The organism is Verticiella sediminum (assembly GCF_007558815.1).
Lineage (GTDB): Bacteria > Pseudomonadota > Gammaproteobacteria > Burkholderiales > Burkholderiaceae_B > Verticiella > Verticiella sediminum.
The window spans coordinates 1-56,153 of the sequence record NZ_VLTJ01000022.1 but is presented as its reverse complement, the minus strand read 5'-3'; the positions used below and the strand labels follow the sequence as shown (position 1 = coordinate 56,153).

52 protein-coding genes and 1 tRNA gene (1 of these 53 running past the window's edge) are annotated in these 56,153 nt (G+C 66.3%); 31 read left to right on the top strand and 22 right to left on the bottom strand.

The genetic code is table 11. The features are described 5' to 3' along the window. Together FOZ76_RS11060 and FOZ76_RS11055 are read right to left on the bottom strand one after the other, a co-directional pair. A protein-coding gene (locus tag FOZ76_RS11060) for a sensor histidine kinase (RefSeq protein WP_143948320.1) crosses the window boundary here: on the bottom strand, positions 1–583 show its beginning. It extends 1,490 nt beyond the left edge of the window; only the first 583 of its 2,073 coding nucleotides appear in the window; it begins with the start codon at positions 581–583; its stop codon lies off the left edge, out of view. Between the two features lie 143 nt (positions 584–726). Beyond that, a complete protein-coding gene (locus FOZ76_RS11055; protein WP_143948319.1) occupies positions 727–1,464 on the bottom strand; it encodes a pseudouridine synthase in 738 nt (245 codons plus the stop codon). A gap of 158 nt (positions 1,465–1,622) precedes the next feature. Here FOZ76_RS11055 and FOZ76_RS11050 point away from each other — a divergent pair, with 158 nt between their 5' ends. From FOZ76_RS11050 to FOZ76_RS11000, 11 genes are all read left to right on the top strand, one after another. Further along, the gene (locus FOZ76_RS11050) at positions 1,623–1,907 is read left to right on the top strand and encodes a hypothetical protein (protein ID WP_143948424.1); all 285 of its coding nucleotides are present in this window, start codon (positions 1,623–1,625) and stop codon (positions 1,905–1,907) included. Next, on the top strand, positions 1,904–3,313 hold the full coding sequence (locus FOZ76_RS11045) for a pilus assembly protein TadG-related protein (RefSeq protein WP_143948318.1): 1,410 nt from the start codon (positions 1,904–1,906) through the stop codon (positions 3,311–3,313). Before FOZ76_RS11050 ends, FOZ76_RS11045 begins: the two co-directional genes overlap by 4 nt. Next, positions 3,310–3,978 carry a hypothetical protein gene (locus FOZ76_RS11040; protein ID WP_143948317.1) on the top strand — a complete coding sequence of 223 codons (669 nt, stop codon included), beginning with the start codon at positions 3,310–3,312 and terminating at the stop codon, positions 3,976–3,978. Before FOZ76_RS11045 ends, FOZ76_RS11040 begins: the two co-directional genes overlap by 4 nt. Next, positions 3,975–4,664: a hypothetical protein gene (locus FOZ76_RS11035; RefSeq protein WP_143948316.1), complete on the top strand. Its 690-nt coding sequence runs from the start codon at positions 3,975–3,977 to the stop codon at positions 4,662–4,664. Before FOZ76_RS11040 ends, FOZ76_RS11035 begins: the two co-directional genes overlap by 4 nt. Next, positions 4,661–4,888 carry a hypothetical protein gene (locus FOZ76_RS11030; protein WP_143948315.1) on the top strand — a complete coding sequence of 76 codons (228 nt, stop codon included), beginning with the start codon at positions 4,661–4,663 and terminating at the stop codon, positions 4,886–4,888. The genes FOZ76_RS11035 and FOZ76_RS11030 overlap by 4 nt, the downstream gene beginning before the upstream one ends. Before the next feature lie 13 nt (positions 4,889–4,901). Then, the gene (cpaB, locus tag FOZ76_RS11025; RefSeq protein WP_143948314.1) at positions 4,902–5,789 is read left to right on the top strand and encodes a Flp pilus assembly protein CpaB; all 888 of its coding nucleotides are present in this window, start codon (positions 4,902–4,904) and stop codon (positions 5,787–5,789) included. A 38-nt stretch (positions 5,790–5,827) separates the two neighbouring features. Continuing rightward, positions 5,828–7,216, top strand: a complete 1,389-nt coding sequence (locus tag FOZ76_RS11020; RefSeq protein ID WP_170235393.1) for a type II and III secretion system protein family protein — start codon at positions 5,828–5,830, stop codon at positions 7,214–7,216. Then, complete coding sequence (locus FOZ76_RS11015; RefSeq protein WP_143948423.1) at positions 7,216–8,862, top strand: TadA family conjugal transfer-associated ATPase; 1,647 nt, start codon at positions 7,216–7,218, stop codon at positions 8,860–8,862. Before FOZ76_RS11020 ends, FOZ76_RS11015 begins: the two co-directional genes overlap by 1 nt. Next, positions 8,859–9,704 (top strand): type II secretion system F family protein, encoded by an 846-nt coding sequence (locus tag FOZ76_RS11010; RefSeq protein WP_143948312.1) that lies wholly within the window; start codon positions 8,859–8,861, stop codon positions 9,702–9,704. Before FOZ76_RS11015 ends, FOZ76_RS11010 begins: the two co-directional genes overlap by 4 nt. Before the next feature lie 130 nt (positions 9,705–9,834). Continuing rightward, complete coding sequence (locus tag FOZ76_RS11005) at positions 9,835–10,710, top strand: type II secretion system F family protein (RefSeq protein ID WP_143948311.1); 876 nt, start codon at positions 9,835–9,837, stop codon at positions 10,708–10,710. Between the two features lie 80 nt (positions 10,711–10,790). Continuing rightward, positions 10,791–11,156, top strand: a complete 366-nt coding sequence (locus tag FOZ76_RS11000) for a DUF192 domain-containing protein (protein WP_246129431.1) — start codon at positions 10,791–10,793, stop codon at positions 11,154–11,156. A gap of 86 nt (positions 11,157–11,242) precedes the next feature. On the opposite strand, the gene argH is transcribed toward FOZ76_RS11000, so the two are convergent. After that, positions 11,243–12,661, bottom strand: coding sequence for an argininosuccinate lyase (argH, locus tag FOZ76_RS10995; RefSeq protein ID WP_143948309.1), 1,419 nt, complete (start codon positions 12,659–12,661; stop codon positions 11,243–11,245). 663 nt (positions 12,662–13,324) lie between these two features. Here argH and rpsU point away from each other — a divergent pair. The 3 genes from rpsU to dnaG all read left to right on the top strand — a co-directional run bounded on the left by rpsU (position 13,325) and on the right by dnaG (position 16,556). After that, on the top strand, positions 13,325–13,537 hold the full coding sequence (gene rpsU / locus FOZ76_RS10990) for a 30S ribosomal protein S21 (RefSeq protein ID WP_143948308.1): 213 nt from the start codon (positions 13,325–13,327) through the stop codon (positions 13,535–13,537). A gap of 233 nt (positions 13,538–13,770) precedes the next feature. Beyond that, positions 13,771–14,235: a GatB/YqeY domain-containing protein gene (locus FOZ76_RS10985; RefSeq protein ID WP_143948307.1), complete on the top strand. Its 465-nt coding sequence runs from the start codon at positions 13,771–13,773 to the stop codon at positions 14,233–14,235. A 230-nt stretch (positions 14,236–14,465) separates the two neighbouring features. Next, complete coding sequence (gene dnaG / locus FOZ76_RS10980; RefSeq protein WP_143948306.1) at positions 14,466–16,556, top strand: DNA primase; 2,091 nt, start codon at positions 14,466–14,468, stop codon at positions 16,554–16,556. Between the two features lie 31 nt (positions 16,557–16,587). Here the strand turns inward: dnaG and FOZ76_RS10975 are convergent, their stop codons facing one another. The 4 genes from FOZ76_RS10975 to FOZ76_RS10960 all read right to left on the bottom strand — a co-directional run bounded on the left by FOZ76_RS10975 (position 16,588) and on the right by FOZ76_RS10960 (position 20,078). Then, on the bottom strand, positions 16,588–17,622 hold the full coding sequence (locus FOZ76_RS10975) for an ABC transporter substrate-binding protein (protein WP_143948305.1): 1,035 nt from the start codon (positions 17,620–17,622) through the stop codon (positions 16,588–16,590). Continuing rightward, the gene (locus FOZ76_RS10970) at positions 17,619–18,611 is read right to left on the bottom strand and encodes an isopenicillin N synthase family dioxygenase (RefSeq protein ID WP_143948304.1); all 993 of its coding nucleotides are present in this window, start codon (positions 18,609–18,611) and stop codon (positions 17,619–17,621) included. Before FOZ76_RS10970 ends, FOZ76_RS10975 begins: the two co-directional genes overlap by 4 nt. Before the next feature lie 61 nt (positions 18,612–18,672). After that, on the bottom strand, positions 18,673–19,089 hold the full coding sequence (locus FOZ76_RS10965; RefSeq protein WP_143948303.1) for a VOC family protein: 417 nt from the start codon (positions 19,087–19,089) through the stop codon (positions 18,673–18,675). Then, complete coding sequence (locus tag FOZ76_RS10960; RefSeq protein WP_143948302.1) at positions 19,086–20,078, bottom strand: isopenicillin N synthase family dioxygenase; 993 nt, start codon at positions 20,076–20,078, stop codon at positions 19,086–19,088. The genes FOZ76_RS10965 and FOZ76_RS10960 overlap by 4 nt, the downstream gene beginning before the upstream one ends. Positions 20,079–20,245: 167 nt before the next feature. Here FOZ76_RS10960 and FOZ76_RS10955 point away from each other — a divergent pair, with 167 nt between their 5' ends. Further along, on the top strand, positions 20,246–21,145 hold the full coding sequence (locus FOZ76_RS10955; protein ID WP_170235392.1) for a LysR family transcriptional regulator: 900 nt from the start codon (positions 20,246–20,248) through the stop codon (positions 21,143–21,145). A gap of 40 nt (positions 21,146–21,185) precedes the next feature. Here FOZ76_RS10955 and FOZ76_RS10950 read toward each other — a convergent pair whose 3' ends face one another. Both FOZ76_RS10950 and FOZ76_RS10945 read right to left on the bottom strand, forming a co-directional pair. Further along, positions 21,186–21,890, bottom strand: coding sequence for an extensin-like domain-containing protein (locus FOZ76_RS10950; protein ID WP_143948300.1), 705 nt, complete (start codon positions 21,888–21,890; stop codon positions 21,186–21,188). Positions 21,891–21,993: 103 nt separating this feature from the next. Further along, positions 21,994–22,281 (bottom strand): hypothetical protein, encoded by a 288-nt coding sequence (locus FOZ76_RS10945; protein WP_143948299.1) that lies wholly within the window; start codon positions 22,279–22,281, stop codon positions 21,994–21,996. Positions 22,282–22,586: 305 nt separating this feature from the next. On the opposite strand from FOZ76_RS10945, the gene rpoD reads away from it, so the two are divergent. From rpoD to FOZ76_RS10930, 3 genes are all read left to right on the top strand, one after another. After that, positions 22,587–24,848 (top strand): RNA polymerase sigma factor RpoD, encoded by a 2,262-nt coding sequence (rpoD, locus tag FOZ76_RS10940; RefSeq protein ID WP_143948298.1) that lies wholly within the window; start codon positions 22,587–22,589, stop codon positions 24,846–24,848. A 546-nt stretch (positions 24,849–25,394) separates the two neighbouring features. Then, the gene (locus tag FOZ76_RS10935; protein WP_143948297.1) at positions 25,395–26,834 is read left to right on the top strand and encodes an aldehyde dehydrogenase family protein; all 1,440 of its coding nucleotides are present in this window, start codon (positions 25,395–25,397) and stop codon (positions 26,832–26,834) included. A gap of 54 nt (positions 26,835–26,888) precedes the next feature. Next, positions 26,889–28,229: an NAD(P)/FAD-dependent oxidoreductase gene (locus FOZ76_RS10930; protein WP_143948296.1), complete on the top strand. Its 1,341-nt coding sequence runs from the start codon at positions 26,889–26,891 to the stop codon at positions 28,227–28,229. A 32-nt stretch (positions 28,230–28,261) separates the two neighbouring features. On the opposite strand, the gene FOZ76_RS10925 is transcribed toward FOZ76_RS10930, so the two are convergent. From FOZ76_RS10925 to FOZ76_RS10900, 6 genes are all read right to left on the bottom strand, one after another. Then, positions 28,262–29,842 (bottom strand): MFS transporter, encoded by a 1,581-nt coding sequence (locus tag FOZ76_RS10925; protein ID WP_170235391.1) that lies wholly within the window; start codon positions 29,840–29,842, stop codon positions 28,262–28,264. A gap of 60 nt (positions 29,843–29,902) precedes the next feature. Next, the gene (locus tag FOZ76_RS10920) at positions 29,903–30,397 is read right to left on the bottom strand and encodes a flavin reductase family protein (protein ID WP_143948294.1); all 495 of its coding nucleotides are present in this window, start codon (positions 30,395–30,397) and stop codon (positions 29,903–29,905) included. A 5-nt stretch (positions 30,398–30,402) separates the two neighbouring features. Beyond that, positions 30,403–31,560, bottom strand: a complete 1,158-nt coding sequence (locus FOZ76_RS10915; RefSeq protein WP_143948293.1) for a M24 family metallopeptidase — start codon at positions 31,558–31,560, stop codon at positions 30,403–30,405. Between the two features lie 11 nt (positions 31,561–31,571). Then, positions 31,572–32,906: an LLM class flavin-dependent oxidoreductase gene (locus FOZ76_RS10910; protein WP_143948292.1), complete on the bottom strand. Its 1,335-nt coding sequence runs from the start codon at positions 32,904–32,906 to the stop codon at positions 31,572–31,574. Between the two features lie 20 nt (positions 32,907–32,926). Continuing rightward, positions 32,927–33,523, bottom strand: coding sequence for a nitroreductase family protein (locus FOZ76_RS10905; RefSeq protein WP_143948291.1), 597 nt, complete (start codon positions 33,521–33,523; stop codon positions 32,927–32,929). 166 nt (positions 33,524–33,689) lie between these two features. Beyond that, complete coding sequence (locus tag FOZ76_RS10900) at positions 33,690–35,333, bottom strand: peptide ABC transporter substrate-binding protein (protein WP_143948290.1); 1,644 nt, start codon at positions 35,331–35,333, stop codon at positions 33,690–33,692. 321 nt (positions 35,334–35,654) lie between these two features. Here FOZ76_RS10900 and FOZ76_RS10895 point away from each other — a divergent pair, with 321 nt between their 5' ends. The 8 genes from FOZ76_RS10895 to FOZ76_RS10860 all read left to right on the top strand — a co-directional run bounded on the left by FOZ76_RS10895 (position 35,655) and on the right by FOZ76_RS10860 (position 43,396). Then, positions 35,655–36,686: a pyridoxal-phosphate-dependent aminotransferase family protein gene (locus tag FOZ76_RS10895; protein ID WP_246129450.1), complete on the top strand. Its 1,032-nt coding sequence runs from the start codon at positions 35,655–35,657 to the stop codon at positions 36,684–36,686. After that, positions 36,680–37,627, top strand: coding sequence for an ABC transporter permease (locus FOZ76_RS10890; RefSeq protein ID WP_143948288.1), 948 nt, complete (start codon positions 36,680–36,682; stop codon positions 37,625–37,627). The genes FOZ76_RS10895 and FOZ76_RS10890 overlap by 7 nt, the downstream gene beginning before the upstream one ends. Positions 37,628–37,633: 6 nt before the next feature. After that, on the top strand, positions 37,634–38,488 hold the full coding sequence (locus tag FOZ76_RS10885) for an ABC transporter permease (RefSeq protein ID WP_143948287.1): 855 nt from the start codon (positions 37,634–37,636) through the stop codon (positions 38,486–38,488). After that, on the top strand, positions 38,485–39,519 hold the full coding sequence (locus FOZ76_RS10880; protein ID WP_211366198.1) for an ABC transporter ATP-binding protein: 1,035 nt from the start codon (positions 38,485–38,487) through the stop codon (positions 39,517–39,519). The genes FOZ76_RS10885 and FOZ76_RS10880 overlap by 4 nt, the downstream gene beginning before the upstream one ends. A gap of 4 nt (positions 39,520–39,523) precedes the next feature. Then, positions 39,524–40,333, top strand: a complete 810-nt coding sequence (locus FOZ76_RS10875; protein ID WP_170235389.1) for an ABC transporter ATP-binding protein — start codon at positions 39,524–39,526, stop codon at positions 40,331–40,333. Positions 40,334–40,392: 59 nt separating this feature from the next. Continuing rightward, positions 40,393–41,169: a class II aldolase/adducin family protein gene (locus FOZ76_RS10870; RefSeq protein WP_143948285.1), complete on the top strand. Its 777-nt coding sequence runs from the start codon at positions 40,393–40,395 to the stop codon at positions 41,167–41,169. 20 nt (positions 41,170–41,189) lie between these two features. Next, the gene (locus FOZ76_RS10865; RefSeq protein WP_143948284.1) at positions 41,190–42,164 is read left to right on the top strand and encodes a D-2-hydroxyacid dehydrogenase; all 975 of its coding nucleotides are present in this window, start codon (positions 41,190–41,192) and stop codon (positions 42,162–42,164) included. 578 nt (positions 42,165–42,742) lie between these two features. After that, on the top strand, positions 42,743–43,396 hold the full coding sequence (locus tag FOZ76_RS10860; RefSeq protein ID WP_143948283.1) for a cupin domain-containing protein: 654 nt from the start codon (positions 42,743–42,745) through the stop codon (positions 43,394–43,396). Between the two features lie 147 nt (positions 43,397–43,543). Here FOZ76_RS10860 and argE read toward each other — a convergent pair whose 3' ends face one another. The 3 genes from argE to FOZ76_RS10845 form a co-directional block, all read right to left on the bottom strand. Beyond that, a complete protein-coding gene (gene argE / locus FOZ76_RS10855; RefSeq protein ID WP_143948282.1) occupies positions 43,544–44,704 on the bottom strand; it encodes an acetylornithine deacetylase in 1,161 nt (386 codons plus the stop codon). 141 nt (positions 44,705–44,845) lie between these two features. After that, positions 44,846–45,649 (bottom strand): 2,5-didehydrogluconate reductase DkgB, encoded by an 804-nt coding sequence (gene dkgB / locus FOZ76_RS10850; protein WP_143948281.1) that lies wholly within the window; start codon positions 45,647–45,649, stop codon positions 44,846–44,848. 44 nt (positions 45,650–45,693) lie between these two features. Then, on the bottom strand, positions 45,694–46,893 hold the full coding sequence (locus tag FOZ76_RS10845; protein ID WP_143948280.1) for an MFS transporter: 1,200 nt from the start codon (positions 46,891–46,893) through the stop codon (positions 45,694–45,696). 102 nt (positions 46,894–46,995) lie between these two features. On the opposite strand from FOZ76_RS10845, the gene FOZ76_RS10840 reads away from it, so the two are divergent. The 3 genes from FOZ76_RS10840 to FOZ76_RS10830 all read left to right on the top strand — a co-directional run bounded on the left by FOZ76_RS10840 (position 46,996) and on the right by FOZ76_RS10830 (position 49,977). Then, a complete protein-coding gene (locus FOZ76_RS10840) occupies positions 46,996–47,895 on the top strand; it encodes a LysR family transcriptional regulator (RefSeq protein WP_143948279.1) in 900 nt (299 codons plus the stop codon). A 241-nt stretch (positions 47,896–48,136) separates the two neighbouring features. Then, positions 48,137–49,168, top strand: coding sequence for a Dyp-type peroxidase (locus FOZ76_RS10835; RefSeq protein WP_143948278.1), 1,032 nt, complete (start codon positions 48,137–48,139; stop codon positions 49,166–49,168). After that, on the top strand, positions 49,165–49,977 hold the full coding sequence (locus FOZ76_RS10830; protein ID WP_143948277.1) for a family 1 encapsulin nanocompartment shell protein: 813 nt from the start codon (positions 49,165–49,167) through the stop codon (positions 49,975–49,977). Before FOZ76_RS10835 ends, FOZ76_RS10830 begins: the two co-directional genes overlap by 4 nt. Positions 49,978–50,016: 39 nt before the next feature. Here the strand turns inward: FOZ76_RS10830 and FOZ76_RS27485 are convergent, their stop codons facing one another. The 3 genes from FOZ76_RS27485 to FOZ76_RS10820 form a co-directional block, all read right to left on the bottom strand. Further along, complete coding sequence (locus FOZ76_RS27485; RefSeq protein ID WP_170235388.1) at positions 50,017–50,184, bottom strand: hypothetical protein; 168 nt, start codon at positions 50,182–50,184, stop codon at positions 50,017–50,019. Positions 50,185–50,399: 215 nt separating this feature from the next. Continuing rightward, positions 50,400–52,736: a cytochrome P450/oxidoreductase gene (locus FOZ76_RS10825; protein ID WP_143948276.1), complete on the bottom strand. Its 2,337-nt coding sequence runs from the start codon at positions 52,734–52,736 to the stop codon at positions 50,400–50,402. Between the two features lie 122 nt (positions 52,737–52,858). Beyond that, positions 52,859–53,827, bottom strand: a complete 969-nt coding sequence (locus FOZ76_RS10820) for a Bug family tripartite tricarboxylate transporter substrate binding protein (protein WP_143948275.1) — start codon at positions 53,825–53,827, stop codon at positions 52,859–52,861. A 336-nt stretch (positions 53,828–54,163) separates the two neighbouring features. Here FOZ76_RS10820 and FOZ76_RS10815 point away from each other — a divergent pair, with 336 nt between their 5' ends. Then, positions 54,164–55,024, top strand: coding sequence for an IclR family transcriptional regulator (locus FOZ76_RS10815; protein ID WP_143948274.1), 861 nt, complete (start codon positions 54,164–54,166; stop codon positions 55,022–55,024). 130 nt (positions 55,025–55,154) lie between these two features. Next, a tRNA-Ile gene (locus FOZ76_RS10810) sits at positions 55,155–55,233 on the top strand. A 190-nt stretch (positions 55,234–55,423) separates the two neighbouring features. On the opposite strand, the gene FOZ76_RS10800 is transcribed toward FOZ76_RS10810, so the two are convergent. Beyond that, positions 55,424–55,699, bottom strand: a complete 276-nt coding sequence (locus FOZ76_RS10800; RefSeq protein WP_143948273.1) for a site-specific integrase — start codon at positions 55,697–55,699, stop codon at positions 55,424–55,426. Positions 55,700–56,153 lie beyond the last annotated feature (454 nt).

The window sequence follows — 56,153 nt, the reverse complement described above, 5'->3', positions numbered from 1 at the left end:
CCTCGTGGCCACCGCCTTGTGCGGGCGGCGCCAGGCGCAGCACGGTGTAGCGGTAGTCGATGTCGCCGGCGCGCGCGCCCATGCGGTCGCCGGCGCGCCGCTCGACCCAGCCCTGCGGCGCGCCCTCCGGCCGCAGGTAGACGGTCACCGAATCCAGGTAGTTGGGGCTCAGCTTGAGCCAGAGTTCGCCTTCGGCGAACGCCGTGCCGGGAATGTGGAAACGCAGCCATGCCACGTCCCGTACATAGCCTTCGGACATGGGGCGCTGGCCGAGCGCGAGGGCTTCATCGGGCATGGCGAGGAAGGCGTCGAACGAGACCTCGCCGGCCGGGTCCAGCAGGTAGCGGTAAGGGATGTCGCGCCCGATTGCGAAGGTGGGATTCTGCTGGGGAGGCCCGGCGAACAGCAGGCACAGCCAGAAAAGCACGCAGCCCACCAGCAGCACGGATTTGCCCGGCAGCGGCGTGGCCTGGACACCTCCCATGCCGAGGTGGCGTCGCCACGCTGCCTGATGCGTGTCCGGCGCGGTCGCTGCGCCGGACAGGCCGGCCTCGTTGCGCGAGTGTTCGTCGGCGCGCGCCATGTCGTCGTCTGTGTTGGGAAAAGGTAGGTGGAGAACCCGGATCTTCGCCGATGCGGCGCCGGCTTGCCAGCGTGCCTGTGCGCCTTGCGCTTTGTGCCGCACCCTGACGGGCGCACGGGAACGGTGGGGCGGGCGGCGCGGGATCAGCCGATGCGTTCGCCGCGCCGCAGATAGCGCCACTGGCCGACCGGCAGGTCGCCCAGGCGAACGTCGCCGATGCGCACGCGTTTGAGGCCGACCACCTTCAGCCCGACCAGCTCGCACATGCGCCGGATCTGCCGCTTGCGGCCTTCGCGCAGCACGAAGCGCAGTTGATCGGCGTTCTGCCAGACGACGCGCGCCGGCTTGAGCTTGCGGCCGTCCAGCTCCAGGCCATGGTTGAGCAGGGCCAGCCCGCTCTCGGCCAACCGGCCCTGCACGCGCACCAGATACTCCTTGTCGACGGTGGAGTCTTCGCCGATCAGCGTGCGTGCCACGCGGCCATCCTGGGTCAGGATCAGCAGGCCCTGCGAATCGATGTCCAGGCGGCCCGCCGGCGCCAGCCCGCGCAGGTGCGCCGGCGAAAAGCGCAGCGGCGCATCGTCGCCGCGATAGCGGGTCTGCGCCTGGATGAGCGAGACGGCCGGCCGATAACCGCGCTCGGCCTGCCCCGAGACGTAGCCCACCGGCTTGTTGAGCACGATGGTGACGCGAGCGGTCTGGACCGTCTGGGCCGACTTGCTGAGCGTGAGCTCCTGGCTGGGCAGGGCCTTGGTGCCGAGCTCGGTGACGGGCTTGCCGTCCAGGAGCACCCAGCCACGCTCGATGTAGCTGTCGGCTTCGCGGCGCGAACAGATGCCGCGTTCGGCTAGCAGCTTGGAGATGCGGACAGGTTCTTCCATGGGACGGGCGTGCGGACGTGAGTCCGCGATTGTACGGCGTCGCGCGCGGGCGGCGCGGCGGGGTGCGTGGGTTTGGTCCATGTCGGCATCCACGAATAGGCGGGCCGGACCGGCGCCGCCACACTGGCATCCAGACCAGCGAGGAGGCCGGCATGCGGATGGCAAGGCGGGGCAGCGGCGCGCACGCGCGCCAGCGGGGGCAGGGGATGACCGAGTACATCATCATCGTTGCGTTGATCGCGGTGGCGGCGATTGCCGTGTACCAGTCGTTCGGCCAGGTGATCCGTTCGCAGACCGCAGCCATGGCGCGCGAGCTGGCGGGCGAGGACGGCACGGCCGAGTCGCGTGCGGCGCAGGAGGCCTCGGCACGCGCCGCCACGCAGACCAGTGCGCGCTCGCTCAAGAACTTCACCGGCAACGCCGGACTGGGCGGCACGCCATGACGCGCCGCTCCAGGCAGCGTCTACGCGGACAGGCGATGGTGCTCGCGGTGTTCGTCCTGCTGCTCGGCATCGCGGCGTGGCTCAGGCTGTACGACGCGGGCCAGCTCGTACACGACAAGTCCCGGCTCACGCAGGGCGCCGACGCCGCCGCCTACAGCGGCGCGCTGGCGCAGGCCCGCGCGCTCAACCTGCTGGCGCATATCAATCGCGCGCAGGTCGCCCACCAGGTGGCGATGGCGCACCTGGTCACCTACGCGTCGGCGGCGCAGTTCGTGCAGACCGAGGGGGCTCGCGCGGCGCTGCGCAATCCGCCGACGACCCTGGTCGGCATGCTGTTCGGGCCGGCGCACGGCGCGGCCTACGCCTCGGCCCTGGCGGGCCGCTCGCTCGCGGCGCCGGCCATGCTCGCGTTGTCCGCCGCCTTCGCCGAACACGACCGGGTGGTCAACGACGTGTTGTGGCAGGCCCAGCGCGCCATCGTCGCGTCCTTGCCGGCCACGCGCTGGGCCGCCATGCAGGCGGTGCTCGGTGAACACTATGCGCCGGGCAGCGCGCCGGGCGGGACGGAATTCGTGCTCGATCCGGCCTTCCTGGACGATGGCCTGCCGGGTTTCGTCGCTGCCAGGCAGGGGGCGGCCCGTGCCGATATGCGCGAGCTGGTGCTGGCCGCCACGGCGCGCTACGGCTTTCTCCAGCCGCGCGACGCGACCGCGCGCAATGCCTGGGTGGTCAGCCCGCGTTGCCCGGCGAAGCGCCACGAACTGCGCCGGCGCGGCGCGACCCGCTGGGAAGGCTACGACACCTGGGCTTCCGCCGATACGCAGTCCTATCACGCGCTGCGCTCGAACCGTTGGATCGGCTGCTACTTCCGCGAGTACCCCATGGGCTGGGGCCATACCGGGAGCGGCCAGCCCGCCGCGCCCGAGCAGCATGTCGAGACGCCGCCGACGGATTTCGGAGCACAGGACTTCTGGCGCTGGGTGCGCGAGCACACGGACTGGGACATCGCCGGGGGCAGCGGCAATCCGCTCGCCACCTCCTACGGGCATGCCGCCCGGGTGCGCTGGCCTGCCCGTGGCCTGCCGGGCTACATGGGGCTCGCCGTCGAGCGCGCCGACGGGCCGCTGCGCTTCGCGATCCGGGCGCTGCGCCCGGCATCCAGCATCCCGACGCTGGACCGGGCCAGCCAGGTGGCCGTGGGCGGTCGCTGGCCGGGCGGGACCCGGCTGCCCGGCGGTGCGCTGGCCGCCGTCAGCGCCGCCGAGACCTACTTCGTGCGTCCGCAGGCGCGCGCCGACGGCCGCGACGAGGCGCCGAACCTGTTCCATCCCTATTGGCAGGCACGGCTGGTGCCGGTGTCGCCCGCCGAGGCGGCCGAAGCCCGGCGCCGCCAGGAGGGCGCGTGATGCAGCGCGCGCCGCGCATCCGTGGGCAGGCCCTGGCCGAGGCGGCGGTCGCGCTGGTGGCCCTGGCGGCCTTGTTCTGGGCGGTGGTCTGGACCGGCCGCTTCCTGGACGCAGCGCTGGGTGTCGCCCACGCCAGCCATGCGGTCGCGATGCAGGCGACGCGGGCCACGGTGCTCGAGGCGTCGGCGCACATTCTTGCCAGCGGCGGGACGCCCGTCGAGGCGCGAACCTGGCGGGCGCCGGCCGGGCTTGCCCGGCAGGTGTCCCGGCGGAACCTGCCGGCGCAGGGCGAGCCGGGCGCGGGGCACGCCGCCGCAACCGCCTTGCGGCGCGATTGGGGCGCCGAGGATACCGGCGTCCAGGTGTTCCGAGTCTCGGCTGGCGTGAGCGGCCCGGATGGCGCTGCCCTCGTGGTGCGCCGAGCCAGCGCCATCCTGCGCGGTGCGGGCCACGCCGGCAGCGATGTCGATGTCCAGCAGCGGCTCGCGCGGGGCGGCGCCGGCTGGGCGCGGGCGGCACAGGCGTCTGCCGCGGCCGCGAGTCCCGTCATCGGGCCGGCGCACCAGGCCGACGCGGGCTGGCCACGCGCAAGGGGCGGGGTCGAATGGTTGGCGGCGTGGGCCGGCCTCGTACCGGCCGCGCGCCTGCATGGGAGCGCGCCATGAAGCGCATGCCGCGGGCTGCGGGGCTGCTCGCCTGGGGCCTGGCTCTGGCCGGCTCGGCGGCATGCCACGCGGACAGCGCGGCGCTGCAGGCGCTCGCGCGCCACGGCCTGAGCGTGCCGGCCGATACCCGCGCCGATGCGCTGCCGCGCTGGCGCGCGCATGGCGCGGCGCTCGACGCCGTGCTGCTGCACGTCGGGCAGCCGCCGCAGCGCGTGCTGGAACATATCGCGCGCCATACGCAGACGGCGTTGCGCGTCTTCGCCCACGACGGCGCGCTGGTGCTGGCGCCGTCCGGCGAGGCGCTGCCGTGGCTGCTGACCTTGCGCGCCAGCGGCGACGGAACGCTGGGGGTGCTGTCTTCGTTGCAGGCGCCGGCGGAGCCGCCGACGCAACCGCGCAACGCGCTGCCGTTCTGGCTGCCGGCCGGCGTCGAGACGTTGTTGCTCGTGGACGAAGGCGCCCCGAGCGCGCAGGCGGTCTACCAGGCGCCGGGCTGGAGTTCGCCGGCCCTGGCCAGGCACATCGACGCCACGCTGCGGCGTCATGGCTGGGCCGCGCAGGCGTCCGCCAACCGCGAGGTCTCGTCCTGGCGTCATGCGGCGTCGGGCGAACGGCTGCTCATCGCGGTTCAGGCGGGCACGCCGACCCGCGTCTTCGTCCATCGCGCAACCGGAGACCTGCCGTGACGCATGCTGCAGCGAATCCCGGCAGGGCGGCCCGGCATGCCGGGCGGGCGCCGCGCGCTGCCGGTCAGGTACTGGTGGAGGCGCTGGTGATCGGTGCGCTGCTGGCCTTGCTGCTGTTCGCGCCGGCATGGGGCGACGGCGAGCGCGGCATGGCCGGTGTCTGGCTGCGTGCGCTCGCCATCTGGTACGGACGTTTCGCGGCCGCGCTCGCGCTGCCGGTCTGAGGAGGCGCAGGCGATGGTGTCCTGGCGCAGGTTTCGTCTCGATGTCCGCTACGCGTTGCTGCTGCTCGCGCTGCTTGCCGGCACGGCCGCCGCCTGGCTGGTGCATCGCCATCTTGCCGACGTAGAGGCGCAACTGCAGGCCAGGCATCGTGTCGAGACCGCGCCGGTCGTCGTCGCCGACCGCATGCTTGGCGCCGGGACGATGCTATCCGCCGATGCGGCCGCGGTGCGCGCGGTGCCTGTCGCATGGCTGCCTGGCGACGCGTTGCGTCCCGAGGATTTCGACGCGATCGCCGGGGCGCCGCTGGTGCGCGCGCTGACCGCCGGCGAAGTGGTGCGCTGGTCCGACCTGCAGCTCGGCACGAGGTCGGCATTCTCCGCCCAGCTCGCACCCGGGCGCCGCGCGGTCACGATCGCCGTGGACGAGATCAATTCGTTGTCGGGCATGCTGGAGCCGGGCGATGTCATCGACCTGTATGTCTCGTTCGAGCACGGCGGCCGCCGGGTCACGCGGCTGCTGCTGGGCGAGGCCGGCGTGCTCGCGACCGGCAGGCAGCGCGCCGACGCGCGCGACGAAGCGGGCGATGGCTTCGCCACCGTGACGCTGGAGGCCACGCCCGCCGATGCCGTGCGGCTGGTCGCGGCGCGCCAGCAGGGGTCGATCGCCGCCATGCTGCGCAGGCCGGGCGACACCGGCGCCGCGGCCGCATTCGAGGGAGGCGATCTGGCCACTCTGCTCGGCATGCCGGCGCCTGCGCCGCGCCCGCGCGTCGTGCCGGTGATCTTCGGCGATCGCGCGCCCAGCGTCATGCCGACGCTGGACGGCGAGTCTCGAGTCGTGGACGGGCTGCGCGGTTTCGCGGGCGACTGGGCGCACGGCATGGACGGGGATGCGCCATGAGGAGGCGGGTTGCGGGGTGCCGCGCACGCAGAGCGTGCATGCTGGCGGTGCTGGCGCTCTGCGCGCCGTTCGGCACGGCCACCGGCGCGGCGGATGCGCGCTGGGCGCAATGGGCCGCACCGCCGCCGGAGCGCGCCGCAGCCGTGCTCGATCAGCCCTTGCCCGACAGCGCGCAGCTCGAGATGTTCGTCGGCGAGACGCGCGTCGTGGCCGCGCCCGACGTGGCGCGCATTGCGGTGGGCGATGGCGCCGTCCTGCATGCCGTGGCGGCGGATGGCCGTGAAGTGGTGGTCTTCGCGCGGGCCGCGGGCAGCAGCTCGCTGGTCATGTGGGCGCGCGATGGCAGCAGCCGCTCCATGCGCGTGGACGTCGTGCCCGGCGAATCGCGCCGCGTGCGCGCCGAACTGGCGCAGTTGCTCGCCCGCATCCCCAATGCGCGCAGCACCGCGCTGGGCGACAAGCTGGTCGTCGAAGGCGAGGATCTCTCGGACGACGACCGGGCGCGCGTGGCGGAGCTGGCGGCGCGCTATCCCCAGGTGGTCGATTTCACCGGCCGGGTGGGTTGGGACCGCATGGTCATGATCGATGTGCAGGTGCTCGAACTGCCGCGCTCGCGCGTCCAAGACCTCGGCGTGCGCTGGGACGGCGTCGCGCCGGGCCTGAATGTCGGCGCGGCCTGGGACGCCGGTTCGCTCGGCCGGCTGAGCGCGGCGCCGGGCAGCCCGGTGCTGCCGGCCGTCTTTCCCGCCATGCCCGCGGTCGGCTATCTCGGCCTGAACACGCTGCTCAGTTCGCGCCTGCATGCGCTCACCCAGCGCGGCGATGCGGTGCTGCTCGCGCAGCCCCAACTGATGGCGCGCAGCGGCGCCACCGCGAGCTTTCTTGCCGGCGGCGAACTGCCCTATACAACCATCGATGCCAACGGCAACACCTCGACCACCTTCAAGCCCTATGGCGTGGGCCTGGAGGTGACACCGAGCATCGACGCCGGCGGTGCGGTGCGCGCGCGCATCGACGTGGAGGTGAGCGCGGTCGACCCTGTGGTCACCACCAGCAGCGGCCCGGCCCTGCGCACCCGCCGCACGTCCACCGAGTTCAACGTGCGCTCGGGCGAGACCCTGGTGCTCAGCGGCTTCCTGTCCCGCGAGCACGTCACCGACGAGGACGGCATCCCGGGCCTGGCGCGCATTCCCGTGCTGGGCGCGTTGTTCCGCGCACGGCGCACGCAGCAGCGCGATACCGAGCTGGCCATCTTCGTCACCCCCGTGGTCCTCGGCGAGGGCGGCGAGGGGCTGGGCGAACGGGTGCGCCGCGGCCGCCGCCTGCTCGAGGACACGTTCGCCGAACCGCTGCGCATGCTCACGCCGGTCGCACACGATCCTTTCGCCCTGAGACCGGAACACAGCGCACCCCTGGAGAGACCATGATGCTCGAACTCACGATCACGCTCGAAGACGGCAGCCACATCGTCCAGCGCCGGCTCGCGCCTGTGCTCATCGGACGCGATGTGCGCGCCGACCTGCGTCTGGGCGGCTGGCGGGTGGCGCGCGAGCATGCGCGCCTGTATGTACAGGAAGGCGAAATCGGCCTGGACGACCTGGGGTCGCTGGCGGGCACGTTGATCAACGGCAAGCGCGTCGTGCAGCAAGTGGGCGTGCGGCCGGAAGACGAGATTTTCATCGGCGGGCATCGCCTGCAGGTGCGCCGTGCGATGGTTCCCCCGGTGGAGGAAACGCCCGCCGCGCCCGCCGGCGCGGCGGCGTTCCCGGCCGGCGGCGGCGAGGAGGCCGCGGCGCACGATCCGCGTTTCGACGAGTGGCGCCGCCGCGTGCATGCCGGCCTGCTCGAGGCCATCGATCTGCGCCGGCGCGACATCTCGCGCATGAGCGACGCCGCCTTGCGCGAGGAGGCGCGCCGCCTGGTCGACGGCCTGGTGGCGGAGCTGGCGCACGAGCTTCCCGCCGAACTGGACCGCGCGGCGCTGTGCGCAGCCGTCGTCGACGAGGCCGTCGGGCTGGGGCCGCTCGAACTGCTGATGCAGGATGCCGAGATATCCGAGATCATGGTCAACCGGCACGACGAGGTCTTCATAGAAAAGTCGGGACGATTGTTCCGGCATGCCGTGGGCTTCAGCAGCGAGGCGGCCGTGCTCGGCATCATCGAGCGCATCGTCGCGCCCACCGGGCGCCGCATCGACGAGAGCTCGCCGATGGTCGACGCCCGCCTGAAGGACGGCTCGCGCGTGAACGCCATCATCCCGCCGATTGCCTTGAAGGGGCCGTCGCTGACGATACGCCGGTTTCCGTCGCGGCGATTGCAGATGCCCGAACTCGTGTCGCGCGGTGCGCTCGACGAGCCGATGGCGCAGTTCCTCGCGCTGTGCGTGCGCGAGCGCAAGAACATCGTCGTGGCCGGCGGGACCGGCTCGGGCAAGACGACCCTGCTCAATGTGCTGTCGGGCTTCATCCCGGCCGGCGAGCGGGTGGTCACCATCGAGGACGCCGCCGAGCTGCGCCTGGACCACGAGCACCTGGTATCGCTAGAGGCACGGCCGGCCAACGTCGAGGGCCGCGGCGCGGTGAGCATCCGCGACCTGGTGCGCAACGCCCTGCGCATGCGTCCGGATCGCATCGTGGTCGGCGAATGCCGCGGTGCCGAAGCCCTCGACATGCTCCAGGCCATGAACACCGGGCACGAGGGCTCGCTCACCACGCTGCACGCCAATACGCCGCGCGACGCGCTGGCGCGCCTGGAGACCCTGGTGCTGATGGCGGGCATGGATCTGCCGCTCGGCGCGGTGCGCGAACAGATCGCCTCCAGCCTGGACATTCTGGTGCAGCAGGTGCGCACGGCCAGCGGCGCTCGGCGCATTGCCGCGATCGTCGAGATCACCGGCGTGGAGAGCGGGCGCATCCAGTTGCAGACCTTGTTCGAGGCCGGCGGCGAGGCGGGCGGCTTTCGCAGCGGCGGTGTGGTGCCGAGCTTCTACGAGGCGTGGCGGGAGGCCGGCGTGCTGACCAGCGTTGACCTGTTCTATCGCGAGGCCGGCGACGCGCACAGGGCCCGGCTGTGATGTTCGCCGCGCTTCTGGTCGCGGCCTGCGCGGCGGGCGTGGCAGCCTGGCTCTTGCTGGAAGCGGCGCGGGCGGGTCTGGCACGCTATCGGGCGGTCTACACGCGCGAAGCCGGGCTGCGCCTGGCGGAGGCTTTTCTCTTCGTCGATCCGGCGCGGATCTGGGCCGCCAATGTCGCCCTGGCGCTGCTGGCCGGTCTGCTGGCCGCGGCGCTCTCGGCGAGCCTGCCGCTGGCGGTATTGGCTGGCGGCGCCGGGCTGCTCGTGCCGCACTGGTCGTTCAAGCGCTTGCGGCGCCGGCGCTGGCAGCGTCTGGACGCCCAGCTTCCCGATGCGCTGCAGGCGCTGGCGGGCGGCTTGCGCGCCGGCATCAGTCTGCCGGCGGCCTTGCGCCAGGTAGCGCAGGAATCTCCAGCGCCGCTCGGGCAGGAGCTGGAGTTGGTATTGCGCGAGCAGCGCCTGGGCGTGGGGTTCGACCGCTCGCTGGCCGACTTCGCCGTACGGGTGCCCACGGAAGCCTGCGTGCTGAGCGTGGCTGCGCTGCGCATCGCCAGCGAGACGGGCGGCAACCTGGCCGAAGCCCTGGACCGGATCGCAGCGATGGTGCGCGCGCGCCTGCACATGCACGGCCGGATCGATGCGCTCACCGCCCAGGGCCGGCTGCAGGCCTGGATCGTCGCCGCGCTGCCGCCGCTGCTGGCCCTGGTGCTCGATCGGCTCGAACCGCAGGCCATGGCTGCCTTATGGCACACCCCGGCGGGCTGGATCACGCTGCTCGTCGTGCTGCTCATGGAGTCCGCCGGCCTGCTGCTCATCCGGCGCATCGTGCAGGTGGATGTATGAGCCGTGCCGGGCCGGCCGTCCTCCGTACCGCTTGCGTCGCATCATCCGCAGCAGGCACGTCCACCCCCGCAGCGACAGTGCGGTCCCGCAGGGCAAGGGCATGCCGATGAACGGCGGCCCGACGCTCGCAATGTGGGGGATTGTCCTGCTCTGCGGTGTCGCGGCGGCGGCGCTGGCCGGGCTGGCCGCAGTGACGTGGCGGGCGTGGCCGACGCCGCCGCGGATGGCCGCCTCAGTCGCCTTGCCCTGGTGGTGGCGCTGGCTGCGGCCGCTCGCGTGGGCGGCTGCGCCCGCGCTGGCGCTGTGGCCGAGCGCGGGAGCGCGCCGCGTCGCGGCGCAGCGGTGCCGCGATGGCGGGCTGCCCGCGGATTTCCTGCCTGCCGAGGTGGTGTCCATGGCCCGCCTGTGCGGCGCGCTCGGTGCGTGCGCGGGCGCCGCCGCGGCGTGGCGGTTCGATGCGGCGCTTGCGGGCGGGCTGCTGTGTGCCGTTCTGGGCGCGAGCGCCGGGCTCCTGCCGAGGCTGTGGCTGCGCGAGCAGGCGCAGCGCCGCCGCGACGCGATAGCCCGGGCGCTGCCGTTCATGCTCGACATGACCACGCTGTGCGTGGAGGGCGGTCTGAACGTGCAGGGCGCGCTGCACGTGGCTGTCGAGAAGGGGCCGGCCGGGCCGCTGCGCGACGAGATCGCGCATCTGCTGGGCGATATCCGGGCGGGCGCGAGCCGCCTCGAGGCCTGCCGTCAGATGGCGCAGCGCATCGACGTGCCCGGCGTGCGCGCCTGGGTGGGGGCGATGATCCAGGCCGAGACCGTGGGCACGAGCCTGGGCCCCTTGCTGCGAGTCCAGGCCGAGCAGCGTCGCGCAGAGCGCTTTCTGCGCGCGGAGAAGCGCGCGCTGCAGGCACCCGTCAAGATGCTTTTTCCCCTCATCGTCTTCATCTTCCCATGCACTTTCATCGTGATCGCGTTTCCGATCGTCGTGAAGCTCCTGGCCGTGTTCGGCGGCTGAGCCGCTGGCCGTGCCGCGGCCGGGGCGCCCCGCGACCGCTGCTCCATGGTGGCAGCCCAGGCGGCTCAGGCGACCCTGGCGTGCAAGCCGACCGGCGCCAACGAGGCGAACCGGCCACCCCGGATGCCTGGAGCAAGGCTGCGCTGCGCGTGTCCTGTCAGCCGGCGCGCGGCTGGCGGCGCTGGCGCGGCCTCATCGGCAGGCCGGCGCCGCCGCCGGGTGTCGCCTTGCGCTTCGCGTTCTGCATGGCGGTGCACACGGTGGGCATGGCCTACGCGATCGATGTGGTGTTCGTGGGATGGGACGGGCGCGTCTGCCGGGTGGTGGCCGGCATGCCCGCGGGAAGGCTGGCCATGTGTTGGCGCGCCAGGGACGTGTTGGAGCTCGCCGCAGGAGAGGCCGCCCGGCTGGGATTGTGCGCCGGGGTGGCAGTGCAGGCCGTCTGATCGCGATTCGGCGGTGCGAGCCGCGGGCGCGGCGCCGGGCCAGCAGAGCCGGCCCCGGCTGCTGGCCCGGCGGCTCGATACGGGTGTCAGGCGCCGGCGGTCTCGGCCAGGACGCGCTCGGCCTGTTCCCGCACGCGGGCCGGGGCGGTGCCGCCCACGTGGGCGCGCGCGGCGACCGAGCCCTCCAGCGTCAGGACGCTGTGCACATCGTCGCCGATCTGCGCGTGAAAGCCGCGCAGCTCCTCGGCGGTGAGGTCGGCCAGGTCGCAGCCGCGCTCGACGCATTCGCGCACGGCGTGCGCCACGACTTCGTGCGCGTCGCGAAAGGGCACGCCTTTCTTGACGAGGTAGTCCGCGAGGTCGGTCGCGGTGGCGAAGCCCTGCAGGGCGGCTTCGCGCATGGCCTCGGCCTTGACGTGGATGCCGCCGACCATGTCGGCGAAGATGCGCAGCGTGTCGCGCACCGTGTCGGCGGTGTCGAACAGGCCTTCCTTGTCTTCCTGGTTGTCCTTGTTGTAGGCGAGCGGCTGGCCCTTCATCAGCGTGAGCAGGGCCATCAGGTGGCCGTTGACGCGGCCGGTCTTGCCGCGGGCGAGTTCGGGCACGTCGGGGTTCTTCTTCTGGGGCATGATCGAGCTGCCGGTGCAGAAGCGGTCGGCGAGATCGATGAAGCCCACGCGCGGGCTCATCCACAGCACCAGTTCCTCGGACAGCCGCGAGACGTGGACCATGACGAGCGCGCCGGCGGCGCAGAATTCGATGGCGAAGTCGCGGTCGGATACGGCATCGAGCGAATTCTGGGCGACGCCGTCGAAGCCCAGCGTGCGCGCCACGCGCTCGCGGTCGATCGGGAACGAGGTGCCGGCCAGGGCCGCGGCGCCCAACGGCAGGCGGTTCACGCGGCGGCGGCAGTCGGCCAGGCGCTCGGCGTCGCGGGCGAACATCTCGGCATAGGCGAGCAGGTGGTGGCCGAAGGTGACGGGCTGGGCCACTTGCAGGTGGGTGAAGCCCGGCATGATCGTGGTGGCGTGCGTCTTGGCGAGTGTGGCCAGGGCGTGGCGCAGCTCGCGCAGCAGGCCGAGGATGATGTCGATTTCGGCGCGCAGCCACAGGCGCACGTCGGTCGCCACCTGGTCGTTGCGCGAGCGGCCGGTATGCAGGCGCTTGCCCGCGTCGCCGACCAGCTCGACCAGGCGCTTCTCGATGTTCAGGTGCACGTCTTCCAGGTCGAGCAGCCATTCGAAGCTGCCGGCGTCGATCTCGGCCAGGATCGTCTGCATGCCGTCGCGGATGGCGGCCAGGTCATCGGCCGAAAGCACGCCCACCGACTGCAGCATCTCGGCGTGGGCGAGCGAGCCTTCGATATCGAAACGGGCCAGGCGCTTGTCGAAATCCACGGACGCGGTATAGCGCTTGACCAGATCCGAGACGGGCTCGGAAAAACGCGCGGACCAGGCCTGAGCCTTCTTGTCGAACTGATTGGAGGGCGGAGTGGATTGCGACATGGCGATGTATGCTTGTGAGCGGTGCGGAAAGGAAATGGAATGGCGGGGAACGGGCCGTGCGGTGCGCCGACGAGCGCGTCCTCCGGCTTCCCGGTGCCGCCGGCCCGGCTGGTGCCGGGAGCGCCACTGGCACCGAGGCAGCGCGCCGCTGGCTGCACCCGCGCTTTCCGTGGTGTTGGCCTCGCAGGCAAATGCCGGGGTCGGCGGCGGCCTTCTTCTGCGTACCGAAGCCTAAAACGCAAAGCGAGCGATGGCTTCCGTTCGACCACGGAAGCGGTGCGTCCGAGAGGTTTGTAGTATCTCACATCCGTGCTATCATCTAGGGCTATTTGATCGCTTTCGCCCTTTGATGTGGCTCCTCCTGATAGGGGGCTGGATCGAAAAACGGCGGCCTTTTTCCTTTTGCGCGCTTTTCTCGCGCATGCCTTGCTGGGCTTTTGACAGCGGGGCGCCAAGGGGCCTCCCGGGCGGCTAGCAGAATCAGGCTGCATGTTGCGTCATCGTGCGTTCTGCCCCTCGGGCCGGACTGCAGCGCCCGCTGGGCTGTTGCGGTTTCGTTCCGGCAGGCCGCGCTGGCGGCATGCAACTTGCCGCCAGGTTCTTCCAAGCGGCCCAATACTAGGCGAAAGCCACAACCTCTTTTATCAGGAAGGCACTGTCCGCATGCCCACCGTACGTCTGAAAGAAAACGAGCCCTTCGAAGCTGCCCTGCGTCGCTTCAAGCGCACCATCGAAAAGACCGGCCTGCTCACCGAACTGCGCGCCCGCGAGTTCTACGAGAAGCCCACCGCCGAGCGCAAGCGCAAGGCCGCTGCTGCCGTGAAGCGTCACTACAAGCGCATCCGCAGCCAGCAACTGCCCCCGCGCATGTACTGATCCAGCCGCCGTGCCGCCTGGGCGGCGCTGCTGTTGGTTCTGACGCCGTCGGGCCTGCTGGTCCGGTACAGAAGCCGCCACGATATCGTCCTGGCGGCTTTCGGCGTTTTTTGCCGCCGGGCCGCTCCCAAGGCAAAAAGCTCCCCCTCGGGGGCAGCGCCGCCGCGTAGCGGCAAGCGTGGGGGCTTTTTTTCTGATTTCTGTTTTCCGCCATCCTGTTCTGCGAGAACCCCATGAGTGAGACTTCCCTGAAGACCCGACTGTCCGACGCCATGAAGGACGCGATGCGCGCCAGGGACTCGGCCCGGCTCGGTACGCTGCGGTTTCTCCTGGCTGCCGTGAAGCAGAAGGAAGTCGACGAGCGGCGCGATCTCAGCGACGCGGACGTCGTCGCCATTCTGGAAAAGCAGGTCAAGCAGCGTCGCGAGTCGATTGCGGCCTACGAGCAGGCCGGCCGCACCGAGACCGCCGCGCAGGAAACCGCGGAAATCGCGGTCATCCAGGAGTTCCTGCCGAAGGCCGCCGACGCGTCCGAGGTCCAGGCCGTGCTCGAGGCCGCTGTCGCGGAGTTGGCCGCGCAGGGCGTGACGGGCGCGCCTGCGATGGGCAAGGCGATGGCCATCGTCAAGGCCAAGCTGGCGGGCCGTGCCGACATGTCCCAGGTGTCCAAGCTGCTGTCTGCGCGTCTGAAGGGCTGAGCCGCGCGGCGGCGATGCCGCTGGGCGTTCGCGTGATCTTGCCTGCGCCGGATGCCGGCGCGTGATTTGCGGCTCGTTGATCGCGCGGCGCTATCATGTCGGGCTGGGCTGCATCGTCAGTGGTGCATGCCCGGTACGCAGGCGGCCCGCTGCGCGCTGTCTGCCCCGGCTTGCGCTGCCTGCGGCTCCATGCTTTCCTCGCGTCGCACCCGACGCCATCCGTTTTTTCCATGATCCCGGATTCCTTCATCCAGAGCCTGCTCGAGCGTGTCGACGTCGCCGACGTGGTCGGGCGCTACGTGCAGTTGCGCAAGGCCGGGGCGAACCTGCTGGGCCTGTGCCCGTTCCACGGCGAGAAAACCCCTTCGTTCACCGTCAGCCCGACCAAGCAGTTCTATCACTGCTTCGGTTGCGGTGCGCATGGCAGCGCCATCCGCTTCCTGATGGAGCACGTCGGGGCGAGCTTTCCGGAGGCCGTGCGCCAGCTCGCCGACTCGGTGGGCATGCGCGTGCCCGAGGAGCCGCGCACGCCGATGACCCGGGAAGCGCGCGTGGAGAGCGCGCGCCGCCGCGAGGCGCAGTCCCGGCACACCCAGGTCCTGGAGGCCGCCGACGTCAAGTACCGACGCGACCTGCGCACCGCGCGCGGGGCCATCGACTACCTCAAGGGCCGCGGACTGAGCGGGCAGATCGCCGCGCGCTACGGCCTGGGCTGGGCCGGATCGGACCGGCACGGACTGGCGTCGATCTTTCCGGACTACGACAAGCCTGATTTCGCCGCCCTGCTGGTGGAGTCCGGGCTGGTGATCCAGTCCGAGGACGGCCGCCGCTACGACCGCTTTCGCGAGCGCGTGATGTTCCCCATCCGCAATGCGCGGGGCCACCTGGTCGGCTTCGGCGGGCGGGTGCTCGGCAAGGGCGAGCCCAAGTACCTGAACTCGCCCGAGACGCCGGTGTTCTCCAAGGGCTCGGAACTCTACGGGCTGTGGGAAGCGCGCCAGGCGATCCGCAACGCGGGCCAGGTGGTGGTGGTCGAAGGCTACATGGACGTCGTGGCCTTGGCGCAGATGGGGGTGGAGAACGCCGTGGCCACCCTGGGCACCGCGACCACCACGCAGCACGTGCAGAAGCTGCTGCGGGCCGCCGACCAGATCGTCTTCAGCTTCGACGGCGACGCGGCCGGCCGGCGCGCAGCCTGGCGCGCGCTGCAGTCCTGCCTGCCCCTGCTGCGCGACGACATCGCGATCCATTTCCTGTTCCTGCCCGCCGAGCACGATCCCGATTCCTACGTGCGCGAGCACGGCGCCGATGCATTTCGCGAGGCCATGCGCGAGGCGCCGTCGCTGTCGCGCTTCATGCTGGACGAGTGGGCGCGCCAGCACGATCTGGCCCAGCCCGAGGGGCGCGCGCGCTGCGTGCACGATGCCCAGCCCTTGATGCAGGCGATGCCGAAGATCGCGCTGCGCCTGCAGGTGCAGCGTGAACTGGCCGGCATGGTGCGTCTGACGCCCGAAGAGCTGGACACGCTGCTCGCGCTCGAAGACGAGCCCAGCGGTCCACTGGTCAACGCCGGGCGCCGCACGCTCGCGGCCGCGCCGGCTGCCGAGCTCCCGGGCGCGCCGGCGAGCGGCGCCGGGCCGGCGCCCGCTTCCGCGCCTGGCGCTGCGCCCGACATGGACGTGCCGCCGATGCATGACGACATCGGCTACGTCCCTGAGTTTTCCGAACCCTACGACCCGCCGGAAGCGTTCTACCCGGATCATCCGCCGGGCGGGCAGGGCGCCGGCGGGCGGCGCTGGCAGGGCGAGCGCAGCGGCGGCAAGCGCTGGCAAGGCAAGGGCGGCGGCCGCTTTCGCGGCCGCGACTGGGACGACGAGCCGCGCGACCCGCCCGGTTCGCGCCGGCCCGTGCCCAGCCTGTCGCAGCGGCTGTTGCAGTTGCTCATCGTGCACCCGGAACTGATCGGCGGCATCGACGCCGAGGTCGAGACGCGTCTGGCGGCCCAGCGCGAGTACGGGCTGGTCTGCGACATGATCCGCGTCGTGCGCGGCTGCGGCGCGCAGCACACCGGCGCCATCCTGGAGGCGATCAGCGGCAGCGAGCTGGAGGAAGACCTGATCCACGTCGCCGCCGACACCCTGTTGGCCGAAGACCTGCCGGACCCCGATGCCGAGCTGCGCGACACGCTGCGCAGCATCCTGCTGCGGGCGCTGCAGGCCGAGCAGAGCGCGCTGGCCGCCAAGGTGGCCAGCGACCCGGCCGCGCTGGAGGCCTATCGGCGCAATGCCGAGGAAATCCTGCGGCTGCGGGCGGCCGGCTGATCGACGGCGGCGCCCTCACGGGCACCGCGTATCAGAGGCTGTCGAAGGTGATCGTGCGCTCGCTCGCGTCGGGCAGGAATTCGGTCCGGAACACCTCGTCCACCGTGGGCGTGCGTTCCAGGTCGAACACCTTCACCACCTGCTCGATGGCGCGCTCCATGCGCGCGGGCTCGATGCCGCCGAAGCCCTGTGCACGCCCTTCGGCATGGTTCATCTCCACGGCCATGGTGCGCACCAGGGATTCGCGTTCGATGTCGCGTTTGATGAGCGGTTCGCGCTTGACGAGGGCATCGATGGCGGCGTCGGGGTCCTTGGCGGTATCCGCGACGGCGCGGTTGATGGCGCGAACCAGTCCGCGTACGACGTCGGGGCGCTGCTCTGCGAGCTGGCGCGAGACGACCACCGCGTTGCTGTAGAGTTCGACGCCGTAGTCGGAAAACATCAGCCAGTTCAGATCCTCGTCCGGATCGATGCCCAGGTTCTTCGCGGCCATCGCGATCGAGCTGACGAACCCGGCCACCGAGTCCACCTGGCCGCGCAGCATGAGCTGTTCGAGCAGGTTGGCCTGCGCATTCATGATGCTCACCTTGGACGGATCGACGTTCTCGCGCTCCATCACGATCTGCATCAGCTTGAGGGTGGCCGAGCCGGCGGGCGCGGCCACGGAGCGTCCGGCCAGGTCGGCAGGCGCTAGGATGCCGCTCTTCTTGAGCGAGGCGATGGCGAAGGGCGGCTGGTTGTACATCATGTAGACACCGACCGGAGCCTCCTGCGGGCGGGGCGCCGCAATCTGCACCACGGTATTGATGTCGCCGAAGCCGATGTCGTAGGTCCCGCGCGCCACCTCGAGCACCGCAGCACCCGACCCCTTGCCCTGGTCGATCTGGATCTCCAGCCCTTCTTCCTTGAAGTAGCCTCGATCCGCGGCCAGAAAGAAAATCCCTTGCGGACCTTGGTAACTCCAGTTGAGCAGCATCTTGAGCTTGGTCTGCGCGAGGGCGGGGGAGACGCCACAGGCCAGCGTGAGTGCGAGGCCGGCGGCGAGGGAACGAAGCGCAGTTTTCATGGGTGTGTCCTTTCTAGGGGCGGATCACGACGGGAAGGGGCGGAACCGGCGCGCGAGAGCGCGATCTTCTGGGCGCGATGCGCACCCGCCAGCACCGGCGGGTGACGCGGTGGCGCATGCACCGTCGCGCAGCTCGGAATGCAGGCGATGGTGGCGTTCGGGTTGGGGTTGACGAAGTAGGCTGCGGACAGGCGGCGGCCTGCCCGTTCGCGCGGGGGATTCACGACGCGGTGCAGGTTGGATACCCAACGGTCGTTGGTCCACATCGCCATCAGGTCGCCGATATTGACGACCAGGGCGCCGGGCGCGGCAGCGACGTCGATCCAGGCGCCGCCGCGCAGCATCACCTGCAGCCCGCCCGCCGTCTCGTCGGGCAGGAGAATAGTGAGGGCGCCGTAGTCCGTGTGGGCGCCGGAGCGCGTCTCGCCGGTCGCGGGCGGCAGATCACGCTGATCCGGGTAGTGCAGCAGGCGAAGCACGTTGCCGTGGCCGGCCTGATAGGGCCGAAAGTACGTGAGCGGCATGCCGAGCGCGGTGGCGAACAGGCCGAGCAGGTCGTCGGCCAGCCCTTCGAGCGCACGGCAGTACGCGCGTATCTGATCGGCCAGGCCGGCGGGCGTCGCCGGCCACACGTTGGCCTCGACGCCGGGCCCGGCATCGAGCGGGCCGAACGCCAGTTGTTCCTTCAGATCCCGGCGCGTGGCGTCCAAGCCCAGCGTCGGCCCGAGGTTCTCCGCGCCGATGCCGACGTAGCCGCGGCTGATGCTGCCTTCCGGGCTGCTGCAGGCCTGCTTGAGCGCGGCGGGTTGGTCGAAGAACGCCAGCGCCATGCGCCGCAGGCCGGCGATCAGCGCGGGTTCGACCCCGTGGCCGACGATGCTGAAGAATCCGATGTCGACGAGTGCGTGGTCGATGTCGCGCGCGGCGGTGGCCCGTGCGGCGGCATCGCCGCGCCGCACGTCCGACAGGTCGATGACGGGGACGGTCATGGGTATGCCCTCCGAGTGCCCGACGGTGTCCTGCCGGCGGGCCGTCTCGCGGGCTGGCGGCTCATGCCGGGCTCTCCGCCGCGCCCTGATCCGGGCTCTGGATGCGGAAGATGTTGTGCTCGGGGTCGGCCAGTACCACCTGATGCGCTTGATAGTGCGTGCGGTAGGGTGCCTTGACCACGCGCCCGCCCAGGCTGGCGCAGCGCGCGGCGTGCGCGTCGACCTCGGCCGGCGTGTCGGCGAGGAAGGTCGGATAGGCGGTCACGGCGGGACGCGCGTTGTCGCGCTGGCGGTCGGCCAGCGCGAGCAAGGGGTAGGCCGTCGTCGCATTGAATCCCAGCTCGACACCGCCGGCGTCCAGGCATCGGTAGATGCCGGTGCGCCGTTCGGCGAGCTCGCGAAATCCGAACAGCGCCTGATAGAACGCGCACAACGCGGCGATGTCCTGTGCGAACAGGTTGAGGTTGGCGAGCTTCATGCGGCTGCCTTGGCCGTGCCGGTGGTACGCCTGTGCATGGCGGCAATGTGTTCGCCCGAGGTGCAGGCGGGATGGCGCGGCGTCTCGCCGGGCGCCAGGCAGGAAGGCAGGCATTCGATGCGCGCATCGTATTCCGGGTCGTAGAAAAAGGCCGCCGAATAGCGATCCACGTCCGGCCGGGCATTGCGCACGCGGTGCAGATTGGACCGGTAGCGCTCGTTCGTCCAGCGGCCCAGCATCTCGCCGAGATTGACGACGAAGGTCCCGGGGATGGGGCGCGCGCTGACCCATTCGCCCGCCACGTTGCATACCTCCAGCCCGCCGACCTCGTCCTGGGCGAGGATGGTGATGCCGCCCCAATCGGTGTGCGCGCCCGCCCCCAGCAAGTTGCCGTGCTGCCCGGCCGGCTGTGGCGGGTAGCGCAACAGGCGCACGGTGGCCATGGGGTGCCGGTAGAAGCCTGCGAAGAATGCCGGCTCGAGTTCGAGCGATCGCGCAACCAGGCTCAGCACCCCGTCGCCCAGCCGCGTCATCTCGGCCAGGTAGCGTTCCATCACGTCGCGCATGCCGGGCAGGGCGTCGGGCCATTGGCTCGGCCCGTAGGTGGGGAGCCTACGTTGCGCGTAGGGGTGGCCAGCCGTCGGTGTCGGCCCGAAGCGGAAACTCTCTTTCAGGTCCGCCGGCGAGCCATCGTCCAGCACTTGCCGGCCGGGCGGCTCGTAGCCCCGCTTGTACGGCGAGCGTGCCTGGTCGAGGGCGAGTTTGTCGGCCTGCGGCAGGGCGAAGAAGCGCCGGCTGGCGGCGAACTGGGCGGCGATCACCTCGGCCTCGATGCCGTGATTGGCGACGTAGAAGAAGCCCGTGTCCAGGCAGGCCCTGCGCACGGCCGCGGCCGCTTCCCGGCACGCACGGCCGCTGCCGCCGGCGAGGCAGCCGACATCGATGACGGGCAGTTCGCGAACGGCCTGGGGCGGGCGGTACGGGATCATCGGCGGGCCTCGGCCGTTGCGCGATGGTACGGATGCTGCATGGTGTTCTCCTCGTGTCTATTGGGGCCGTCGTGCTGTCCCCGCTGCAAGGCGAATGCCATGTGTGCATCGGTCTTGCTGCTGATTCCGCGATGCCCTGTCCTGTTTTTTGCAACGCTGGAGCCTTCGTGAGCCTGACTTATCTCCGCCTGTTCGCCTGCATCGACGAGATCGCCCGTGCCGGCTCGATCCGCAAGGCCGCGCAGACGCTGTACATCACCCCGTCCGCACTGGACAGGCGTCTGCAGGAACTCGAACAGCAGATCGGTGCACCGCTCTTCGAGCGCCATGCCCGGGGGATGCGGGTGACCGCCGCCGGCGAGATCTTCCTGCACCATATCCGCGCGCACCGGGCCGATGCGGAGCGCGTGCGCACCGAGATCGAACAGCTCAAGGGCCTGCAGCGCGGCACCGTGACGCTGGCGGCGAGCCAGGCGCTCACGTTCTCGGTCCTGCCGGACGCCCTGAACGCCTTCCAGCGCGACAATCCAGGCATCCGCGTCGTCGTCAGGATCGACAGCCACATGGCGATCCTGCGCGCGCTGCGCGAGTTCGCCGTGGACGTGGCCGCCCTCTACAGCATGCCGCCCGCGGACGACCTGAGCGTGCTGCACGTGCTGGATCAGGGGCTGTGTGCCGTGATGGCGGCCGATCATCCGCTCGCTGGCGAACCGTCGCTGCGGATGCGCCAGTGCCTGCAGTATCCGCTCGCGCTGCCCGACGCCAGCCTGGGCCTGCGCAGCCTGATCGACGGCGTGATCGCCCGGGGCAGCACGGCGCCCCGCGTCATGCTCGAATCGAATTCGCTGGAGATGCTGCGTACCTATGTACGGGGCAACGACGCGATCAGTTTCCAGATTCCGGCCGGGGCTTCGCTCGAGCGCACGTACGACGGCGTGGTCGCCCGGCGCATCGAAGAGCGCGGCTTGGCGCGCCGGCAATTGACGGTCGCCCAGTTGCGCGGACGCCATCTGCCGCTCGCGGCGGCGCGCTTCGTCGAGGTGCTGAAGGCGCGGCTGCCGGCGTAGCGGGCGGTCCGGCGCGCAGTGTCGGAGGTTGCGATTTTCCCTAGCGGCACAGCCCGAATCCCCGCATGCCCAAGTGAAAGTGGTTCGCATGCGCGGCGTTGTATTCCGGCCCGAGCGTGTTGCCGAAGAACCGGCAGGCGGCGTCGCGCGCGGCGCGCAGAAAGCGCGCCGGGGCGTCCTCGCCCTCGCTGTTCCAGTCGCGCAGCACGCTCACGCGGCGGCCGTCCTCGAAGCGAAAGCCGGCCACGTCCAGCGCCTCGGCCGTGGCGTGTTCGCTGCGCCGGGCATTCTCGCGGTGGTAGATGTTGCGACAGGCGAAGGAGCCGTAGTGCTCGACCTGCCGCACGCGCGTGCCCAGGGTTGCCTCGGCGGCCGGCTGCAGGCCGTGGATCTCGTACAGCGTCCAGGCCAGGGCCAGCGGGCAACTGGCAACGAAGCTGGCGCTGAAATCGGTGCCGGCTCGCCGCACCCGCACGACATTCTCGAGCGGGCAGCCGGGCGCGCCGAGGTGATCGCCCAGTGCGTCGTAGCGCAGCGTGCCCTGCGGTGCGGTGTCGAGCGCCGCGCGGCATGCCGTCGGGTCGTCGCGCAGCCGGCGCAGCTTGAGCCGGGTCGCGGGCGTGACGGGGTCGCCCACGTGCAGCGCGGCCCAGGGATTCCATTCGCGCGGGATCTCCCACCAGGACTGGCGCAGGCCGAGCACGCCCAGCCCCACGAAAAGGATCAGCAATATCAGGACGCGCATCGTGCTCCGTGGCTCAAGAAAGCGTGGCCGCAGGCGCAACGCACGAAGCGCGCCCGGGCGCTGCGCCGTCGTCCAGGGCGAGGGCATCGGCGCTCGCAGCGGCCTAAACCAAAAACCCTTGCCATGCAAGACCTTCCGGGATAAAATACACGGTTCCCAGCGCATACAGCCCGGCCACCTCGACACCCGTTACCACATCCCGCCAGCCAGCGGCATCGCTGCGCACAGAGCATCGCCACTGCTGCTTCATACGGAAAGCGCCCCGGCGAACGACTCGGCGCATCGCCGCGTGCGGCAATCTTGCGGATGAGGCCATGAAACCACAGCTCACGGGCAATGGAAGGGCGGCCAGCAGAAGGCGGTCAAGCAGAACACCCGGCAGGGTTTTCATTGCGGGCCGGCGCAGGTTTGACGCGGCACGCGCCTCATCATCAGGAGCCATCCATGTGGGACACCCGCTCGACGCAGCTTTCTCGTCCCTATGCAGTCACTGGCTCTTGATGCGGGACACGTGCGGCTTCATATAGCCATAAACAAGAACGTGCGGCCCGCCCCGCGCGCGCGGCATGCGCCGCCCGCCCTGGCTTTCTGCGCCGCCCACCAGCACGAACCGAATTTGCCGCAGCCCGCGCATGCGCGGGCCGGTATTCCTATCCATCTTCCCCGTATGGCGGGGCACACGGGTTGACGAAAGCCATGGCCAAAACGACCGCAACGACCACCTCCAAGATTCCGGGCGCCGACGCCGTCGAGGCGCCGAAGCGTCCGCGCAAGACGGTGGTGAAAGCCGCGAAAGCCGCTAGCCCGGCCGCCGGCGAAGCTGCGACGAGCGCCACCACCACCAGCACCCCGACCAAGGCGACCGGCCGCCGCGGCACCAAGAGCGCCGTGCGCACCGCCACGGCCGCCGAGCGCCGCAAGGCCGAGGAAAAGCTGGCCGATCTCATCGTATCGCCCACGCCGCGCCGCCCCGGCCGCCCGGCCAAGAGCAATCCGGATGCCGATTTCGACGATCCCATAGACGGCGACGGCGACGCCGAGGCGCTGCCGGACATCAAGATCCCCAAGGGCCGCGGCAAGCGCGGCAAGGGCGATCCCAAGGACCTGATCGCGCGCGGCCCGGTCACGCCCGAAGAGTACGAGGCGCGCCGCAACCGCCTGAAGCTGCTCATCAAGCTCGGCAAGGACCGCGGCTACCTCACCTATGGCGAGATCAACGACCACCTGCCGGACGATCTGGTCGACGCCGAAGCCATCGACGGCATCATCAGCACGTTCAACGACATGGGCATCTCGGTCTACGACCAGGCCCCTGACGCCGACACGCTGCTGATGAGCGACAGCGCGCCGGTCGCCTCGAGCGACGACGACGCCGAGGAAGAGGCGGACGCCGCGCTGTCCACCGTGGATTCCGACTTCGGCCGCACCACCGACCCGGTCCGCATGTACATGCGCGAGATGGGCTCGGTCGAGCTGCTCACCCGCGAGGGCGAGATCGAGATCGCCAAGCGCATCGAGGACGGCCTCAAGCACATGGTCATGGCGATCTCCGCCTGCCCGACCACGATTGCCGAGATCCTCTCCCACGTCGAGCGCGTCAAGGCGGGCGATGCCCAGATCGACGAAGTGGTCGACGGCCTGGTCGATCCGGAAGACGGCGCCGAATACGCCGGCGCCGGTTCGTCCAGCGACGAGGACGACGAGGACGAGGCGCCCGCCGGCGGCATGACCAGCAAGCAGCTCGAGGATCTGCGCGTGCAGGCCCTGGGCAAGTTCGACGTCGTGGGCAAGAGCTTCGAGCGCATGCGCCTGTCCTACGAGAAGGACGGCTACAAGTCGGCCGAGTACATCCAGGCGCAGGAAACCATCCAGACCGAGATGATGGGCATCCGCTTCACGGCCAAGATGGTCGAGAGGCTGGCCGACACGCTGCGCGCCCAGGTCGAGCAAGTCCGCAGGCTCGAGCGCGACGTGCTCAACGCGTGTGTGAACCGTGCCGGCATGCCGCGTTCGCACTTCATCCACGCCTTCCCCGGCAACGAGACCAACCTGCAGTGGGTGATCGGCGAAGTCGAGGCCGGCCACAGCTATTCCGAGACGCTGTCGCGCCAGGTACCGGCCGTCCAGGAACTGCAGCAGAAGCTGATCGACCTCCAGACCCGCGTCGTGCTGCCGCTGAAGGACCTGAAGGAAGTCAACAAGCGCATGGCCACCGGCGAGGCCAAGGCCCGCAAGGCCAAGCGCGAAATGACCGAGGCCAACCTGCGTCTGGTGATCTCGATCGCCAAGAAGTACACCAACCGCGGGCTGCAGTTCCTCGATCTGATCCAGGAAGGCAACATCGGCCTCATGAAAGCGGTGGACAAGTTCGAATACCGCCGCGGCTACAAGTTCTCCACGTACGCCACGTGGTGGATTCGCCAGGCCATCACCCGCTCCATCGCGGACCAGGCGCGCACCATCCGCATCCCGGTGCACATGATCGAGACCATCAACAAGATGAATCGCATCAACCGCCAGATCCTGCAGGAGACCGGCGTCGAGCCCGATCCCGCCACCCTGGCGCAGAAGATGGACATGCCCGAGGACAAGATCCGCAAGATCCTGAAGATCGCCAAGGAGCCGATCTCCATGGAGACGCCGATCGGCGACGACGACGACAGCCACCTGGGCGACTTCATCGAGGACACCACCACCCTGGCGCCCTCGGATGCGGCCCTGCACGGCTCGATGCGCGACGTGGTCAAGGAAGTGCTGGATTCGCTCACCCCGCGCGAGGCCAAGGTGCTGCGCATGCGCTTCGGCATCGAGATGAGCACCGACCAGACGCTGGAAGAGGTCGGCAAGCAGTTCGACGTCACGCGCGAGCGGATTCGCCAAATAGAAGCCAAGGCCCTGCGCAAGCTGCGTCACCCCAGCCGGGCGGACAAGCTGAAGAGCTTCCTGGAAGGGCAGTGACGCCGCCGCGCGCCTGACGCGCGGGCCGATCGTGCATTGGAAATACAAGCGCCTTGTTGCGAGGCGCCCAGATTGCTGACAAAGCCCCCACTTTGCTGGGGGCTTTGTCCATCATAGCGAGCCTGCCTCGGCTTTCTCGGAGGCTGTTTAGTTGAGTCAGGCCGTCTCGGCCTGACCGGCTCGCTGCCGATAGTGAGCCGCTTCGGCTTGCCCTGGCGGAACATGCTCGATCTGCCAGGCAGTCGCTTGCGGTGGAAGTGGTTCACCTCGTCGAGCGTGGCCAGTGCCACCTGCTCGCTGCAGCGGATGCTCACGTACTGCGCGACCCGTGGTCGGAGCGATGGTCCGTTCGCACTCACGCTGCCAGGCCGTAAATTTTACCGAGATGAAATTTACGGCGGCTAATTGACCAATTTGTTGAAATTAATATTGAATAATAATCAACATATTGAATATAATCGGCTTTGACTTGGCCGTGTCGTGTCCCGGAGGGACGCGTCTTTCCCATCTTGTCTATGGTGACCGTCCTCTCGGCGGTCAGCCGTCATGCACACTCGAACAACAAGCATCCGTACCAATCAGCAATACATTGCCGGACGCTGGTGTCCGGGGGCGGGCGAACAGCATGTTCAGAAGGATCTGTTCCTGGGCACTGCATTTTCAGCGACGCATTTGTCCACACCGAAGGATGTCGATCTAGCCCTGTCTGCCGCGGCCGAGGCGGCCTCTGTCATGGCCAGCGTTCCGAGCCACACGCGTGCTGCGTGGTTGCGGCAAGCCGCTGATCGACTCGAAGGACAGCGGCGTGAGATAGCGGGAATGCTGGTTGCCGAATGCGGGAAACCATTGTCGATCGCCCTGTCTGAAACGGACCGCTCGGTCGAAACGCTACGCTTTTCTGCGGAAGAGGCGTTGCGGCTGGCTGGGGAAATGGTACCGATGGACGCGAGTCCCAGGGGCGAAGGGCATATGGGCTTCTATTTGCGCGTACCTGTCGGCGTGGTTGCCGCGATTACCCCATTCAACGCTCCTCTGAACCTGCTGTGCCACAAACTAGGACCTGCATTGGCAGCGGGCAACGCCATCGTGGTAAAGCCGGATCTGCGCGCTGCGTCGTGCGCGGCTACGGTGTTCTCCATTTTCCATTCGCTTGATCTACCGCCAGGGTCCATCGGATTGGTGCACGGAGGGCGGGAAGTCGGCGAGCAATTGATAGTCGACGAGCGCGTGAACCTGGTCTCGTTCACGGGCGGGGAAATGGCGGCCAGGTCCATTCTGCGGCAAGCGGGCCTCAAGCGGGTATCGCTCGAGCTGGGCGGTAATGCAGGCAACCTCGTGCTCGAGGACGCCGACCTGGACATGGCTGCCGAGCATCTCGCGGTCAATGCGTTCACGCATGCCGGCCAGAGCTGCATAGGTGTTCAGCGCATCTATGTCCACGATAAGGTCTACGACACCTTCATGGGGAAATTTCTGAATCGGGTGGCTGGCGTGGCGACGGGCGATCCATATGATGAGAAGACCATGGTGGGCCCGATGATCGATTCGGCGGCCGTGGATCGCCTGATGTCCTGGATTCGCGATGCCGTGGAACGTGGTGCCAGGGTGCTGCACGGAGGCACTCACGACGGCCTGATCCTCGCTCCGACGGTGCTAACCGATGTGAACCGGCACATGCGCGTCGTCTGCGAAGAAGTGTTTGGTCCCATCGTGACGGTAACCCGAATCTCTGGCGTGCAGGAGGGCATAGACGCTGTCAATGACTCCCGATACGGGTTGCAGGCCGGCGTTTTCACAGCCTCACTGAATGCTGCGCTGGCGTGCGTGCGCAAGCTGCGCGTGGGGGGCGTGGTGGTCAACGGTACGTCCAACTATCGTGTGGATCATCAACCGTATGGCGGCGTAAAGTGCAGCGGGATCGGCCGGGAAGGTCCCCGATACGCGATCGAGGAAATGACGGAGCGGCGTATGGTCGTGCTGTGGTAGACCGGGCCTGACGTATTGATTTTCAATTCATGCGAAGAATAGGGAGTCACCCTGATGTCCCCACCGATAGACAAGGTGCAATCGGACGAGAAGCTGCCGACTTTCGTAGATGTCGTGGTGATCGGCGGCGGTATCGCGGGCATTACGGCTGCACTGGAATTGGCGCGTCGCGGCACGAGTGTGGCGATCCTTGAGAAAGGCTACATCGCCGGTGAGCAGTCCGGCCGCAATTGGGGCTGGTGCCGCCAGCAGAACCGGGCCGAAGGCGAATTGCCGTTGATGAAACTCTCGCTGCAGTTGTGGGAGGGATACCAGCAGGATTTCGGTATCGACCTGGGGTTCCGCCGAACAGGCCTGGTCTATGGCACCGATAACCCGTCCGATCTGGATGCCTGGGAACGCTGGAGCAAGATGGCGTCGGGATATGGCGTGACCAGCAGAGTACTGACCGCGGCCGAGACTTCGGCATTGCTGCCAGGCAACGCCCGCAGATGGCTGGGGGGTGTGCACTCGCCCAGCGACGCCTTTGCAGAGCCGGACCGTGCGGTTCCCGCCATGGCACTGATGGCTCAGCGCCTAGGCGCTACGATCCATCAGCGGTGCGCGGTGCGCGAACTGGAATTCTCCGCTGGCCGGGTTTCCGGCGTCATTACCGAACATGGCTTGCTCAAGTGCTCCAGTGTCCTGGTTGCTGCGGGAGCCTGGTCGAACATGTTGCTGCGGCACCATGGATTCAAGTTCCTGCAGGCTTCGGTGCAATCGACTACCTTCTGCACGACGCCCGTTCAGGGTGTCTCCGAGGGCGGGGTTTCGATGCAGGACATCGCGTTGCGCAAGCGGGTGGACGGTGGGCTGACCGTCGGAATCAGCGGCTATGGCCGGCTGCATCTCTCGCCGCGGGGTGTCCAGCAGGTCAAGCCTTTCTGGCCAATGTTCCAACGCCGCCGGGCCGGCCTGACCTACTCGTTGGGCCGCTATTTCTTCGAAGGTCCAGATGCCATCAGACGATGGAGCGCCGATGGCGTCAGCCCCTTTGAAGTCGTGCGCGTGCTGGATCCGGAGCCCGAAGCCCGCCTGATTGCGCGGGGCCTGAAGGGGCTTACCGATGCGTATCCGCATCTAAAGGGTACCGTCAGCGTCGCACATAGCTGGGCCGGTATGGTGGACCAGACACCGGATTCCATTCAGGTGATCTCCCCGGTGCAGTCGACCCCGGGGCTATTCATCTCCTCGGGCTATAGCGGCCATGGGTTCGGCACCGGGCCGGGAGCGGGTCATTTGGCAGCGGACCTGATCCGGGGCGACACCCCTTGCACCAATCCGTCGCCGTTCCGTTATGAACGCATGATCGACGGGACGGATCTTAGCAAGGCAGCCAAGGCTTCGCTGATCTGAGGCTCGGCGTCGGAACGTGGCCGGGCCTGGAGTCAGATGGCGATCACCGGCGGTGACCATCTGCCCAGGTCCACGGCCGTTTTCACCGTGACGGATTCGATGGCAGGGATGCTGCCGATCAGGACAGGGTCGGCGAGACCAGATGAGGCATCCTGGCAGGCCTGCCGGTAACGCTCTCGGCTCGAGAAATAAACGATGTTGTACGCGGTGTCCGGATGCTCGGCGTCGAGCAGCATCCGACAGCGGTTGGCGCCCAGGGAAAGATAATGGTCGTTGGCGTCCCGTAGCTGGCCGATCTGCGCAGCATCTAGCGACGCCGCGCTTTTCACTGTGAAGATCACAACATACGGCAGCGTGTCCAGAGCGGGGAGGCTGCCGGGGGTTCGACGATGCGCGAACGACCAGGCTGGCTTGTCCGAAGAGGGAAGCACGAAAAGGAACAGTGCGCAGATCGTCAGCAGGAAAACGGCCGCGGCGGCGAGCGCGACGAACCCGCCGTAGTTGGCGGCGACATTCCCCCACAGAAACGAACCCAGCGACATTCCCAGGTAGAGCGTAGTCTGGTATAGCGCGAGCGACCTCGCGCGTATCCAGCCCGGCGAGGCGAGCTGGATCACATAGTTGAACGAGGAGAGCACGGCAATCCACGATACACCGACCACCAGCAGGGCCAGGAAGACCGGCCAGAAGCTGCGGAACAGGGAAATCGATACCAGCGCCAGGCAGAACAGCACCGAAAACAGGCGAGCGGACGTGTTGATGCCCCATCGCTTGCGGGCTCCATGGATCAAGCCTACGCCAAGCAGGGAGCCCAGCCCTACGGCCCCGTAAAACAGTGAGTAATCGCTGGCTCGACCGCCTTCGGTCAGTACCGGCAGCAGTGCCCATATGCTGCTGGCGGCAAGCCCGAAGACAAACGCCTCCAGCAGAACGAGCCGGATCGTGGGTGAATGGCTGGCATAGCGCAGACCGGCGATCAGGTTTCGACCAATCTCCAACCGCTTGTCTGAAGAGGCATTCCGCGGGCGGGTTGGCAGGTTGAGCTGAACGACCGTGATCAGGATCGCTATGCAAACCGCGACCAGCAAAAAGAAAGGTGGAAAGCCGATGACCAGGGTCAGCGCCCCCGCGGCAGCCGGGCCGATGGCTCGCGCGACGTTGAAACTGATGTTGTTGAGAACTAGCGCGCTGGCAATGTGTTCGTTGTGAACGATGGTACCGACGATGGACTGCCATGCCGGCATGATCAGCGACGTGCCAACGCCGGTCACGAGGAGCAGCAGGAATAGCGCCGCGAAATCGAGCGTGTGGAAAAAACTCCAGCATCCCACGACCGTGATCGCCAGGAGCTGCACGCCCATGCCGACCAGCATGACTGTCTTGCGGTTGTACGTATCGGACAATACACCGGACAGCAGCGTGAAGAATACGACGGGCAGCGTCGACGCCGTGTTCAACACGGCCACCTCCACCGGCGACGCGTTCTGTCCAACCAGCAGAATGCCGGCGATGACGACCAGCGCGCAGATGCCGTTGTTGGCGAAAAAATACGCAATCCAGATATTGCGGAAGATCCGGATGGAGAGAGGAGCCAGCGAAGATCGCAGAAGCATGATGCGATGCACAGGAACGCATGGCATCGACAACCGACGCCATGAGCGCCTGTCAGGGGGTCAGCATATAGACTTCGCGATGGATCGGTACGACTTGTTGAAATAGACGAGCGGTTTCTTGTCGAGGTCTTGCTTGGAGGCAGACAGCATCCCGCCTATGAAAATCGTGTGTGTTTGTCGCGTGATGGCTTCATGCACCGAGCATTCGATGTTGACCAGAGCATGCGTCAGCAGGGGAACACGGTATTCGCCCCAGAAGAACGAAATGCCGTCGAATCGCTTCTCGGGCTGATACGCGCACAGACGCGCGGAATCGTCGTGGGCATCCTCGGACAGAATGCTGACCCCGAACTTCCCTCGCGCGGCGATGTCATCGTGCAGAGAGCTGCTGCGGTTGATGCAGACGAGCAACAGCGGAGTGGGGTCGGCGGACAGGGAGGTTAGCGACGACACGATGATCCCCCGGGGGGCGCCATTTTCCGCCGTGGTGGTGACGGCGGAAACACCGGAGCACAGCAACCCCATAGCACCTTTGAACTCAACGGGTGTGATCATGATGTCTATGGGATGCGGATGAGATCTTCGGGGATCGTAGACAGCACCTCGGCACGGTCCTTGTGCACGATCACACAATCGATGATGCGTGCGCCGACTCGTTCCTCATGAATGAAGATGGGGGGCTCGATCGAAACAACCATGCCTGCGCGCAGGATGCCTTCGCTCTTGTCGAAGAGGCTGATGGACTCCCCCCAGGATGGCGGAAATCCAGGTGCGATGCCATAGCCCGTCACATGCAGATTGTATTGTGCAAGCCCGCATCTGCCGATGACCGCAAGCGCTTTCTTGTAGACGTCCTCAGCGCGCACGCCTTCTCGGATCATGTCGATGCAGGCCTGATTGGCCTCATGAGTGATCTCGTGCAACTGCAAAGCGCGTTGTGACGGTTCGCCCAGCGAGAAGTGGCGGGCGATGGTCGATACGTACTTGTTGAACTGTCCGCCGAACTCGATATGCATGAAATCGCCCGGCTGCAGTACGCGGTCGGAAGGCATGACGTGGGCATAGCAGGTGCGTTCGCCGGAGGCGAAGTTCATCGGGCTGGCGGGGCTTTCGCCTCCAGCCGCCATCATGTCCTTGTGGGCTTCGGCCGCAGCCTGCCTCTCCGTGATTCCGGGGCGCAGAGTGTTGCGCAGGGACTCGATGCCGATGTCGGCGATGGCCGCCGCCTTGCGGATCAGGGCGATTTCAGCGGGAGACTTGATCAGCTTGATGTTCTCGATCAGGGAAGAGGCATCGACGAATCTCTTGCCGTCAAGCACCTTCATGATCTTCTGGTAGTTGCGCACGCTCAAGTAGTAGTCGGGGAACTCGATCCCGATACGTTGATCGATGTAGCCCTGCGCAACCAGAATCTCCGTGAAAACATCGATGGGATCTTCGTACTTGACACCACCCCAGCCTCGAACGGTGTCGGCCAGGCTGTAGTCGGTGACTTCGGCCACGTCCCCCAGGCGCAGGGTATAGATGATCGGCCTGTCTTCCAACGGAAAGAATACGCACTCGAAGACCTGGTAAGACTTCGGTGCGGCGCCGATCAGGTAATTGATGTTCACCGGATTGATGACCACCAGGACATCCAGGCCCTGGCGGGCCATCTCGGCGCGCACGGCCGCTTGACGCTGTCGGAACTCGGCAAGCGTGAAATAATGCTTGGACATTTTATCGGCTGTCAGAAGTAAACGTTGCGGGGCCGGGGAAGCCCCAGGTGATCGCGCAGAGTCGTGCCTTCATATTCGGTGCGAAAAAGGCCGCGGCGTTGCAGTTCGGGAATGACCATGTCGACGAAGTCGTTGACGCTTCCCGGGGTGTCGGGTGGCTGCACGTTGAAGCCATCCGCCGCTCCGGCGTCGATCCATTCCTCCATCTTGTCGACGATCCGCTTGGGCGTTCCGGCCATCGTGATGTGCCAGTCCTCTCCCAAAGCCAGGGTCTTGTACATGTCCTCCACGGTGAACTTGTCGGCGCGCGCGCGCTCCTGCAGCATCTTGCTGAAGTGCCCGGTGTTCCAACTGAGCTGCAGCGCTTCGACATCCAGGGGGAACGGATCGCTGATGTTCAGATGCGACAAGTCGCCAAAGAAGGGCTTCATCAAGGCGAAGCCGACGGCCGGAGTGACGAGGTCTTGTGCCTTGCGCATCTTGGCGTAGGCTTCGGCCTCGGTCTCTCCGACATACGGCATGATGCCGGGCAGAACGGAAACTTCATGTGCGCGGCCGTGCTCGGCGGCCTTGGCCTTGACCCGTTGGTAGTACTTCCGGGCACTCTCAAGAACAGGTTGCCCGGCGTAAGCGATGTGTGCGTGCCTACCCGCGAGGTTGATGGCATTGTCCGAGTCGCCTGCGGTCACGAGCACGGGTTGCCCTTGCGGCGAGCGCGGGACATCCAGGGGTCCTCGCACCTTGAAATGCTTGCCTTCGTGGGCCAGCACATGCATTTTTTTTCGATCGACATAGACGGCGTTCTGCTTGTCGACCGGAAAAGCATCATCGGCCCAGGTGTCCCAGAGCCCCTTGACCACGTCGATGTACTCGAGGGCGCGTTCGGCGCGCTCGGCGGACTCAGGTGGTTTCTCGAGGCCAAAGTTCCGCGCCTCTTCGAGGTTGTACGAAGTCACGATATTCCAGCCGGAGCGCCCGCCGCTGATCTGATCCAGCGTGGCGAACGCACGCGCTGTGGTGTAGGGTGCGCCATACGTCGTCGAAATCGTCGAGACCAGTCCGATCTTCTGGGTGTGCGTCGCGATGGCGGAGAGAACCTGCAATGGATCGTTCTTGACGACGGTGTGGCCGCGAGTTTGCGATCGTGAGTCGTCTTCGATGTAATGGGACCCGAGCACGTCGGCCATGAACACGAGATCGAACTTGCCACGTTCGGCGGCCTTGGCCACGTCAATGAACCGCCGGATATTCATCATGCTGTCGGCGGGTACTTCAGGCAGCCGCCAGGCCGCTACGTGGTAACCGTGGCGCCAGATGGACATGGCCAGCTTGATATGCTTTCTCACTTCCGATCTCCTTGAGTGGATTACAAAGACCCTTGGAAGTAGCCGTTGAAGGCTATTTCGGCCAGCGGCCTGCGCTGGCTCGGCTCCTCCTTGCCTTGTAGAAACTCCGGCAGGCCCGATTTGTCGCCCGGTTTGCCGGCGAGGATGGCAATCTCGCAGGTGAAGTCCTGCGGAATCGAGAAGAGCTGCCTGACTTTGTCCTTGTCAAAGCCTGCGACGCCGTGCGATGCCAGACCCATCCGCGATGCCTGCAAGGCGAAGTACGCCCAGGCTGCTCCCGAATCGAACGTGTGGTAGTCGGCGGGAGCGGGGGCCTCGCCAGGCTTGGTGATCATCTTGACCGCCGAAACCAGGAAAACGACTGCGCCGGCCTTCTCGCCCCACATGCGGTTGAACGGCACCAGGGTGTCCAGGCTCGCTTCCCAGACGGGCTCGCCCTTGCGTACGTAGATGAAGCGCCAGGGCTGCGAGTTGTAGCAGGATGGCGCCCATCGGGCGGCTTCGATCATGGTAAGCAGCGCCGCTTCAGACACTTCCTCGTCGGAGAACGCGCGGGGAGACCACCGGCTCAGGTAGTCCTCGGCGATTGGATAGGTCGGTGTTCTCGTGTCAGGCATGGCAAAGGGGAGCAGTTGAAAACGTTCAGCAGTAGGTATTGAGCACGAACTTCCCGGTCACCCGGGCTGCGGCGCCCAGATCTTCCGTGCGCATGACTTCGTCTCGGCCAGGCCGAGATCCGAGTCTGGCATGGCTGTGGTGATCGAAATGCCGGACACCGGAGCCTCACTTTTCCCAATGCCAGGTGTTGGCGTTCCAGGTGTTGGCGAGCACGTTCACGTTGCCTTTGAAGCCCTTGAGCCGACTGTCGGTGGCTTCTATCATGACCATCTGGAAAAGCGGCAGCATCACCAGGGCGTCCCGCATGATTTCCTGCGTCCTGAAGTAATACTCCCGGCGCTTGGGGATTTCGCTGGTTCTCAGCGCTGCGTCCATCAGCTCGTCGAGTTCAGGGTTCTGGTATTGGTAAACGTTGTATCCCGTACCGCCCTGCGCCGGGATTGACTTGCTGCCGAAGCGTTGCATGGGGTTTGGATCGCTGGCGATGTTGACGTTGGTATAGGTCAGCAGCATGTCGTACTGCGATTTGAGCCAATAATCGCCCCAGATCACGGCGCCGGGCATGTTGTTGATAGTGACCGCCACGCCGACATCCTGCCAGTTCTGCTGCAGCAGCAACTGAGTCTGTTCCTGCGTGGGGTTGCCGGCCGTCGTCGCCAGGACCAGCTCCAGGCGCTTGCCATTCTTCGCGCGGATACCGCCCGCACCGACTTTCCACCCTTCAGCCTCGAGAAGTTCCTTGGCCTTTTCCGGGTTGAATTCATGTTTGGGAAGATCGGGCTTGTAGGCCCAATTGCCACTCGGCAGATACGACTCCGTGGTGGGAGGCAGCCCGTAGTACAGCTCATCGATGACCGGCTGCTTGTCCATGGCGTAATAGAGCGCGTGACGCACCGATTTGCTGGACAGGATTTCGTTCCCTACGTTGAGCGTGATGTTCATCACGGCCGGGAGGTCGGAAATGTACACCGACTTGTTGGGCATAGCCTTCAAGCCTGCATATTTGTCCGGACCGATGCCCGACAGGCCGTAGTAGTCGACGCTGCCCGACTCGAACTGGTGGTACATGGCGTTCATGTCGGGGATGTATTTGAAGATGATTCGATCGAGGTAGGGGCCTTCGCCGAAGTGCTCCGGATTGGCCTCGACCGTCACGTGGTCGCCAGTCACGCGCTCGGCGAACTTGAATGGCCCCGTGCCGATGGGCTTGCTGTTAAGACTCGAGTTATTGGGATCGTCTGCGCTCGCTACGATGTGCTCGGGCACGATGAATGTCCACGACAACAGCGATAGATACGGCGAGAACGGCTCGGACATTGTCCAGGTCAGTTCGTGGTCGTTGACGACCTGAATTTCCTTGACATACATGTGGCCGCTCCGGTTGACGGCCTTGAATTTGGGGTTCTGGATCAGGGAGATCGTGTAGGCCACGTCGGCTGCGGTGAAAGGCTGGCCATCGTGCCACTTCACCCCCTCCCGCAGCCGGATGCGCCAACGCAACCCGTCGGCTGAAATGCCTCCATTGGCTACGGTAGGAACCTCCTTGGCGAGCCGGGGCACGAACTCGCCGTTTTCGTCAATCGCCCAGAGCGGCGAGTAGAGCGTCCACCACACGCCCTGGTCGACGGACAAACCCACGGTCAAGGGATTGAGGACCGCAGGTTCGTTCGTGTACCCAATTAGTGCCTGGCCGCCCTTTTTTGGGGCGCTTTCGGCAAAACAATGGAACGGAAACAGGCTGGCCCCCGCCAAGACTTGCAGGAGGGTGCGGCGTGTCACCGTTACGCGTACGAGTGTGTCGTCATGCATTCTGGCCTCTGGGGTAGGGTGAAGGGTGAGAAGCAATGTTCGTTATATTGAAATAACGGACGATCTGCGGTCAAAAATAAGCAAGCATCATGCCAAAAAACCGTGATTTTCTTGCATGACTTAGAGAAAGTCATTGATTTATCAAGAAAAAATTCAGATTGAAAAAATATGGAATGTTTTGGCACTGTTTTTGCTTTAATCAATAAATTGAATAAATGTATGGAATGACTAGCCCGCGTGGCTGCGTCCGCCCTCATGAGCGGACATGACCCAGCGGGTTCGGACATGCGCAGACGAACCGGGATCAACTCATCCGTGAACATGAAGACTGGAACTCAGTTATTTGCCTGCCCCGGCCCGACCAACTATCCAAGCGATGTACTGCAGGCGCTTGCCCATGAGGCCAGCGACCTGGGTGATCCGGATCTGGTGGCGGCGTTTACGCGCTCGCAACGGCGACTCAAGCAGTTGGTCGGGACGGACGAGGCGCTGCTGATGTACACCTCGTCAAGGCATGGCGCCTGGCATGCGGCGCTGACCAATCTCTTCAGTCCTGGCGATTGCGTGGTGTTCATCCATAGCGGGTTTCATGCGCAGGCCTGGTATGAGTCGGCAGGCGAGTTGGGGCTGGAGGCGCGGTTGCTGGGAACAGCCCCACGCACAGAATTTGACCCGCAGGGCTTGGCCGACTTGTTGCGCACCGATTTGGGGCATTGCATCAAGGCGGTATGCCTCGTGCACAACGAAGCGGCAACTGGAGTCGTCCAGGATCTGTCGACCGTACGCAATCTGCTCGATGAGTACGGTCATCCGGCGCTGTATCTGGTGGACGCAGTTTCGTCGATGGGCTGCATGCCCATCAATGCTGCCCGGTTCGGTGTCGACGTGCTTCCGGGAACTGGCCAAAAGGGACTGATGCTTCCCGTGGGCATGGGATTCAATACGGTGTCCGACAAGGCGATGCAGGCGCATCGGCGGGCCGGGTTCACGAAGGGCTGGTCGATTCCGGGGCAGCTTTCCCTCTATTGCCAGAGCCGCACTCACGCTTCGAATTCTGTCTCCGCGATGTATCTGCATGAGCAGCAAGGCGTGAGGGCGCTGAAATCGCTCGTCCGCAGGCATTTCGACGTGGTCGTCGCTACCGGGTTGGGCGAATTGGAGGGGTGTTCTTTTCGTATCCGGCACATGGGCGACTTCAACGCCAGCATGGTGTTCTCCGTCATTGCCTCCGTGGAGGCGGGCATGGCGCTGCTGGGAATCAAGTTCCGCAAGGGTGCCGCGCAGATTGCGGTCGACCGATTCACTGCTGAGGCGCAAGCCGCCGGCATTCAGGAAGAGGCAGCCGGATGCTGAAATTCCTTACTAAGCGGCTATGCCAATCCGCCCTGCTGCTGATCCTCGTCAGCATCATCGGGTTTTCGATCTTGCACCTGGCGCCTGGCGGCCCGCTGGGCGTCATGGGGGGAGGTAATCTTTCTGCCGAAGATATCAGCGCACTGGAACGCCAACTCGGACTCGATCAGCCGCTGCCGTTGCAATATGCATCCTGGGTTGGCCACATTGCAGTGGGTGACTGGGGGCGGTCCTACCGCGACAACGCGCCCGTGCTGGAGGCCATCGGGTCGCGCCTGGGCGCGACCTTCGAGTTGATGATCGCCGCCATCTCTCTGGCCATGTTGATCGGGATCGTGGTCGGCATCGTGTCCGCCCTGAAGAAGGATTCGTGGTTCGACGTTTCCGCGACCTCGCTGTCGATGGTGCTGATTTCCCTGCCGTCCTTCTGGCTGGGTTTCATCGTCATCTATTTCTTCTCGATCGAGCTGGGCTGGCTGCCGGCGGGCAACAGAAATTCACCGGGCGTCGACACCCTCGTCGATCGGTTATGGCATCTGGCGGCTCCGGCGTGCGTGCTGGCCATCATCATGATGGCGACATGGAGCCGGTACATGCGCGCCTCGATCATCGAGGTGCTTTCGCAGGATTTCGTCAGGACCGCGCTGGCCAAAGGCATTCCGCGCTACAGGATTCTGTTCGCGCACATCATCCGCAATGCGCTCCTGCCCATGATCGCACTTTTCGGTCTGCAGTTCCCCAGTCTGCTCGGTGGGGCACTGGTGACCGAGACGGTGTTCACCTGGCCGGGCATGGGGCGGCTGTTCCTGGATTCCATCAGTTACCGGGACTATCCAGTGGTGATGGGGATTCTGCTGCTGAGTTCGGTCATGGTGCTGCTGGGCAACCTGATCGCCGACATCCTATACGCCATCGCGGATCCCCGCATTCGCCTCGACTGATCCAAGATGAAGAGTTTCACGAGAAAAAATACTGCGCTGGTCCGGTTCTTGAGTTATCGACCAGCCATCGCCAGCCTCTTGGTGATGGGCATGCTGTTGATAGCCTGCGTATTGGTGCCGCTGCTCGTCGACATTGATGACAAGCGCATCAGCCTCAAATCGAGGTTTCTGGCGCCCCTGAGCGACGGCTTCCTGCTGGGATCGGACGAACTCGGACGAAGCGTATTGGCGCGCCTCATCACGGCAGGCCAGATTTCGCTGTCGGTCGGCCTGTTCTCCATGCTGTTGAGCACGATGATCGGGGTCACATTAGGGTTGATCGCGGGCTATTACCGGGGCGTGATTTCAGCCTTGATCATGCGGCTGGTGGACGCCATGCTTTGCTTTCCCACGATATTCCTGCTGCTCGCGTTGTCGGCCCTGATCAAACCCGGCGTGGGTTCGATCATCGTGCTAGTGGCGCTGAGCTCATGGATGGAGGTCACGCGTGTTGTCGAAGGGCAGGTCAGGTCGTTGCGTGAGCGGGACTACGTAGCGGCCTCGCGCGTGGTTGGCGCCGGCGACATGCACATCATGTTCAGGGAAATTCTGCCCAATGCCATTGGCCCCATCTTGGTGGCGGCGACGCTGACCGTGGCGCACGCCATATTGGCGGAGTCATACATCAGCTTCCTGGGCTTTGGCATACAGCCTCCAACGCCCAGTTGGGGCAACATGCTCAACAACGCTCAGTCGTCGCTGAGCTCCGCACCCTGGCTCGCTATTTTGCCTGGCGCGCTGATCGCGATATCCGTGACGTGTTTCAACTTTATCGGCGAAGGGCTGCGCATTGCCCTGGATCCGAAAGGCAGTGCCAAATGACGATGTCGGACACAGTTCTCGACGTGCAGAAGCTGAGCGTCTCCTTTGCGACAGCAAAGGGAACGATACAGCCCGTTCGCGACGTTTCATTCGCGCTGAAAAGGCGCGAAACCCTGGCCTTGGTAGGCGAGTCCGGCTCCGGAAAGAGCGTGGCCAGCCTGACGCTGATGCGGCTCATATCGCGCTCGGCGGGCTGCGCCATCTCGGGCAGTGCCCGGCTGACCGCGGGAGAGCAGTCGCTGGATCTCCTGAACGACGATATCCGAAAGATCAGTAGCGTGCGTGGCGACCGTATCTCCATGATTTTCCAGGAGCCGATGACCTCGTTGAATCCCGTGCACCGCATCGGGGACCAGATCGGCGAGGCGCTGTACTTTCACCGCAATCTGTCCCGCAAGGAACGCGGCGAGAAAGTGCTGCATCTTCTGGACCAAGTGGGCATCGTCAATCCGGCCAGGACTGCCCGGGACTATCCGCATCATTTGTCAGGCGGCATGCGGCAGCGCGTGATGATCGCCATGGCGATCGCCTGCGATCCCGATGTGTTGATCGCTGACGAGCCGACCACGGCGCTGGATGTGACCATACAGGCCCAGATCCTGGATCTGCTGCGCAAGTTGCAGGAGGTCAACAACATGGCGATGGTCTTCATCACCCACAACCTGGGGGTGGTCGCGGAAATCGCGGATCGGGTCATGGTGATGTATTGCGGCCAAGTCGTTGAGGACGCGAGCGTCATGGATCTGTTCCGGAGGCCGCTGATGCCTTATACCCAGGGGCTGCTGAGCTCCATTCCAGCCATAAGCCTCTCGGATGAACGCCCGAAACTGTATTCCATCCCGGGGAATGTCCCCGATCTGGCGAAGCTGCCGTCTGGGTGCGCCTTTGCGCCGCGATGCCGATACGTGACGGAAAGTCTTTGCACCGCCAGGGAACCGGAGGTCGAGCTCGCGACCCCGACTCGAAGGGTCCGCTGCCTGAACTGGCGCACGATCAACAACGTAGATGACGGGGAAAGCAATGAGGCCTAGGAAGTTGCTTGACGTCGTCAGCCTGACGAAGAAGTACCCCAGCAAGACCAATCTGATCGGTCGTCCGGTGGAGTTCCATACGGCTGTCAATCAGGTGTCTTTCCATGTGAACGAGGGCGAGGTCTTGAGCCTGGTCGGGGAATCGGGATCGGGCAAGTCCACTATCGGAAAATGTCTGCTCAAGGTGACCGACATGACGGAGGGCTTCATCTATTTCGATGGCCAGGACATTTCCAACCTGAAGCCGGAAGAGGCCCGGACGATGCGGCGGAATATGCAGATGATCTTCCAGGACCCGTATTCTTCGTTGAACCCCAAGCACACGGTACGGGAGATCCTGTCGTTGCCCTTGAAAGTACATCGTCTGGCCCGCACTGGTGCTGAGCGTGAGAAGCGCATCAAGGAGGTCCTGGACTTGGTCGGTATCCCTGCCGCCTATATGGAGCGGTACCCGCATGAATTCTCCGGCGGGCAGAAGCAGCGCATTGGCATTGCGCGAGCCTTGATGAGCAAGCCCAAGCTGATTATCGCTGACGAGGCCGTGTCGGCGCTGGATGTCTCAATCCAGGCTCAGGTGATCAATCTCCTGGTGCAATTGAAGAAAGAGCTGGGTTTGACGCTTCTGTTCATTTCGCACGACTTGGCGGTCGTCAACTACATATCGGATCGCGTCGCCGTGCTGTATCGGGGTGATCTGGTGGAGGTTGGCAGTGTGCACGAGGTCTACAGCCAGCCTAAACACGAGTACACCCGCCTGCTCCTGAGTTCATCGCCCTTGCCGGATCCAGCGCGCCGGCGCGGCGTCTCGGTGTGAAGCGCCGACGGAATAGAGCTGCAAATCCGAGACATGCACCTACCCACAAGAGGCAACTCATGATCCAGATCAGGACGGATATCGAAGCAGAGCGTCGCAAAGCCAGAACCGACCTCGCCGCGGCCCATCGCATCGCGTTCATGTACCGGATGTCGGAAGGCATCTTCAACCATCTGACCGCCCGGGTGCCGGGCACCGACAATCTTTACTACCAGATCCCTTTCGGGACGCATTGGTCGGAAGTCTGCGCTAGCACGTTCATGGAAGTGGATCTGGAGACAGCCGAGGTGGTCAGCGGTGAAGGCTACGTCGAGCAATCCGCTTTCGCCATCCATGCCCCCATTCATAAGGGTGTTGAGGCGGCGCAGGCGGTATTCCATACCCACATGCCTTTCAGCGCAGCGCTGTCCCGTCTGAAGGATCCCACCATCCGGCCCATCGGCCAGACCGAACTGAGCATTTTGCGTCACCTTGTTTATGACCATGAGTACACAGGGCCGGCGGTGTCGACGGACGAAGGTGACCGCTATGTGGCCCTGCTGAATCAGAATCCAGGCAAGTCCGTCGTATTGATGGCCAATCACGGCGTTCTGACGATGGGCAGCATTGCACATGCGTTCGATCGCTTGTACTACATGGAGCGCGTGGCACAGGTGCAGATGTACGCCATGTGGACCCATCGGGAGTTGCACTATATCTCGCCTGATCTGGCCGCGCGCACCAACACCACCACGCGCAAGTTGCAGCCGAACTATGGTGACAGGACCTACGCCGAGTATCACTTCGAGGCCTTGAAGCGGTATCTGACCAAGCGGCAGCCGGACTATGTCTCGTAGCTCGATCTATCTGGAACATTGTGAAAATCCATACAGCGCCGCAGATAGGCTTTGCGCACAAGACCTTGCAGCTCGAAGAGGAGTTCGCTTCCCGGAACACGGGATGGGCAAGTCGACAAATGCGAACGCGCGAAGAGATTCTGGAGCGGGCTTCGGAATTCGACGTGCTGTGCATTTCCAACCTGTGGAGAGACGATCTTCTGACGGCGATGCCTTTACTGAAGCTGGTGCAGGCCACCAGCTCCGGAACGGATCAATTTCCGCTAGCGATGTTTCAGGAACAGGGGGTGCTGCTTGCCAGCTCTCGGGGGCTCAATGCGCAGGCGGTCGCGGAACAGGTGATGGGATATCTTTTCAGCATCGCCCGCCAGCTCTATCTCGCCAGGGATCGGCAAGGCCACGAACGATGGCGCTTTCCGGTCGGCGAAAGGGCGAGCCGGGAATTTGAACTGAAGGGCCAGCGGATGCATGTCATCGGGTTTGGCAGCATTTCCCGAGAGATCAGCCGGCTTGCCCAGGCGCTGGAAATGGAGGTCGCGATCTTTTCCGGACACGTGGCTCAGCCGGAGTGGCATGGCCAGGCTCGGTGCCTGCCCATGGAGAGTCTTGCGGCCCATCTGCCGCAGGCAAGATTCGTGGTGCTGGCCAACGCGCTGACGCCGCACAGCCGGGGGATGGTGAACCGTGGCTTCCTATCCCGCATGGCGCCCGAGGCATGGTTGGTGAATGTATCGCGCGGAGCGATGGTCGATGCCGAGGCGCTCACTGCGGCCTTGCGGGACGGGTGGATTGCGGGCGCAGCGTTGGACTGTTTCGATCCCGAACCCCTCTCGCCCGGCAGCCCGTTATGGAAGATGGAGAACGTGATCATCACGAGTCATAGCGCAGGGGAAAGTGCCGCGCTGGAAGCCCGGATCATCGATGTGCTGATCGAAAATGTCAGGAGGATTCAGGCCGGAGATTTTCCTTTGGTTAACCAGATTGTTGGGCCTTGAATGATCTTCATTGCTTTACTGCCGTTGAACGCCGATGACCTCGAGGCTGTCGCGCGACGGCGGTTACTCAGGTTCCATAATGCGGCGCACGGGGGCGGCGATGTCGATACTCGCGATACGCTCGTCGAGTGCATTCGCGCGCAAGACGCGCTTGGGCTGGCAGCCGGACTATCCGGCCGGTTGGGATCGATAGTGGCGTTCGCCGCGGTACCGGTATAGCGATGGTGCCGGCTCCGAAGGCACGGTTCGTTTTCTGGGCAGAATTTTCAACTGCGCACTGTGGCGAGGCGGGCGGGGTGAGGCAGGCATTTCGTACTGGATCGAGCAGATCAAGAGCGAACTGGCCGTGACTATGCAATTGCTGGGCAGCGCCTTCGGTCCATGAGCTTGCGCAAGTCCCGTGGCGGCGCGCTGCACCTTGACAGAGGGTGAGCCGTTCGGACATCCGAAAATTTCAACACTGAAAAACTCTTTGTATCATTCGCTAAGTTGTCGAATTCAGATGGGCCTCAACTAGGGCCAAGCATTATGATCTGGGCCGACCAGCGTAGCGACTGGCTGTTTTATTTGAGGACTACATGCACTCGAACGATTCACGGCAAAGCACCATCGACGACTCCGATGGCCCGTCGACCGCCCAGCAAGGAAGCATTGGCGCGCGATTGCGCGCGCATCGCAAGCAGAAGAGGCTGTCGATCTATCAATTGTCGGAGCTATCGGGTGTGTCGGTCGGGATGATCAGCCAGATTGAGCGTGACAAGACGAATCCGTCGCTGAAACTGCTCGAGAACCTTCGTGCCGCCCTGGGCCTGACGCTCAGTGAGCTTCTGGAGGAGTACACGCCTGTCTTCAGCGGTTCTCAAGCTCCATCGGGACCGTCGGAGCCATTGGGTTTCGTGCGACGCAGGCAGGATCGGCCCCGTTTCCTTGTGGGTAAAATTCCGTTGGAAAAAGAGCTGCTTTCCCCGGGCGGGGCGGAGGGCATTGAGATGATCATCATTCACTTCCCCCCTCACAGTTCCAATCAGGATGTCATCATCATGGCAGGTCAGAAGGCGGGGGTTGTCCTGGAGGGTACTTTGCGTCTGGTCGTCAACGGCGTGACTGCCCTGCTCGAACCGGGCGACAGCTTTCAGTTCGACAGCTCGATCCCGCACAGTGTGCACAACGATTCGGCCGAATCAATGCGGGTGCTGTGGATCATTTCTCCATTCAAGCCAGCGCTGTTCTAGAGCCGCGTTGGTCTTTTGTCCCGGAGCCTGCCTGGCCAGTTGCCGGTCTGCACGTTATTTGTTCAGCTTTTCCGAAAGGCAGAAGGCCTCGCTCTTCGACATTTTCTGCTGCGACGGGCCGGCCCAAGGAATACGTTTTCTCGCCGGTCAGGCCGCCAGGGTGGTAGTCACCTTGGCAAGGAATCCATCGCATTGTCTCATCTGCTCGATACTCACGAATTCGTCCGGCTTGTGGCCTTGGTCCATGGATCCAGGGCCACATACCACGGTGGCGACACCAAGCCGCTGAGTAAACAGCCCTCCTTCCGTGCCGAAAGCAACCTTGAACGTACGCGTGGAAGGAGGTAGCAGTAAGGCAACCAGTCGGGCCGCCTCGGTCGCTGCTTCCGTGTTCAGGCCCGGATAGGCGTTCATCGTTTCAATATCGATTGCGGCTTCCGGGAAAGCGGCTTTCAGGGGCTGAACGATATGGCTCGCTTCGAGTTGGAGGCGGTCGAGGATTTCATCGGGGGCGTCTGCGGCGAGGTGCCGGATCTCGAAATCCAGTGTGCACAGTGAGGGTACGATATTCAGTGCCGTTCCGCCGCTGATCCTTCCCACGTGCAACGTGGAGTACGGGATTTCATAGTCGTCGTCGCGAGCGCCATGCCGGGCGAGATCCTCCTGGGTCCGGCGCAGGCTTCCTATGAAGTCGGTGGCCAGATGCACAGCGTTCAATGCTTTTGGAGCCAGTGCGGAGTGGCCTGCCCGCCCGCGACAGTGAGCGCGCAGTGCGAGCTTGCCCTTGTGGCCCAGGGCAATATTCATGGACGTAGGCTCGCCGATGATGCACAAGGAAGGGCGTGTGATCCGTTGCACCAGGACGTCAAGCAGGCTGTGCACGCCGACACAGCCGATTTCTTCATCGTAAGAAAGGGCTAGATGCAGCGGACGGGACAGCGGCATTTGTTTGGCCGCGATCAGGGCGTTCAAGGCGCAGGCCACATAGCCCTTCATGTCGGCCGCCCCGCGGCCATAGATGCGTCCGTCCCGTTCGGTACTTTCGAATGGGGGCACGGTCCAGTCCTGCCCTGCCACGGGAACGACGTCGGTATGCCCTGAGAGCATGATCCCAGGCTTGTCGGATGGGCCGACTACGGCATGCAGGTTTGCTTTGGTGCCAGTGTGATCGGGGACCAGTTCGCAGGGGACTCCGTGGCGCGACAGTTCGCAACGCACCCATTCGATCAGGTCCAGATTGGAACCTGAGGTAACCGTGGGGAAGCCGATGAGTGTTTTCAGATAGTCGAGGCTGCGCGAGTCGTTCATGGCCGTCACCGGAAAGAAGGGCGGAACGCACCATCCCATGGGATGACGCGCTTTGATTTTCGCACAATATATTGAATTTATGTTCAATATAAGGCGAGAAAACCTCTTGCTTTGGACGGCTCGCGATGTGCAGCCTGGCTTTCAATCCCAGGCCGGCGCGATGCCTTCCGGGCTGGCCAGGCGCTCGTTGCGGTCCAGCTTGGCGATCTCGGCCATGTCGGCCTCGCTCAGCCGGAGCTGCTGCGCCTTCAGGTTGCTTTCCAGGTTGGCCCGCTTGGTTGAGGAAGGGATCACCGCATAGCCCTGTTGTAGCGCCCAGGCCAGTGCGACCTGCGCAGGCGTGGCGTTCAGGCGCTGGGCGATCTGCTGGATGACCGGGTCCTGGATCACTTTGCCGTAGGCCAGCGTCATGTAGGAGGTGATGTGCACGCCTTGCTCGCGCGCGTACGCGGTCACGGCGCGATTCTGCAGGTAGGGGCTGACTTCGATCTGGTTGGTCGCGATGGCGTCGCGCCCGGCGATGTCGATGGCCTCGCCCAGCAGGGCGATGGTGAAGTTGGAGACGCCGAACTGGCCGGTGAGCCCCTGTTGCCTAGCCTCGGCCAGCGCGCCCAGGGTCTCGTCCAGCGGTACGGCGCCACCGGGCGAGGGCCAGTGGATCAGCGTCAGGTCGACGCGTTCGGTGCGCAGCTTGCGCAGGCTTTCCTTCAGGCTGGGGACGAGCTTGTCGGCACCCAGGCGGTCGACCCAGATCTTGGTGGTGACGAAGAGTTCGTCGCGGGCGACGCCGGATTCGGCGATCGCCTGGCCGACGTCGGCCTCGTTCTGGTAGATCTGCGCGGTGTCGATGGCGCGATAGCCCAGGTCCAGGGCGTTGCGTACGCTGTCGATGACGGTCTGGCCTTGAAGGCGGAAAGTGCCGAGGCCGAAGGCGGGAATGCTCATGGGGATTTTTCTCGTATCGAGTGGATGAACGGAACGTAAAGAGCTTACTGCGGCTGGCAGGCGAGCTCGGCGCGATCGCGGCGCGCGCCGCGACGCTCCAGCCAGCCGCTGCAGGCGGTCAGGCCGACGGCGCCCAGCACGACCAGCGCGCCCAGCCAGCCGGTGTGGCGCAGGCCGACGTGTTCGACGATACCGCCGCCGAGCCAGGCGCCGGCCGCAATGCCGAGGTTGAAGGCGGCAATGTTCAGGCCCGAGGCTACGTCCGCGGCATGCGGCGCGTATTTCTCGGCCTGGCGCACGACGTAAGCCTGCAGAGGGGGTACGTTGGCGAACGCGACGGCGCCCCACACCAGCACCGTGAGTACGACGAGCACCGGATGCGACGCGGTGACGGAAAGCACCGCTAGCACGGCGGCGAGACCGCCGAAGATGCGCAGCAGCGCCGGGATGGGGCCGATGCGGTCGGCCAGGCGGCCGCCCCAGACATTGCCCAGCGCCACCGACACGCCAAAGCCCAGCAGCACCAGGCTGACCGCGCCCGCGGAGTAGCCGGCCAGGTCCTGCAGGATGGGCGCGAGGAAGGTGAAGGCCAGGAACGAGCCGCCGTAGCCCGCCGCCGTCATTGCATAGACCAGCAGCAGGCGCGGCTGTCCGAGCACGGCGAGCTGGCGCAGCAGGCCGACCGGCGCGGGCCGGGCCAGCTTGCGCGGCAGGAGCAGGGCAGTGCCGGCGAAGGCGACGGCGCCCAGCGCGGCCACCACCAGGAAGGTGGCGCGCCAGCCCAGGTGCTGGCCGACGAAGGTGCCCAGCGGCACCCCGGTGACCAGGGCGATGGTGAGGCCGCTGAACACCAGCGAGATGGCGGCCGCGGCGCGTTCGCGCGGCACCAGGCTGGTGGCGATGACCGAGGCGACGGCGAAGAACACGCCGTGTGTCAGCCCGGTGAGCAGGCGTGCGGCAACCAGCGTGCCGTAGTCGGGCGCCAGCCAGGCGAGCGCGTTGCCGACGGTGAACACGGCCATCAGGGAAACGAGCAGCCATTTGCGCGGCACGCGGCCGGTCAATGCGGTCAGCAGGGGCGCGCCGACGGCCACGCCCAGGGCGTAGAGGCTGACCAGCAGGCCCGCGGACGGCACGCTGACGGCGAGGTCGGCGGCGATGACGGGCACGAGGCCGACGATCACGAATTCGGTGGTGCCGATGGCGAAGGCGCTCAGGGCGAGCGCCCAGAGGGCGGCAGGCATGGAAAGGCTCCGAAAGGAAAGGATGGCCGCCAGTGTCTCGTTTTTGTCTTTGTCGAAGAAGACCGGTAGGCTATAAACATTTTTGCTGAATCTGCAAAAAACATGGATACGACGCTGGACGACATGCGGATGCTGCTGGCGGTGGCCGATACCGGCACGCTGACCCGCGCGGCCGAGCGCCTGGAGCTGGCCGTCTCCGCGGTCAGCCGTGCGCTGGCCAGGCTCGAGCGCCGGCTGGGCGTGACGCTGCTGCGCCGCACCACGCGCCGCCTCGAACTCACCGAGGAAGGCGAGGCCTTCGTCGCGCAGGCGCGCGCGATCGTGGCCGCCGCCGAGGCCCTGGAGGAGCAGATGCGTCTGCGCCGCCTGCGGCCGGCCGGGCGGCTGCGGGTCGATGCGGCCAGCCCCTTCCTGCTGCACGTGGTGGTGCCGTGGCTGGCCGGCTATCGCGAACGCTACCCCGACGTGCAGCTCGAACTGGACACCAACGAAGGCATCGTCGATCTGATCGAGCGCCGCACCGACGTCGCCCTGCGCATCGGCCCGCTGGCCGATTCCAGCCTGCATGCCCGGCCGATCGGCCGTTCGCGGCTGCGGCTGGTTGCCGCACCAAGCTACCTGAGCCGCGCCGGCGCGCCGGCGGGCATCGCCGACCTGGCCGATCACGTGCGGCTGGGCTTCACGCAGCCGCGCTCGCTGAATGCCTGGCCGCTGCTGGACGAGACCGGCGCCGTCCTGCAGATCGTTCCGAGCATCGCGGCCTCCAGCGGCGAGACGCTGCTGCACATGGCGCGCGCCGGCCTGGGCATCGCCTGCCTGTCGGATTTCATGACCCGCGGCGATTGCCGCGACGGCCGTCTGGTGGAAGTGCTTGCCGATGTCCGGCAGGACGTGTTCCAGCCCATTCATGCCGTCTACTACCGCAATACGCCGCTTGCTGCGCGCATCGCGTCCTTCGTCGACTATCTGGTCGAGCGCTGGCGCGCCGAGATGCCCGCCTGATGGCAGCCCCGGGGCGCTGCCGGTGCCGCAGCGCTGTCGATTCCGTAGCGCGGAGGACTGGACGGCAACGCCACTGGCTGTCTATGCTTTACGGTTGTGTGCCAGGCATGCGCCGTTTGCGCTTTGATTGGCCTGCCCGGCACGCATGGACAGTCACCGGCGCCTGGCGCCGATTCACCCGGTGGGCCACGCCGCCGCGCAGTACGAACGCGCCGGTCTGCCGTTGCAGCCAAGGAGCGGCATGCCGCCTTCAATTCCACAAGCCATTCAGTCCGGGCTGACGCGTGCGGCGATCTTTCTCGTCGTGAAGATCGCCGCGGGCAAGGACTCCGAGAGCGCCGCCCGCGCGTTGCTGGGCGATATTCCGTCCCTGGTGCGCGCGGTCGGTTTTCGCAACGTCGACAGTGCGCTCACCTGTGTGACCGGGATCGGCTCGGACGCCTGGGATCGCCTGTTCGGCGCGCCCAGGCCGCGCGAGCTGCATCCCTTTCGCGAGATCCGCGGCGTGCACCACGCCCCGGCCACGGACGGCGATTTGCTGTTCCACATCCGTGCCACGCGCATGGATCTGTGTTTCGAACTGGCGATGCAGCTCACCGGCCGGCTGGGCGCCGCGGCGAGCGTGCTCGACGAAGTCCACGGCTTCGGCTACTTCGACCAGCGCGACCTGCTGGGTTTCGTCGACGGCACCGAGAACCCGACCGGCCAGGAAGCCATCGACGCCACCATGATCGGCGGCGAGGACGCCGCCTTCGCGGGCGGCAGCTACGTCATCGTCCAGAAGTATCTGCACGACCTGGTGGCCTGGAACGCTTTGCCGGTCGAAATGCAGGAGCGCTTCGTCGGCCGACGCAAGCTGTCCGACATCGAACTGAGCGACGAGGAAAAGCCCAGCTACGCGCACAACGCGCTGACCTCGATCACCGACGAGGACGGCGAAGAGCTGCAGATCCTGCGCGACAACATGCCGTTCGGCGACGTGGGCCAGGGCGAGTTCGGTACCTATTTCATCGGCTACGCGAAGTCGCCCACGCGCATCGAGCGCATGCTGGACAACATGTTCATCGGCGATCCGCCCGGCAACTACGATCGCCTGCTCGACTTCAGCCGCGCGGTGACGGGCACGCTGTTCTTCGTACCTTCCAGTTCGCTCATGGAAACGCTGGCCGCCGGGCAGCCGGCCGAGGCCGGCGCGCCGGCGGCGCAAACGGCGCAGCCGCCGGCCGACGGATCGCTTGGCATTGGTTCACTCAAGGATGGACATACGGCATGAACAATCTGCACAGAAAACTCGCCCCCATTTCGGACGCGGCCTGGGCCGAGATCGAGCAGGAAGCCGCGCGCACGCTCAAGCGGCACCTGGGCGGGCGCAAGGTGGTGGACGTGAATGGTCCCAAGGGATTCGACCTGTCGGCGATCGGCACCGGCCACGTGGAGCGCATCGACGGGCCGGCTGACGGCGTGCACGCCGTGCGCCGGGAAGTGCGTCCGCTGGTCGAGCTGCGCGTGCCGTTCACACTGTCGCGCCAGGCCATCGACGACGTCGAACGCGGCTCGCTCGATTCCGACTGGGAGCCGCTCAAGGAGGCCGCACGGCGCATCGCGTTCGCCGAAGACAGCGTCATCTTCGACGGCTACGTCGCCGCCGGCATCCGCGGCATCCGCGAGGAGGCCAGCAACGCCGCCGTCACCCTGCCCGCCGATGTCGCCGCCTACCCGCTCGCGGTTGCCCAGGCGGTCAGCCGGCTGCGCCTGGCCGGCGTCGAAGGCCCCTACGCGCTGGTGCTGGGGCAGAGCGCCTACACGCTCGCCAGCGGCGGCAGCGATGATGGCTATCCGATCCTGGAACACGTCGAGAGGATGGTCGAGGGCGGCGTGATCTGGGCGCCCGGCATCGAGGGCGGGCTGGTGCTGTCCACGCGCGGCGGCGATTTCGAACTGGACCTCGGGCAGGATTTCTCGATCGGTTACCAGAGCCACGACGCGGCCTCGGTCACGCTCTACCTGCAGGAGAGCCTGACGTTCCGCACCCTCACCACCGAGGCGGCGGTGCGCCTGGACAACGCACCCGCCAAGCGCTGAAGCCCTGCGCGGCGCCCCGCCGGGTGACATCATGCCAGCTCAGTCCGCAGTCTCATCCCCGGCATCGCCGAACATGTCTTCCAGACGGCGCGCCGAGAGTACGGCCAGAGTCCAGGCCTGCAGTTCTGCGTCCCCGGCCTGCGTCAGGCGCTCGTTGACCCAGGCGGGCAGGGATACGCCGAAGCGGGCCGCGAGCTGGTTGCGCAAAGTCCCCACCCGGCCCGCGCGCAGCCCCTGTTCCCGGCCTTGTCCGATGCCTTGTCGCAGGCCTTCCTGCTTTCACTTTTCAGTCCATTCGACTACACGGTCGGCGGGCATGGCGTCGCACAATCGCGGAACCTACGTACTGCGGGTAGGGTGCCATCCCCTGCGGGAAGTCGACGCAGATGTCGTGAAATCACTGTCGCATAGCGTCGACTGCGCTAGAGCGCCAGCACGAGCTTTTTTCCCTTGGCGCGCGAGCAGCAGCTCATCATCTTGCGGTTGGCGTCGCGCTCGGCGCGGGTGAGCACCACGTCGCGGTGATCGATCTCGCCCGCCAGCACGGCCACTTCGCAGGAGCCGCACAGCCCCTCCTTGCAGTCGCTCTGCACGTCGATGTTGGCCTGGCGCAGCGCGCTCAGCACGGTCTGGTCCGCGGGTACCCGAACCACCAGCCCCGAATCCTTGAGCTCCACGTCGAACGCGTGTTCCTTGCTCGGGTCGAGGGCGGCCAGGGTGGTGTGAAAGTGCTCCACGCGCAGCGTGTCCTCGGGCCAGTGGGCGCAGGTATCGGCCAGCGCCTGCAGCATGCGTTCCGGGCCGCAGGCATGGATGCGCGCGCCCGCTTCGGGCGTCGCGAGCAGCGCGGCGAAGTCGCAGCGGCGGCCTTCGTCGCCCGCATAGACATGCAGCCGCTCGCCATGCAGCGCGGCCAGCTCGTCGAGCATGGCCATGCAGCGGCGCGCGCGGCCGGCGTAGTGCAGCGTGTAGTCCATGCCCAGTTCGCGCGCGCGGCGCGCCATCGCGCTGATCGGCGTGATGCCGATGCCGCCGGCGATCAGGATCAGGCGCTGTGCGCTCTCGTCCAGGCGGAAGTGGTTGCGCGGGCCGCGGATGCGCAGCTTGTCGCCCGCCTTCAGCTCCTGGTGTATCCAGGCCGAGCCGCCGCGCCCGTCCTGCTCGTGCAGCACTGCGATCTCATAGGCGCCGCTGTCGGCCGGATCGCCGCACAGCGAGTATTGGCGCGAGCGTTCCGGGTCGCCGCATTCCACGTCGATGTGCGAGCCGGGCGTCCAGCGCGGCAGCGCGCGGCCGTCGGGCGACACCAGGCGCAGGCGCACGACGCCGTCGGCCGCGCGCGTGGCGGATTCGACCCGCACGCTGCGGGTGATGGCGTGGCGTGAAGGCTCGCCGATGCGTACGGGTGAGGTGGCGGCCAGCAGCGCCGGATCGCGGCGTTCGGGATTCTGCGCCGGGTCCCATTCCACCCACAGGTGCTCGGGGCCGCGGAACGAGGTGTTCGGCACGTAGGTGAACTGCTGCTCGGCGAGCCGCATGTGCGGCAGCCGGCGCGTGAACTCCTCCAGGAAGATCTGCATCTCCATGCGCGCGAGGTTCTTGCCCATGCACTGGTGCGAGCCATAGCCGAAGGTGAGGTGATCGCTCGCGTTGTCGCGCCGGATGTCGAAGAAGTCGGCGTCGGCGAAGTGGGCCTCGTCGTGATTGGCCGAGGACGTGACGATGAGCAGCTTGCTGCCGGCCGGCAGGGCGACGCCGCCGACCACCGCATCCCGCGTGACCAGCCGCCGCCAGGCCGCGACCGAGCCGTTGTGCCGCAGGCATTCCTCGACCGCGTTCGGAATCAGGCCGGGGTCTTCGCACAGGTCGCGCCAGGCTTGCGGATGCTGCAGCAGCAGCTTCATCGCGTTGGCCGTGGCGTTGGCGGTGGTCTCGTGCGCGGCGACGATGCCGGCCATCATCATGGAATGCAGATAGGAGTCGGTGACCACCTCGGGGTGATCCTTCTGCATGCGGATGCCGAACTGCATCCAGCCTGGCGCGTCCGGGTTCTCGCGCATCTTGGCGAGGATGCGCCCGGCGTGCTGCCAGAAGTTGCCCACTGCGTGCGCCACCGCCACCTGCTCCTGCGGCTTGGGCCGGCCCCAGGTGTTCACGGTGTGCGCGATCGAGTAGCGGCGCAGGGTGTCCATGTCGTCCTCGGGCACGCCGAGAAAATGCATGGCCACCGTCAGCGGCACTTCCCACAACATCTGGTCGACCAGGTCGGCGCGGCCGTCGTCGATGAAGCGATCCACGTACTCGCGCGCGAGCTTGCGCACCAGCGGCTCGTGGTGCTTGAGGTGCTCGGGCGTGAAGGGTTCCATCAACAGGCGGCGGCGCGGCATGTGCGCCGGCTCGTCCTCGTTGACCAGGGTGCGGTTCATCGCGTAGCCGTACGAGGCCAGCACCTGGTTGGCTTCGTCGCCGGTGGGCGTGATCTTCTCCAGCGCGATCGACGGGCTGAAGGTGAGGTTGTCGCGGAACACGGCCTTGATGTCGTCGTAGCGCGCGACCACCCAGTAGCCCAGCTTCGGACTGTAGAACACAGGCTCCTGCTCGCGCGCCCAGCGCACGTATTCGGGCGGGTCCTGCTGGTAGCCGTCGCCGAACGGATCGAACGCGGCGGCTCGCGCGCTGACGGGGCAGCCGTTGGGTGCCTGGTCGACGGCAGCGCCATGGGCGACCGGGCAGCGGGAGACGGGGGTGGTAGTGCTCATGGGGAAACCTCCAGGTGCCGCGCGTACGACACCGCATTCGGGAACGACAGCACCCGCGGCTGTATCCAGCGCCGCGGGTGAGAGGGCGTTCGGCGCTCGCCGCGCGCCCCGATCTGGAGCGGTCAATCCAGCGTGATGCCGACTTCGCGGATCAGTTGGTGCCAGCGCTGCGTCTCGCTGTCGAGGAGCGCGCGATATTCGGCCGGCGAGCTGCCGACGGGCTGTACGCCGAACTCGACGAGCCGCTGGTGCACGTCGGGCGTGTTGATCGCCCCCACGACCGCCTCGTTGAGCTGGGCGATGACGTTCTCGGGCGTACCGGCGGGCACGACCATGCCCACCTGCGCGGCGGCTTCGACACCCTGCAGGCCGAGCTCGGCAAAGGTGGGAACATCGGGCAACTGAGGCAGCCGCTCCGGGTTGGCCACGGCCACCGGGCGGACCTTGCCGCCCTGGATGAAGCCCGCACCCGCGGCCAGGTCGACCATCATGGCGGGCACCTGGCCGCCGGCGACGTCGGTGAGCGCCGGCGCCGCGCCGCGGTAGGGAACGTGGTTCATCTTCAGGCCGGCTTCCTGGATCAGCAGCTCCATCGCCAGGTGGTGCGGGCTGCCCGCGCCGGCTGAACCGTAGCTCAGGCCCGCGCCGCTCGCCTTGGCTTCGGCGAGAAAGGCCTGAGCATCCTCGGCCTGCGTACCCGGGCCCAGCACCAGGATCATCGGGAACTGGCCCATCAGCGTGACCGGCGCGAGTTCCTTCACGTCGTACGTGAGCTTGCTGTAGAGGGCCGGGTTGAACACCATCGTGCCGTTGTCGGCCGACAGCACGGTGTAGCCGTCGGGCGCGGCGCGCGCGGTCTCGGCGGCGCCGATGGCGGTGTTGCCGCCCGGCTTGTTGTCCACCAGCACATTCTGGCCGGTGCGCTGGGCCAGCGCCTGCCCGATCGTGCGGGCGAGGAAATCCGAGCCGCCGCCGGCCGGGTAGGGCACGATCCAGCGGATCTGCTTCTCGGGGAACTTGGCGTCCGCGGCGACGGCGGTGCCGGTGATCGCGGCCAGGCCAAGCAGGGCACAGCTAAAGAGTCTCTTCATGGTCCACCCAGGTTATGGTTGTGCGCTTTGCGCTTATGCGTAAATATAATACGCATTGCGTAATTGAATAATGGGGTTTTTCCCTAGACGGACTGCGGCGCCGGCAGCCACGTAGAATGGCGCCGGCACGCTGGCGTTGCAGCCGTTCTCGCTCGTCGCAGGGCGCTGCCGGGCCTGGGCATCACCCGGGCGCGGCCGCGCTGGCTTGCCCGGCCCCTGTCGCACGGTGGCTTGCGTACAGGGCTGCGGGCCCGGCGCGGTTGGCGCCCCGGATGTCCCCGTTTTCGCCGTCTCGCCGGGGCGGCCCACCGTTTCCGATCGCCGAAAGTCCCTGCCATGTCCGATGCCGTTCCTTCCTCCCCCGCCCCCCGCGCCCGTGATCGGCGCCAGCGCGTGCAGGCCGCCGAGACCGGCATCCAGGTGCTCAAGGGGCTGGCCACGCTTGGCGGACGCGCCGGCCTGAGCGCGCTCGCCACCCGCATCGGCGAGAGCCCGGCCAAGGTGCATCGGTACCTGGTCAGCCTCATGGAGGGCGGCCTCGTCGCCCAGGACGCCAGTACCCAGCAGTACTACCTGGGCACCGCCGCCATCGAGATCGGCCTGGCCGCCATGCGCCAGATCGATCCGGTGCGCTATGCCGAGGCCTCGCTCGTGCGCCTGCGCGAAAGCCTTCAGGTCACCTGCTTCATCGCCGTCATGGGCAATCTCGGGCCCACCATCCTGCGCTTCGAGGAACCGGGCCTGCCCGTCACCGTCAACGTGCGCGCCGGCTCCGTGCTGCCGGTACTGTGGTCGGCCACCGGACGCGCCTTTCTGGGCATGGCCGAAGACGCCAGCGTCGCCATGCTGGCTCAGGCCGAACTCGCGGCCGCGCCGCCGGCGCGGCGCGCCACCCTGGACCCCGACGACCCCATCGGCGCCCTGCAGCGACAGGTCCGCCAGGCCGGCTGCGCCAGCGTACGCGATACCAACCTGCCCGGCATCAGCGCCGTCGCCGCCGCGATCCACGACTACACCGGCCGCGTCGTGGCCGTCCTCACTGCGCTGGGCGCCAGCGGCGGCTTCGATGCGGGCATCGACGGCGCCAACGCGCGCGCGGTGCGCGCCGAGGTCGACGCGGTCAGCCGTGCGCTGGGGTACGAAGGCGTCGGGCCAAGGGAGGAGGCCGGGCGGGTGGGGAGCGAAGGGGCGGCGTAGCGCGTGTCGCCGTGAGAGCCAGGCCCGCCCTTGCAGCAGGCGGTATGGAACGGAGCGGCCGGCGGGCGTACGTGTTCGCGTGCGGCTATTTCAGTGATGACGCACTTGCGGATACAATCCCAGGCTTTTCGGGCCTCTAGCTCATGCCTGGTTAGAGCAGCGGACTCATAATCCGTTGGTGCCGAGTTCGACTCTCGGGGGGCCCACCAGAATTTCTGCGGGTTTGCGGGATGGGCGGGTGTCGGCCCGCGCTCCGCAAAATCCGGCTCGCTCCGCAAAACCTATTTTGTCGGGCCAACCTTGTCGCCACGGTGACCGCGCACGTACCGCTCGGTCGTTGCCACCGAGCGGTGGCCAAGCTGCTTTTGTGCTTGGCGGATATCGCCCGCCGACTCGGCTTTATCCGTGCCCGCCTTCGCGGCTGTCGCGCTCGTCGATCGCTAGCGTGTCCGCGGGTCTCTGGCCAGTTGGATAGGCAAGGTCGAGCGCCTCTTGCAGTGGCTCATCGGCTTTCTCATAGACGCGCCGATAAATATCGTCCTCGACATAAACATCGCGTCCTTTCTCGCGTGTTTTCCGCACGCCGGCGCTCGGTTTGGGGGCTGCTGTGAGTCCGATCTCACGTGCATAGTTGAAAATATGGCTGAAAGGGGCGAGCTCGCGGTTTGCGCGCACACCGCCTGCGTCGCGCCGAGCGCGCTCATGCCATGAGAGCAGTCCGATGGCGTCGTCGCGTTCGCGGCGATGAGAGCTACAGCCGGTGGCGGGCTGGCGCTGTTGTCGACCATGCGCACCTGGGCGCGGCCGGGAAGGTTATGATCGAAGCCAGATTCGACGATGGTTTGGACAAAAGAGATGGATTGGTTCCCTATAGTCTTCATTGCGTTCAAGATTCTCGTGCTGGGCGCCGGCATGTTCTTCGCCGTCAAGTGGCATCACGATCAAGGGAAGAAATAACGAAACCCGTTGTTGATCACGGCTGCGCTTCAGCGGGTTCCCAATGCGCGCCCTCACCGTCGTCTCGGCGCCGGGCGATCTGCAGGTGCTCGATTCCCTCGCGCCGAGCCAGGCGGGCGTACTCGAGTGCGATGGCGGGCGAAGCCAACTCCGCGGAAATCGGCTTCCGGGG

Excerpts from the sequence above, each read along its gene's own strand:
- FOZ76_RS10965 (WP_143948303.1), bottom strand. The coding sequence starts at position 19,089 with ATGAAGCTCGCCAACCTCAACCTGTTCGCACAGGACATCGCCGCGTTG.
- FOZ76_RS10970 (WP_143948304.1), bottom strand. The coding sequence starts at position 18,611 with ATGACCGTCCCCGTCATCGACCTGTCGGACGTGCGGCGCGGCGATGCC.
- FOZ76_RS11035 (WP_143948316.1), top strand. The coding sequence starts at position 3,975 with ATGAAGCGCATGCCGCGGGCTGCGGGGCTGCTCGCCTGGGGCCTGGCT.
- dnaG (WP_143948306.1), top strand. The coding sequence starts at position 14,466 with ATGATCCCGGATTCCTTCATCCAGAGCCTGCTCGAGCGTGTCGACGTC.
- FOZ76_RS11005 (WP_143948311.1), top strand. The coding sequence starts at position 9,835 with ATGTGGGGGATTGTCCTGCTCTGCGGTGTCGCGGCGGCGGCGCTGGCC.
- argH (WP_143948309.1), bottom strand. The coding sequence starts at position 12,661 with ATGTCGCAATCCACTCCGCCCTCCAATCAGTTCGACAAGAAGGCTCAG.
- FOZ76_RS10900 (WP_143948290.1), bottom strand. The coding sequence starts at position 35,333 with ATGCATGACGACACACTCGTACGCGTAACGGTGACACGCCGCACCCTC.
- rpsU (WP_143948308.1), top strand. The coding sequence starts at position 13,325 with ATGCCCACCGTACGTCTGAAAGAAAACGAGCCCTTCGAAGCTGCCCTG.
- FOZ76_RS10830 (WP_143948277.1), top strand. The coding sequence starts at position 49,165 with ATGAACAATCTGCACAGAAAACTCGCCCCCATTTCGGACGCGGCCTGG.
- FOZ76_RS10905 (WP_143948291.1), bottom strand. The coding sequence starts at position 33,523 with ATGCCTGACACGAGAACACCGACCTATCCAATCGCCGAGGACTACCTG.
- FOZ76_RS11015 (WP_143948423.1), top strand. The coding sequence starts at position 7,216 with ATGCTCGAACTCACGATCACGCTCGAAGACGGCAGCCACATCGTCCAG.
- FOZ76_RS10840 (WP_143948279.1), top strand. The coding sequence starts at position 46,996 with ATGGATACGACGCTGGACGACATGCGGATGCTGCTGGCGGTGGCCGAT.
- FOZ76_RS10975 (WP_143948305.1), bottom strand. The coding sequence starts at position 17,622 with ATGAAAACTGCGCTTCGTTCCCTCGCCGCCGGCCTCGCACTCACGCTG.
- FOZ76_RS10895 (WP_246129450.1), top strand. The coding sequence starts at position 35,655 with ATGAAGACTGGAACTCAGTTATTTGCCTGCCCCGGCCCGACCAACTAT.
- FOZ76_RS10985 (WP_143948307.1), top strand. The coding sequence starts at position 13,771 with ATGAGTGAGACTTCCCTGAAGACCCGACTGTCCGACGCCATGAAGGAC.
- FOZ76_RS11045 (WP_143948318.1), top strand. The coding sequence starts at position 1,904 with ATGACGCGCCGCTCCAGGCAGCGTCTACGCGGACAGGCGATGGTGCTC.
- cpaB (WP_143948314.1), top strand. The coding sequence starts at position 4,902 with ATGGTGTCCTGGCGCAGGTTTCGTCTCGATGTCCGCTACGCGTTGCTG.
- FOZ76_RS10845 (WP_143948280.1), bottom strand. The coding sequence starts at position 46,893 with ATGCCTGCCGCCCTCTGGGCGCTCGCCCTGAGCGCCTTCGCCATCGGC.
- FOZ76_RS10930 (WP_143948296.1), top strand. The coding sequence starts at position 26,889 with ATGTCCCCACCGATAGACAAGGTGCAATCGGACGAGAAGCTGCCGACT.
- rpoD (WP_143948298.1), top strand. The coding sequence starts at position 22,587 with ATGGCCAAAACGACCGCAACGACCACCTCCAAGATTCCGGGCGCCGAC.
- argE (WP_143948282.1), bottom strand. The coding sequence starts at position 44,704 with ATGAACGACTCGCGCAGCCTCGACTATCTGAAAACACTCATCGGCTTC.
- FOZ76_RS10935 (WP_143948297.1), top strand. The coding sequence starts at position 25,395 with ATGCACACTCGAACAACAAGCATCCGTACCAATCAGCAATACATTGCC.
- FOZ76_RS10920 (WP_143948294.1), bottom strand. The coding sequence starts at position 30,397 with ATGATCACACCCGTTGAGTTCAAAGGTGCTATGGGGTTGCTGTGCTCC.
- FOZ76_RS10890 (WP_143948288.1), top strand. The coding sequence starts at position 36,680 with ATGCTGAAATTCCTTACTAAGCGGCTATGCCAATCCGCCCTGCTGCTG.
- FOZ76_RS10925 (WP_170235391.1), bottom strand. The coding sequence starts at position 29,842 with ATGCTTCTGCGATCTTCGCTGGCTCCTCTCTCCATCCGGATCTTCCGC.
- FOZ76_RS11055 (WP_143948319.1), bottom strand. The coding sequence starts at position 1,464 with ATGGAAGAACCTGTCCGCATCTCCAAGCTGCTAGCCGAACGCGGCATC.
- FOZ76_RS10945 (WP_143948299.1), bottom strand. The coding sequence starts at position 22,281 with ATGAAAACCCTGCCGGGTGTTCTGCTTGACCGCCTTCTGCTGGCCGCC.
- FOZ76_RS10870 (WP_143948285.1), top strand. The coding sequence starts at position 40,393 with ATGATCCAGATCAGGACGGATATCGAAGCAGAGCGTCGCAAAGCCAGA.
- FOZ76_RS10815 (WP_143948274.1), top strand. The coding sequence starts at position 54,164 with ATGTCCGATGCCGTTCCTTCCTCCCCCGCCCCCCGCGCCCGTGATCGG.
- FOZ76_RS10885 (WP_143948287.1), top strand. The coding sequence starts at position 37,634 with ATGAAGAGTTTCACGAGAAAAAATACTGCGCTGGTCCGGTTCTTGAGT.
- FOZ76_RS10915 (WP_143948293.1), bottom strand. The coding sequence starts at position 31,560 with ATGTCCAAGCATTATTTCACGCTTGCCGAGTTCCGACAGCGTCAAGCG.
- FOZ76_RS11020 (WP_170235393.1), top strand. The coding sequence starts at position 5,828 with ATGCTGGCGGTGCTGGCGCTCTGCGCGCCGTTCGGCACGGCCACCGGC.
- dkgB (WP_143948281.1), bottom strand. The coding sequence starts at position 45,649 with ATGAGCATTCCCGCCTTCGGCCTCGGCACTTTCCGCCTTCAAGGCCAG.
- FOZ76_RS10835 (WP_143948278.1), top strand. The coding sequence starts at position 48,137 with ATGCCGCCTTCAATTCCACAAGCCATTCAGTCCGGGCTGACGCGTGCG.
- FOZ76_RS10820 (WP_143948275.1), bottom strand. The coding sequence starts at position 53,827 with ATGAAGAGACTCTTTAGCTGTGCCCTGCTTGGCCTGGCCGCGATCACC.
- FOZ76_RS10860 (WP_143948283.1), top strand. The coding sequence starts at position 42,743 with ATGCACTCGAACGATTCACGGCAAAGCACCATCGACGACTCCGATGGC.
- FOZ76_RS10950 (WP_143948300.1), bottom strand. The coding sequence starts at position 21,890 with ATGCGCGTCCTGATATTGCTGATCCTTTTCGTGGGGCTGGGCGTGCTC.
- FOZ76_RS10960 (WP_143948302.1), bottom strand. The coding sequence starts at position 20,078 with ATGATCCCGTACCGCCCGCCCCAGGCCGTTCGCGAACTGCCCGTCATC.
- FOZ76_RS10825 (WP_143948276.1), bottom strand. The coding sequence starts at position 52,736 with ATGAGCACTACCACCCCCGTCTCCCGCTGCCCGGTCGCCCATGGCGCT.
- FOZ76_RS11050 (WP_143948424.1), top strand. The coding sequence starts at position 1,623 with ATGGCAAGGCGGGGCAGCGGCGCGCACGCGCGCCAGCGGGGGCAGGGG.
- FOZ76_RS10880 (WP_211366198.1), top strand. The coding sequence starts at position 38,485 with ATGACGATGTCGGACACAGTTCTCGACGTGCAGAAGCTGAGCGTCTCC.